At 61.9% G+C, this 57671-nt stretch carries 51 protein-coding genes (2 of these 51 running past the window's edge); 21 read left to right on the forward strand and 30 right to left on the reverse strand.

The features are described 5' to 3' along the window. The 7 genes in view from FHR23_RS08965 to FHR23_RS08995 are tightly spaced (at most 25 nt apart) and all read left to right on the forward strand, a layout consistent with a single transcriptional unit that may run on beyond the window. Positions 1-406 carry the 3' portion of a response regulator transcription factor gene (locus FHR23_RS08965; RefSeq protein WP_184003279.1) on the forward strand. Its footprint begins 302 nt before the window's first position, so only the last 406 of its 708 coding nucleotides appear in the window; its start codon lies off the left edge, out of view; the stop codon is at positions 404-406. Further along, complete coding sequence (locus FHR23_RS08970) at positions 375-1952, forward strand: sensor histidine kinase (protein WP_184003013.1); 1578 nt, start codon at positions 375-377, stop codon at positions 1950-1952. Before FHR23_RS08965 ends, FHR23_RS08970 begins: the two co-directional genes overlap by 32 nt. Before the next feature lie 7 nt (positions 1953-1959). Continuing rightward, complete coding sequence (locus FHR23_RS08975; protein WP_184003015.1) at positions 1960-2394, forward strand: HPr kinase/phosphorylase; 435 nt, start codon at positions 1960-1962, stop codon at positions 2392-2394. Further along, complete coding sequence (gene rapZ / locus FHR23_RS08980; protein ID WP_184003017.1) at positions 2394-3311, forward strand: RNase adapter RapZ; 918 nt, start codon at positions 2394-2396, stop codon at positions 3309-3311. Before FHR23_RS08975 ends, rapZ begins: the two co-directional genes overlap by 1 nt. A gap of 25 nt (positions 3312-3336) precedes the next feature. Then, positions 3337-3744, forward strand: a complete 408-nt coding sequence (locus FHR23_RS08985; RefSeq protein ID WP_184003019.1) for a PTS sugar transporter subunit IIA — start codon at positions 3337-3339, stop codon at positions 3742-3744. Then, positions 3741-4013: an HPr family phosphocarrier protein gene (locus FHR23_RS08990; RefSeq protein ID WP_184003021.1), complete on the forward strand. Its 273-nt coding sequence runs from the start codon at positions 3741-3743 to the stop codon at positions 4011-4013. The genes FHR23_RS08985 and FHR23_RS08990 overlap by 4 nt, the downstream gene beginning before the upstream one ends. Positions 4014-4027: 14 nt before the next feature. Beyond that, positions 4028-4828, forward strand: coding sequence for a TrmH family RNA methyltransferase (locus FHR23_RS08995; protein ID WP_184003023.1), 801 nt, complete (start codon positions 4028-4030; stop codon positions 4826-4828). Here FHR23_RS08995 and FHR23_RS09000 read toward each other — a convergent pair whose 3' ends face one another. The 4 genes from FHR23_RS09000 to recR form a co-directional block, all read right to left on the reverse strand. Next, entirely contained in the window at positions 4829-5524 is a 696-nt protein-coding gene (locus FHR23_RS09000; RefSeq protein ID WP_184003025.1) for a tetratricopeptide repeat protein, read from the reverse strand. A 22-nt stretch (positions 5525-5546) separates the two neighbouring features. Then, the gene (locus FHR23_RS09005) at positions 5547-6899 is read right to left on the reverse strand and encodes a DNA recombination protein RmuC (protein ID WP_184003282.1); all 1353 of its coding nucleotides are present in this window, start codon (positions 6897-6899) and stop codon (positions 5547-5549) included. 186 nt (positions 6900-7085) lie between these two features. After that, complete coding sequence (def, locus tag FHR23_RS09010; RefSeq protein WP_184003027.1) at positions 7086-7613, reverse strand: peptide deformylase; 528 nt, start codon at positions 7611-7613, stop codon at positions 7086-7088. Positions 7614-7692: 79 nt separating this feature from the next. Then, complete coding sequence (gene recR / locus FHR23_RS09015) at positions 7693-8289, reverse strand: recombination mediator RecR (RefSeq protein ID WP_184003029.1); 597 nt, start codon at positions 8287-8289, stop codon at positions 7693-7695. Between the two features lie 58 nt (positions 8290-8347). On the opposite strand from recR, the gene fmt reads away from it, so the two are divergent. Next, complete coding sequence (gene fmt, locus FHR23_RS09020) at positions 8348-9253, forward strand: methionyl-tRNA formyltransferase (RefSeq protein WP_184003031.1); 906 nt, start codon at positions 8348-8350, stop codon at positions 9251-9253. Next, positions 9250-9996 (forward strand): tRNA pseudouridine(38-40) synthase TruA, encoded by a 747-nt coding sequence (truA, locus tag FHR23_RS09025; protein WP_184003033.1) that lies wholly within the window; start codon positions 9250-9252, stop codon positions 9994-9996. Before fmt ends, truA begins: the two co-directional genes overlap by 4 nt. On the opposite strand, the gene FHR23_RS09030 is transcribed toward truA, so the two are convergent. The 9 genes from FHR23_RS09030 to FHR23_RS09070 all read right to left on the reverse strand — a co-directional run bounded on the left by FHR23_RS09030 (position 9981) and on the right by FHR23_RS09070 (position 20475). Continuing rightward, on the reverse strand, positions 9981-11186 hold the full coding sequence (locus FHR23_RS09030) for a class I SAM-dependent RNA methyltransferase (protein ID WP_184003035.1): 1206 nt from the start codon (positions 11184-11186) through the stop codon (positions 9981-9983). The two genes, truA and FHR23_RS09030, sit on opposite strands and share 16 nt — an antisense overlap. Continuing rightward, positions 11183-12586 carry an NAD(P)H-hydrate dehydratase gene (locus FHR23_RS09035; RefSeq protein WP_221227434.1) on the reverse strand — a complete coding sequence of 468 codons (1404 nt, stop codon included), beginning with the start codon at positions 12584-12586 and terminating at the stop codon, positions 11183-11185. The genes FHR23_RS09030 and FHR23_RS09035 overlap by 4 nt, the downstream gene beginning before the upstream one ends. Continuing rightward, a complete protein-coding gene (locus FHR23_RS09040; RefSeq protein ID WP_221227435.1) occupies positions 12583-12969 on the reverse strand; it encodes a hypothetical protein in 387 nt (128 codons plus the stop codon). Before FHR23_RS09040 ends, FHR23_RS09035 begins: the two co-directional genes overlap by 4 nt. Next, entirely contained in the window at positions 12956-14677 is a 1722-nt protein-coding gene (ilvD, locus tag FHR23_RS09045; protein ID WP_184003036.1) for a dihydroxy-acid dehydratase, read from the reverse strand. The genes FHR23_RS09040 and ilvD overlap by 14 nt, the downstream gene beginning before the upstream one ends. Before the next feature lie 12 nt (positions 14678-14689). Then, complete coding sequence (locus FHR23_RS09050) at positions 14690-15418, reverse strand: N-formylglutamate amidohydrolase (protein WP_425506359.1); 729 nt, start codon at positions 15416-15418, stop codon at positions 14690-14692. A 5-nt stretch (positions 15419-15423) separates the two neighbouring features. Then, positions 15424-16155, reverse strand: a complete 732-nt coding sequence (locus FHR23_RS09055; protein WP_184003039.1) for an enoyl-CoA hydratase/isomerase family protein — start codon at positions 16153-16155, stop codon at positions 15424-15426. A 216-nt stretch (positions 16156-16371) separates the two neighbouring features. Then, complete coding sequence (locus FHR23_RS09060) at positions 16372-17208, reverse strand: 4-(cytidine 5'-diphospho)-2-C-methyl-D-erythritol kinase (protein ID WP_184003041.1); 837 nt, start codon at positions 17206-17208, stop codon at positions 16372-16374. Positions 17209-17210: 2 nt separating this feature from the next. Next, a complete protein-coding gene (locus FHR23_RS09065; RefSeq protein WP_184003043.1) occupies positions 17211-18797 on the reverse strand; it encodes a tetratricopeptide repeat protein in 1587 nt (528 codons plus the stop codon). Positions 18798-18813: 16 nt separating this feature from the next. Beyond that, positions 18814-20475 (reverse strand): electron transfer flavoprotein-ubiquinone oxidoreductase, encoded by a 1662-nt coding sequence (locus FHR23_RS09070; protein WP_184003045.1) that lies wholly within the window; start codon positions 20473-20475, stop codon positions 18814-18816. Positions 20476-20607: 132 nt separating this feature from the next. Between FHR23_RS09070 and FHR23_RS16590 the strand changes: the two genes are divergently transcribed. Genes FHR23_RS16590 through moaB form a run of 3 tightly spaced genes read left to right on the forward strand, consistent with a single transcriptional unit; the run spans position 20608 to position 23619 of the window. Beyond that, a complete protein-coding gene (locus FHR23_RS16590) occupies positions 20608-21333 on the forward strand; it encodes a uracil-DNA glycosylase family protein (protein ID WP_343043081.1) in 726 nt (241 codons plus the stop codon). Then, positions 21330-23102, forward strand: a complete 1773-nt coding sequence (locus tag FHR23_RS09080) for a lytic transglycosylase domain-containing protein (RefSeq protein WP_343043082.1) — start codon at positions 21330-21332, stop codon at positions 23100-23102. Before FHR23_RS16590 ends, FHR23_RS09080 begins: the two co-directional genes overlap by 4 nt. Further along, a complete protein-coding gene (gene moaB / locus FHR23_RS09085) occupies positions 23092-23619 on the forward strand; it encodes a molybdenum cofactor biosynthesis protein B (RefSeq protein ID WP_184003049.1) in 528 nt (175 codons plus the stop codon). Before FHR23_RS09080 ends, moaB begins: the two co-directional genes overlap by 11 nt. A gap of 36 nt (positions 23620-23655) precedes the next feature. On the opposite strand, the gene FHR23_RS09090 is transcribed toward moaB, so the two are convergent. Beyond that, on the reverse strand, positions 23656-23991 hold the full coding sequence (locus FHR23_RS09090) for a VOC family protein (RefSeq protein ID WP_184003051.1): 336 nt from the start codon (positions 23989-23991) through the stop codon (positions 23656-23658). A 53-nt stretch (positions 23992-24044) separates the two neighbouring features. Between FHR23_RS09090 and FHR23_RS09095 the strand changes: the two genes are divergently transcribed. Together FHR23_RS09095 and FHR23_RS09100 are read left to right on the forward strand one after the other, a co-directional pair. Next, complete coding sequence (locus FHR23_RS09095; protein WP_184003053.1) at positions 24045-25118, forward strand: PA0069 family radical SAM protein; 1074 nt, start codon at positions 24045-24047, stop codon at positions 25116-25118. A gap of 82 nt (positions 25119-25200) precedes the next feature. Further along, complete coding sequence (locus tag FHR23_RS09100; protein WP_343043083.1) at positions 25201-27834, forward strand: M1 family metallopeptidase; 2634 nt, start codon at positions 25201-25203, stop codon at positions 27832-27834. A gap of 45 nt (positions 27835-27879) precedes the next feature. On the opposite strand, the gene FHR23_RS09105 is transcribed toward FHR23_RS09100, so the two are convergent. The 3 genes from FHR23_RS09105 to FHR23_RS09115 are packed head-to-tail and all read right to left on the reverse strand — an operon-like array spanning position 27880 to position 35393. Beyond that, positions 27880-30138, reverse strand: coding sequence for a transferrin receptor-like dimerization domain-containing protein (locus tag FHR23_RS09105; protein WP_246359790.1), 2259 nt, complete (start codon positions 30136-30138; stop codon positions 27880-27882). 49 nt (positions 30139-30187) lie between these two features. After that, positions 30188-31972, reverse strand: a complete 1785-nt coding sequence (gene ggt, locus FHR23_RS09110) for a gamma-glutamyltransferase (protein WP_246359791.1) — start codon at positions 31970-31972, stop codon at positions 30188-30190. Between the two features lie 13 nt (positions 31973-31985). Further along, on the reverse strand, positions 31986-35393 hold the full coding sequence (locus FHR23_RS09115) for a TonB-dependent receptor (protein ID WP_246359818.1): 3408 nt from the start codon (positions 35391-35393) through the stop codon (positions 31986-31988). 201 nt (positions 35394-35594) lie between these two features. On the opposite strand from FHR23_RS09115, the gene FHR23_RS09120 reads away from it, so the two are divergent. Next, positions 35595-36128: an RNA polymerase sigma factor gene (locus FHR23_RS09120; protein WP_184003059.1), complete on the forward strand. Its 534-nt coding sequence runs from the start codon at positions 35595-35597 to the stop codon at positions 36126-36128. After that, on the forward strand, positions 36125-37141 hold the full coding sequence (locus tag FHR23_RS09125) for a FecR domain-containing protein (RefSeq protein WP_184003061.1): 1017 nt from the start codon (positions 36125-36127) through the stop codon (positions 37139-37141). The genes FHR23_RS09120 and FHR23_RS09125 overlap by 4 nt, the downstream gene beginning before the upstream one ends. 26 nt (positions 37142-37167) lie before the next feature. Here the strand turns inward: FHR23_RS09125 and FHR23_RS09130 are convergent, their stop codons facing one another. Together FHR23_RS09130 and dnaE are read right to left on the reverse strand one after the other, a co-directional pair. Further along, positions 37168-38760 (reverse strand): long-chain fatty acid--CoA ligase, encoded by a 1593-nt coding sequence (locus FHR23_RS09130; protein WP_184003063.1) that lies wholly within the window; start codon positions 38758-38760, stop codon positions 37168-37170. Between the two features lie 19 nt (positions 38761-38779). Further along, entirely contained in the window at positions 38780-42268 is a 3489-nt protein-coding gene (gene dnaE / locus FHR23_RS09135) for a DNA polymerase III subunit alpha (RefSeq protein ID WP_184003065.1), read from the reverse strand. A 112-nt stretch (positions 42269-42380) separates the two neighbouring features. Between dnaE and FHR23_RS09140 the strand changes: the two genes are divergently transcribed. Continuing rightward, positions 42381-42932: an HdeD family acid-resistance protein gene (locus tag FHR23_RS09140; protein WP_184003067.1), complete on the forward strand. Its 552-nt coding sequence runs from the start codon at positions 42381-42383 to the stop codon at positions 42930-42932. 7 nt (positions 42933-42939) lie between these two features. On the opposite strand, the gene FHR23_RS09145 is transcribed toward FHR23_RS09140, so the two are convergent. From FHR23_RS09145 to FHR23_RS09195, 11 genes are all read right to left on the reverse strand, one after another. Beyond that, entirely contained in the window at positions 42940-43626 is a 687-nt protein-coding gene (locus FHR23_RS09145; RefSeq protein WP_184003069.1) for a tetratricopeptide repeat protein, read from the reverse strand. After that, positions 43587-44009 (reverse strand): cytochrome c-type biogenesis protein, encoded by a 423-nt coding sequence (locus FHR23_RS09150; protein WP_184003071.1) that lies wholly within the window; start codon positions 44007-44009, stop codon positions 43587-43589. Before FHR23_RS09150 ends, FHR23_RS09145 begins: the two co-directional genes overlap by 40 nt. Beyond that, positions 44006-44545, reverse strand: coding sequence for a redoxin family protein (locus tag FHR23_RS09155; RefSeq protein WP_343043084.1), 540 nt, complete (start codon positions 44543-44545; stop codon positions 44006-44008). Before FHR23_RS09155 ends, FHR23_RS09150 begins: the two co-directional genes overlap by 4 nt. Beyond that, a complete protein-coding gene (locus tag FHR23_RS09160; protein WP_184003073.1) occupies positions 44536-46482 on the reverse strand; it encodes a heme lyase CcmF/NrfE family subunit in 1947 nt (648 codons plus the stop codon). Before FHR23_RS09160 ends, FHR23_RS09155 begins: the two co-directional genes overlap by 10 nt. After that, the gene (gene ccmE, locus FHR23_RS09165) at positions 46479-46913 is read right to left on the reverse strand and encodes a cytochrome c maturation protein CcmE (RefSeq protein ID WP_184003075.1); all 435 of its coding nucleotides are present in this window, start codon (positions 46911-46913) and stop codon (positions 46479-46481) included. Before ccmE ends, FHR23_RS09160 begins: the two co-directional genes overlap by 4 nt. After that, positions 46910-47038 (reverse strand): heme exporter protein CcmD, encoded by a 129-nt coding sequence (locus FHR23_RS09170; RefSeq protein ID WP_184003077.1) that lies wholly within the window; start codon positions 47036-47038, stop codon positions 46910-46912. The genes ccmE and FHR23_RS09170 overlap by 4 nt, the downstream gene beginning before the upstream one ends. Next, entirely contained in the window at positions 47035-47754 is a 720-nt protein-coding gene (gene ccmC / locus FHR23_RS09175; RefSeq protein WP_184003302.1) for a heme ABC transporter permease CcmC, read from the reverse strand. Before ccmC ends, FHR23_RS09170 begins: the two co-directional genes overlap by 4 nt. 112 nt (positions 47755-47866) lie before the next feature. Then, a complete protein-coding gene (locus FHR23_RS09180) occupies positions 47867-48142 on the reverse strand; it encodes a hypothetical protein (RefSeq protein WP_343043085.1) in 276 nt (91 codons plus the stop codon). A gap of 155 nt (positions 48143-48297) precedes the next feature. Further along, complete coding sequence (locus FHR23_RS09185; protein ID WP_184003079.1) at positions 48298-49305, reverse strand: purple acid phosphatase family protein; 1008 nt, start codon at positions 49303-49305, stop codon at positions 48298-48300. A 157-nt stretch (positions 49306-49462) separates the two neighbouring features. Further along, the gene (locus tag FHR23_RS09190) at positions 49463-50686 is read right to left on the reverse strand and encodes a sensor histidine kinase (RefSeq protein WP_246359793.1); all 1224 of its coding nucleotides are present in this window, start codon (positions 50684-50686) and stop codon (positions 49463-49465) included. Then, positions 50676-51911, reverse strand: a complete 1236-nt coding sequence (locus tag FHR23_RS09195; protein ID WP_343043087.1) for a sigma-54-dependent transcriptional regulator — start codon at positions 51909-51911, stop codon at positions 50676-50678. The genes FHR23_RS09190 and FHR23_RS09195 overlap by 11 nt, the downstream gene beginning before the upstream one ends. Before the next feature lie 186 nt (positions 51912-52097). On the opposite strand from FHR23_RS09195, the gene FHR23_RS09200 reads away from it, so the two are divergent. From FHR23_RS09200 to FHR23_RS09215, 4 genes are all read left to right on the forward strand, one after another. After that, positions 52098-53348, forward strand: a complete 1251-nt coding sequence (locus FHR23_RS09200; protein ID WP_184003311.1) for an efflux RND transporter periplasmic adaptor subunit — start codon at positions 52098-52100, stop codon at positions 53346-53348. 11 nt (positions 53349-53359) lie between these two features. Beyond that, a complete protein-coding gene (locus FHR23_RS09205) occupies positions 53360-54040 on the forward strand; it encodes an ABC transporter ATP-binding protein (RefSeq protein ID WP_184003082.1) in 681 nt (226 codons plus the stop codon). A gap of 85 nt (positions 54041-54125) precedes the next feature. Continuing rightward, positions 54126-56546 carry an ABC transporter permease gene (locus tag FHR23_RS09210; protein ID WP_184003084.1) on the forward strand — a complete coding sequence of 807 codons (2421 nt, stop codon included), beginning with the start codon at positions 54126-54128 and terminating at the stop codon, positions 56544-56546. Positions 56547-56555: 9 nt separating this feature from the next. After that, positions 56556-57671 carry the beginning of an ABC transporter permease gene (locus FHR23_RS09215; protein WP_184003086.1) on the forward strand. 1302 nt of this gene lie beyond the right edge of the window, so the window shows 1116 of its 2418 coding nt (coding positions 1-1116); it begins with the start codon at positions 56556-56558; its stop codon lies off the right edge, out of view.

The following is a 57671-nucleotide window of genomic DNA, read 5'->3' on the forward strand; positions in this document are numbered from 1 at the left end:
CAAACCCTTCTCCCAACGTCTGCTGATCGCCCGGATCCGCGCCATTCTTCGCCGTGCCGAACACAGCACAGCCACCGGCCGGCAAGAGGGAGAGGAAGGTACGACCATCCTGACGCGGGGCCGTCTGACCATGGACCCCGCGCGGCATCGCGTGCTTTGGGCGGACAAGCCGGTGACGCTGACCGTGACCGAGTTTCTGATTCTGGAAACGCTTGCCCAGCGTCCCGGCATCGTCAAGACGCGCAACCAGTTGATGGATGCCGCCTATCAGGACGATATTTACGTCGATGACCGCACCATCGACAGCCATATCAAGCGGGTACGGCGCAAATTCCGTCAGGTCGATCCCGATTTCGACGCAATCGAAACACTCTATGGCGCCGGCTACCGATTCTCCGACGAGTGACGACCGGGAGCTTTCGCTACGCTGGTCCGGACGAATCTCGCTCACCGCGCGGATTCTGGCGGTCAATATTTTTGCGCTCGCACTGCTGGCGGGTGGATTTTTCTATCTCGATTCCTACCGGACGCGAATCCTCGACAACCGGGTATCGCAATCCGATCGCGAAGTCAGACTGATCGCCGAAGCGCTTGACGCTGCACCTCGAAAACTCAAAAATTCGCTGGTGGTGCGGATGGCTGCCTCCACCGGTACCCGCGTTCGTGTCTATTCGGACAAAGGTACATTGCTGGAGGACAGTCAGGCGCTGGGCCTTCGCAACTTCACCCTGCAGGATCCCGACAAACAACCTTGGCAAATGGATGCCGCGCGTTTCCTCGATGCCGTCATCGACACCGTGGTTGCCGCCCGCCGACCTCCCTTATATCGCGAACACCATGGCAATACCGGCCTGCGATGGCCCGATGTGGTCACTGCAATCGATACGCATGGTACCGCCGCATCGGTCTGGCGCGCGCCCGACCGCACGCCGGTCGTTACCGCCGCCGCAGCACTTGATGATGGCGGCGTGGTACTCACCACGGTCAACGCCCGTGACATTACGCAAACCGTCCGGCTGGAACGCTATCGCCTCAGCATCGTGCTGGCGATTACCGTCCTGACCTCGATCCTCTTGTCACTCTTCCTCGCCCGTACCATCGTCCGCCCGCTGCGCAGGCTGGCCCGAGCGGCGGTGCGCGTACGTCTGGGGCGCGCGCGCGAAGTGGTGGTCCCCCGCCTTCCCTCCCGGCGGGATGAGATCGGCATGCTCGCCCGCGCGCTTTCGGATATGAGTCAGGCGCTGCGCGCGCGCATCGACGCCACCGAAGCGTTTGCGGCGGATGTCACGCATGAGATCAAGAATCCGCTGGCCTCTTTACGTTCCGCCGTAGAGGGCTTGGCCAATATTCAGGATCCGGAGCTTCAGGCACGGCTGATCGCCGTTATCCGTGACGATATTCATCGCCTGGACCGGCTGATCAGCGATATTTCCGATGCCTCCCGGCTCGACGCGCAACTCAGCCGCGCCAAGTTCGAACCCGTCGATCTCGGCGCGCTTCTGTCGGCGCTCGTCCACCAGCGGATCGAACGCGGCCTGCCCCGTAACCTGCGTATTCGTTTCGATCGGCAGCCGGAGGAAGCAATCCGGGTTCTGGGCGAAGGAACCCGGCTGGAGCGCGTATTTGAAAACCTGATCGATAATGCCATCTCCTTTTCGCCCGACCGCAGTGTGATCACCCTTTCCGCGCATCAGGACCATCATTGGGTAGAAATTCGGGTAGAGGACGAAGGGCCGGGCGTCCCCGAAGCACAACGGGAATCGATTTTCCGCAGGTTTCACTCGATTCGCCCCGAAACGGAAGAATTCGGTAAGCATTCCGGGCTGGGACTCGCCATTGCCCGGACGATCATAGAAGGGCATCAAGGCACGATCGCAGTCGAATCGCGCGAAGATCGTCAGGCCGGTGCGCGGTTCATCGTCCGCCTGCCGACCACTGGCGCGAGGCACTAACGGGGGTATGATGACGGAGCTATCGTCCGAGAGCGTGCATGGAAGCTGCGTCGCCATAAACGGTGAAGCAGTGCTGATCGAAGGGCCATCGGGCAGCGGCAAATCCGATCTGGCACTGCGTCTGATTGATCGGGGGGCCATCCTTGTCAGCGACGACTATACCTTTGTGCAACGGCACAAGGGAGCGCTTCAGGCCAGCGCACCGGCAACGATCAAGGGGCAGATGGAAGTGCGCGGGCTTGGCATCGTTCCGTTCAATTCCATCGACTCGGCTCCGCTCGCACTCATCGTTTCGATCAGTAATCAGCCGGATCGCCTGCCGCTGGAGGTCCGCCATCGTCGGCTTTGCGGTATGGAAGTGCCGCTGATCCAGTTGCCTGCGCTGGAACCGTCTGCCCCGATCAAGGTTGAACTGGCTCTGAAACATCGGTCCGAACCATAATGCCGAACAGTCCTCCCAAGGATATCCTGCTCGTCACCGGCATGTCGGGTGCAGGAAAATCGACGGTTCTGCGCACGCTGGAGGATATCGGCTGGGAAGTCGTGGATCAGTTGCCGCTGCTGCTCGTCGATCGGTTGCTCGCTACCGCACTGCCCGAAGGTGTCGACTGGGACACCCGCCCGCTTGCGCTGGGTCTGGGCACGCGCACCCGTGGTTTCGATCCCGATGCGCTGGTTCGCAAGATCAAGAATCTCCGGGAAATGCATGGGCATGATGTCGGCGTGCTGTTTCTCGATTGCAGCGGCACCGAACTGGAACGCCGTTATTCCGAAACTCGGCGCCGACACCCGCTTGGTGCCGATCGTCCCGCCAGCGACGGCATTGCCAGAGAGCGCGAACTGCTGGCGCCGCTGCGCCGGTGGGCAAACCGCCTGATCGACACGACAAGCCTTTCCGCAAACGATCTGGCGCAGAAGGTGCGGGAAACCTTTGCCACCGATTCGCTGGGCCAGCCGACTCTCTCCATTCTGTCGTTCGGCTATTCGCGCGGCCTGCCGCTCAATGCCGATCTGGTTTTCGACATGCGATTCCTGCGTAACCCGCATTGGATTGCGGAATTGCGCCCCGGCACCGGTCAGGATGCCGATGTCGCCGAGTATATCGCGCAGGATTCCGCCTACCCCGAGGCAATTGAGCGGATCGTCAGCCTGATCGAGATGCTGCTGCCACGCTATCGGGCGGAAGGAAAATCCTATGTAACCATCGCCTTTGGCTGTACCGGGGGGAGACATCGTTCCGTTCATGTCGCCGAACATATGGCCGGACGGTTGCGTAACGCGGGTTTTTCGCCCACGGTAAAGCATAGAGATCTCGGTACGGCGCCGCAGGATTCGCTTGAGGACGCGCCGACACAATGATGAATCGCTTGGGAAGCATGATTGCATGATCGGTTTGGTTCTGGTGACGCATGGCCATCTGGCTGAAGAATTCGTCACGGCCATGGAGCATGTTGTCGGGGCGCAGGAAAAGATCGCCCGGATCTGCATTGGCCCAGAAGATGATATGGAGGCGCGACGCACCGACATCGCGACCGCCATCGAGTCGGTCGATGACGGGTCGGGCGTAATCGTGCTGACCGACCTGTTCGGCGGCACCCCATCCAATCTCGCCATTTCGCTGATGGAGCCGGGACGCGTCGAAGTGATTGCCGGCATCAACCTGCCGATGCTGATCCGGCTTGGCGGTGCACGCAAGAAAATGAAGGTTGTGGACGCCGTCGCGGCCGCGCGTGAAGCAGGACGCAAATATATCTCGGTCGCGTCCGAGGTGCTGGGTGAGGCCGCTGCGTGAACCGCACCAGCCGTTCGGTCCAGATTATCAACAAGCGCGGGTTGCACGCACGCGCCAGTGCAAAGTTCGTCACGCTCGCTTCGGCGCAGCCGGTCGAAGTCTCGGTCGAAAAGGACGGCACCAGCGTTACTGGCACTTCGATCATGGGGCTGATGATGCTGGGTGCGGCGATGGGCGACGTCATCACGATCAGCGCGGAAGGCGATGGCGCCGATATGGCGATCGATGCCCTGACCTCGCTCGTTGAAGACCGGTTCGGCGAAGAATAACCTTCCGGTCCGCCATGCCCCGCGACATCACCGCCTATTCCAACCCGCTGGTTAAGCGGATGCGCACGCTGCGCGACAAGCGTCACCGCAAAGCCGAAGGACTGTTCCTGGCCGAAGGGCTGCGCATCCTCACCGAAGCGCGGGAGGCAGGGCATTTACCGCGCTATTGCTTCTTCGCCGGTGACAGCGAACAGCACCCGCTGGTGCAGGCGTTGATCGGCCCGGTCGAGGCAGGCGGAGGCGAAGCCATCCGCACCACGCCGGACATCCTTTCCAAGCTATCGGGCAAGGACAATCCCGGCGCGGTGGTCGGCGTATATGACGAACTGCCGACCGCGCTGGACCGGCTTGATCGCACAACGGCGCCGCTATGGCTGGTGGCCGAACGGCTGCGCGATCCCGGCAATCTGGGAACCATCCTGCGCACCGCCGATGCGGTCGGTGCGGGCGGGCTGATTCTGATCGACGAGTGTGTCGACCCGTTTTCGGTAGAAGCGGTGCGTGCCAGCATGGGTGCGCTGTTCACCGTGCCGTTGGCGCGGGCCGCATGGTCCGATTTCCTGCCGTGGTTACGCAGCGGTCCGGGGCAGCTTGTCGGCCTCAGCCTCGATACCGACAGCGATTATCGCGCGCCCGACTATCCGCCGCCCACCTTCCTGCTGACCGGGAACGAGGCGCAGGGAATGCCCGACAGCTTCGCCGCCGAATGCGATGTGCTGGTCAAAATCCCGATGCACGGCAAGGCCGACAGCCTGAACGCCGCCGTCGCCACCGCCGTCATGGCCTATACCGTGCTCGATCGGCAGGCGGGGTGATCAATCCTTTGGACGGTTCTGTTTGATAAATTCCAGCTCGTTTTTGGCCACCTTGCTGTCGGGGTCGTCCTTCAGGCTGTCTTGATAAGCCTTTTCCGCCTCATCCCATTTACCAAGGTCGACATAGGCAAAGCCTTCACCGCGCAACGCCCGCGCACGTTGGAATTTCTCATCTTCGGAAAATCCGGCATAGGTTTCGGCGCTTTTGTACGCGGCAAGCGACAGTTCCGGCTGTTTCAATTGCTGATAGGCAAAGCCCAGTTCGGAAAAAAACTGCGAATGCATCGGCGCAAGTTCGGTCGCGCGTTTCAGCGGCGCCACGGCTTCGGCGAACTTGCCCTGCCCGTTCAGTGCAAATCCCTTGATCCAGAGCGCCATGCACCCGCTATCGTTCAGGACAAGGGTATCGCGTTTCGGCTTCATCGACTGGCCAAGCGTCGCATATACCAGTGCTTCGGTCATATTCGGCCCGCAAAATACCAGCCGCTTCTCCGCTGCGATATCCTTGTCGAGATGCGCAATAACCGGTTCGACCAACGTGATTGCCTTGTCGGGCTGGCTGGCCCTGATCGCCGTAATCGCGGCGTCCACCGCCTTGCTGTCCGGATCCTGCGCCTTCTCTCCGGCAACGATCTGATTTTGTCCTGCGACACCCGGTGTCGCGGCCAACAGCGCCAGAATCCCCACAATCAGCATATTCCCCTCCCCCTGTTCGTTGTTACTCGGCAGCTTCCTCCCGATCGTCGCTCACCGCCAGTTTGGTCAGCGGGCGTGCCGATTGTTCGACCATCGGCAGACTGTCGAGGCTCTTGCCGCCGGTATCGACGTTCAACGTCTCGAACCGCCGTGCCGACGTCATGACCTGCGACTCCATGCTGCCGACGAAGCTGTTATACGCCCCCATCGCGGTTTCGAGGTTCTTGCCCAGTTTCGAAACATGGCCGCCCATAGTGTAGAGCCGCGCGTGCAGTTCCTTGCCCAGTTCGGCGATCTGCCGCGCCTCGCCGGCCAGCTTCTCCTGACGCCAGACCGCGGCAACGGTGCGCGCAATCGCAATCAGGTTGGTCGGCGTTGCGATCAGCACCCGGCGATCGAACGCATAGTCCCAAAGCTCCGGCTCATGTTCCAGCGCGGCGGACAGGAAATGCTCGCCCGGCACGAACATGATGACGTAATCGGGCGTGTCGTCGAACTGGTTCTGATACGCCTTGGCCCCCAGCGCGTTGATATGGTTCTTCATCGACGCGACATGCGCCGCCATGAACGCGGCGCGTTCGGCCTCATCCACCGCGCCGTGCGCGTCCTGATAGGCGTTCAGCGACACCTTGGCGTCGATCACCAGACTGCGCCCGCCCGGCACCTTGACGATGGCGTCGGGACGCAGCCTGCCGCCCTCGGTATCGACGCTCACTTCCATCTGGAAATCGGTATGTTCGGCCAGGCCGCAGGTTTCGAGCACGTTGCGCAACTGCTGCTCGCCCCATCGTCCGCGTGCCTTGGGCGCCGACCGCAAGGCGTTGGAAAGCTTCGCCGCTTCGCTGCGCACCGATTCCTGCCCGATCCGCATTTCGCTGATCACGCCTTTCAGGTCGCCATAGGCTTCCTGCCGCTCCTTCTCGACCTTCGAAATCGACTCCTCATAGCGTTTAAGCGTGTCCTGCACCGGCGCCAGCAACGCCTTCAGCTTCGCCTCATTCGCCTTGCCCTCTTCGCTGAACCGGTCGTTTGCGCGCGCCAGAAAGCTTTTCTGCGCCTCGCCCAGCAGATGCGTGGCGACCTCACGAAACTGGCCGGCCATCGCCTCTCGAGCATCCTTGAACTCGGTCAGTCGGTCCTCGAACGCCCCGGCCTTCGCCTTCAGGTCGGCAAGTTCCAGCCGCGCCGCATCGCGTTCGTCGCGCAGCCGTTCTTCCACGTCACGCAGCCGCCCGACCTCATTCGCCTGCTCCTGCGCGCGGGCCAGATCGGTGATCGCCGCCTTGAAATCCTCGGTACGCGCATCGCGTTCGGCGCGCATCGCCGCCACGCCGCGATTGCCCAGAAACCAGCCGATGGCCAGCCCTGCGGCCATGGCGATAATGATGGCGACCAGTTCCAGCGTCAAAACAATCCCTCCCGAAATCCCCGATCAATGCCTGTCGCTTTCGCACAGACACGGTTTGGGAACATAGGCGGAACGATCCGGTTAGGACAGCCCTAAATCGGTTTTTACGATGACTGGTGAATACGACCGGACAGGACGTCCGAAGGCATGGCGTCAGGCCGCTGCCTTACGCGCCTTTTGCAGCCTTTTCATAATCATCTGCCGTTTCAGCCGCGACAGGTGGTCGAGAAAGACAATACCGTTCAGATGGTCCATTTCATGCTGAAGACAGGTGGCCAGCAATCCTTCAAGCTGCTCTTCATGCACCTTCCCGTCCTCATCCATCCAGCGCGCGGTACAGGTGGCGGGACGCTCGACTTCGGCGAACTGCTCTGGGACCGACAGGCAGCCCTCCTTGTAGATGTTCATCGCCTCATCGGTGTCGAGGATTTCGGGATTGATGAACACCATCGGCTCGCGGATCGGCTTGCCGTCCTCATCCTCTTCTTCCTGAAGGTCCATCACCAGCACGCGCTTCGCCACGCCGACCTGAATGGCGGCAAGGCCGATGCCGGGCGCATCGTACATGGTTTCGAACATATCGGCGATCAGTTGACGCAGTTCGTCGTCCACCGTCTCGACAGGGTCGGAAACGATCTTCAGCCGCGGATCGGGTACCTCGATAATCGGAAGAATGGCCATGTCGTAAATTTAGGAATTTCGCCGCCACAGGTCAATTACCGCGACAAAGACGAAATTTCGATCAGACTGAACGCCCGGTTCATCCCAGCGGGCGACGCGCGCGCAACGCCTGCGCCAGCGTGCCTTCATCAAGATAGTCGAGTTCACCCCCGACCGGCAGGCCGTGGGCAAGCTGCGTCACCCGCACCGGAAAACGCTCGATCCGCTCGGCGACGTAATGCGCCGTGGTCTGCCCTTCCAGCGTCGCATTCATGGCCAGCACCACTTCGTCGATACCGCCCGCCTCCACCCGGCGAATCAGCGAATCGATGGTCAGGTCTTCCGGCCGCACGCCATCCAGCGCCGACAACCGCCCGCCCAGCACGTGAAACTTGCCGGGAAACAGCCGCGAACGCTCCAGCGCCCACAGGTCGGCGACCTCCTCCACCACACAGATCGAGCGACCGTCGCGGCGGGGATCGGCACAAACTCCGCATGGGTCGGTGGTATCGACATTGCCGCAAACACTGCACGTCGCCAGCGTCTCGCTGACCACGCCCAGCGCCTTTAACAGCGGCTCCAGCGCGGTTTCCCGCCGTTTGATAAGGTGCAGCACCGCACGCCGCGCCGATCGCGGACCAAGGCCGGGAAGCCGCGCCAGCGCCTGAGTCAGCGTTTCGATTTCGGAAGAAGCCATGACAGATTGGATAGATAGGGGGTTGCATAGGCTTCTGCCAAGCGGTTGAGAGCATTCCATGAGAGTGATTTTCATGGGAACGCCCGAATTCGCGGTACCGGTGCTCAACGCGGTGGTGGCCGCCGGGCATGATGTCGTTGCGGCATACAGCCAGCCGCCACGCCGGTCGGGTCGCGGTAAGAAGCTCCATCCCTCCCCGGTTCATGCCCGCGCCGAACTGCTCGGCATTCCGGTATTCACGCCCCCGACCCTGCGCGATGAGGCAGAACAGGCACGGTTTGCCGGGTTCAATGCGGATGTCGCCGTGGTCGCGGCCTATGGTCTGTTACTGCCGCGCGCGGTTCTCGCCGCGCCCCGTCTGGGATGCCTCAACGTCCATGCCTCGCTCCTGCCGCGCTGGCGTGGTGCGGCCCCGATCCAGCGCGCAATTCTGGCTGGCGATGGCGAAACCGGCGTCGGCATCATGCAGATGGAGGCGGGACTCGACACCGGGCCGGTACGACTGGAAGGGCGCACCCCCATCGGCGGCAAGACGGCGGGCGACCTGACCCGCGAACTGTCGGACCTTGGCGCGCGGCTGATGATCGAGGTGCTGGCCGATCCCGATGCCTATCCGCCGGTGGCGCAGGCCGAAACCGGCGTCACCCAGGCGCCGAAGATCGACAAGGCGGAGGCTCGGCTGAACTTCGCGCAACCGGCGGGAGCGGTGGAGCGGCAGATACGTGCCTTCAACCCCGCTCCCGGCGCCTTTTTGGAAATCGCCGGGGAGCGTATCCGCGTCCATTCCGCCGAAATCGCTGAAGGCGGCGGCACACCCGGCACAGTGCTGGACGATGCCCTCACCATCGCTTGCGAAACCGGCGCGATCCGCCCGAAAACTGTGCAACGCGCGGGCCGTGGCGTCATGGCGGCGGAGGACCTGCTGCGCGGTTTCCCGATTCCTGCGGGTACGCAATTGACGTGACCCGCTTCGCGCTCACCATCGAATATGACGGTCGCCCCTTCATGGGCTGGCAACGACAGGACCATGGTCCCAGCGTGCAGCAGGCGATCGAGGAGGCGATCGCGCGGATCACCGGCGAAACCGTTCTGGTCTACGCCTCAGGCCGCACCGATTCAGGCGTCCATGCGCTGGCGATGCGCGCGCATGTCGATATTGAAAAGCCGATAGCACCCTTTCGACTGATGGAGGCGATCAATGCGGTCGTGCGCCCCGATCCTGTGGCGATCCTCGCGTGCGAACAGGTGGCCGACCACTGGCACGCCCGCTTCTCCTGCATCGCGCGCCATTACGAATATCGCATCGTCAATCGTCGTGCGCCGCTGACCTGGGAAGCAGGGCTGGCATGGCGACTGGCACAGCCGCTGGATGCGCAAGCCATGCAGGCGGGCGCGAAGCGGCTGATCGGGCGGCATGACTTCACCACCTTTCGCTCGGTCCATTGTCAGGCGGACAGCCCGCTGCGGACGCTCGACCGGCTGGACGTCGTGCGTACCGGCGACCGGATCAGCGTTTTCGCCTCCGCGCGATCCTTTCTGCATCATCAGGTCCGCTCGATGGTCGGCTGTCTGGCACAGGTCGGGCTGGGCAAATGGACGCCCGACGATATGACCGCAGCGCTGGAAGCACGCGACCGCACCGCCCTCGCGCTCAACGCCCCATCGGACGGACTATATTTCCTACGCGCGGATTATTCGGACGACTGACGCCGGAAGCTGGTGGCAAGCTCGACATGGGTCGACCAGCGGAACTGCCCCACCGGCTGCACCCATTCCAGCATATAGCCGCCTTCACATAATATCGCGGCATCGCGTGAAAAGGTACTGGGATTACAGGATATATAGGCGATACGCGGCATCGCATCCGCCAGATTGCGCATTTGTTCCTGCGCACCCGCACGGGGCGGGTCCAGAATGACCGCATCGAAGCGGTTCAGCTCCTCCACCGTCAGCGGACGGCGATACAGGTCGCGATGATCGGTGAACACCGGGCGCTGCGCGGCATTGGCCGCCGCTTTCAACGACATCACCGCATCGCGCGACGCCTCGGCGGCATACACCTTGGTCTTCGGCGCATGGATCAGGCTGAGCGTGCCCAGCCCCGCAAACAGATCGGCCACGGTCGCAGCGCCTTCGCAAATCCCGCGTGCCGCTGAGGACAGCGCATCCTGGCCCTCCTGTGTCGCCTGCAAAAACGCGCCCGGCGGCAGTGCGACCGGCACCCCGCCCAGCGTCACCGTCACCGGGTCCGGTTCCCAGCGCGGTTCCGGCCCCAGCCCTTCGTCGATTGTCAGCCGCGCCAGATTGTGCCGCGCTGCAAAGCTGGTCAGCGCTTCGGCATTGGCCAGCCCGTCGGCCTCAACACCTTTGATGAGGATGTCCGCGCCCTGATCGGCCAGTGTCAGATGAATATCGGCGCGGCGGCTGCGCGGCAGCATGGCGGCAAGCAGCCCACGCAGCGGCTGCAACAGCGCGAACAGGTCCGGGTGCAGGATTTCACACTGATACACGTCCACCAGCCGGTGGCTCTTGCTCTCGGTAAAACCCAGCAGCACCTGACGCCCGCGCCGTTCGGCGTGCAGCGTGGCGCGGCGGCGCGTTTTCGGCGGCGACAGAATGGGCGCGCGGATTTCCGTGCTCAACCCGTGCTGGGCCAGCGCACTCGCCACACGGTCGTGCAGATAGGTCGCATAGCTGGCATCATCCAGATGTTGCAGCGTGCATCCCCCGCATTCGGGAAAGTGGCGGCAAGGCGGCTCACGATGGTGCGGCCCGCGCGTGATGCCGCCATCCGCGCGCAAGCGATCGCCCGGCGCAGTCAGCGGCTGGTGACGCCCATCGCTGGCGATACCGTCACCTCGCGCGGCAATGCCGACAATCTCGCTACCCTCACTCATCGACATTCTCCCAGCGCAACCGGCACCTGCGCGATCAGGTCGTCGGCTGCAAAGGCCGGACCGGCAAGCTGCGCGGCGCGTCCATGCAGCCAAATCGCGCCCGCAATAGCGTCCATCCCACCGACCGCAAGCCGTGCTCCGCATAGCCCCGCCAGGACATCGCCCGTCCCCGCAGTCGAAAGCCAGCGCGATCCGTTGGCGGCGACCACGGCCCGCCCGTCCGGCCAGGCTATCACTGTATCCGGTCCCTTGTGCACGATTACCGCACCCGACCGCCGCGCCGCTTCCCGCGTAACCGACAGCTTGCCGCCATCGCCGGAAAACATCCGCGAAAACTCACCCGCATGCGGTGTCAGAACGGTCGCCGCTTTCCGCCGGTACAGACGTTCAGCCGCCGCCTCGCCCAGCATCGTCAGCGCATCGCCGTCCAGAACAAGCGGATGCTCACTATCCAGCGCCGCCTCCATCCGTGCACGACTCTCCGCATCCCGGCCCAGCCCCGGCCCGATCACCAGCGCGGCAATCCGCTCGTCCTCCAGCAGCGTGGCGAGCGAATCCGCATTTGCGGCCTTGCGAAACACCAGGGCATCCGGGCCACGATCCGGCTGATTTGCGCCCGCCAGCATCACATAGCCCGCGCCGCCATGCAGCGCCGATCGTGCGGCCAGCCGGGATGCTCCCGGCATTGCCCCTTCAACCACCAGCACCAGCCCGCGGCTGTATTTGTGACTGTCGCGCGCGGGCGCGGCCTGCTCCGGCTGGGCGATACTGTGGCAATCAGAAGCGCAGGGAATACCGATATCGGCATATATCACATGCCCGCTCGCGATCAGCCCCGCCCCCAGCACATGCCCCGGTTTGAGCGCACCCAGCGCTACCGTCACATCCATATGAGCAGCGCCCAGATCCGCACCATCGTCGGTGCCGACTCCCGAAGGCAGATCAATCGCAATCGAAAATTCAGAATGTTTTACAAGATAATGGAGCAATTCTCTGACATCATCAGACAAGGTGCGCGACATACCGGTTCCAAACAGGCCATCGACCAGTACCGCGCGCGGTTCCGCATCCTGCAACGCTACGGTCGGCCCGTCCCAGCGCTGGCGCATGGTTTCCGCCGCCCCCTTGCGCTCCCCGCCCAGTGCGGCGACGGTAACATCCAGCCCCCGTTCTGCCAGCAAGCGGGCGACGACATACGCATCGCCACCGTTATTGCCCGGCCCGGCAAGCACGAGCACCGCCCGCCCCTTTGCAAAGCGCAAAGCCTCCCTCGCAACTGCGGCACCAGCGCGTTCCATCAGCTCATCCTGCGCAACGCCTGCAACGAAACAGGCCTGTTCGGCCGCGCGCATGGCCTCGGCCGTCAGGATGGGAACACCCGAAGGGATACGTTGCGTCATGACGCCAATTTGCTCAACGGCGTCGGCAGGCGGTAGCGTGCGCCACCGATTACCACCTCGATTTGGCCATTGCTCAACACCGTCGCTTTCGCCGGCTCCGCTCCGTCGGCGGCGGTCACGCTGTTCCCATCCTGCGTGACAAGCAGGCGATGAAAACTGCCATCCGGCTGACGCACGGTCAGCACCGTGCCCTGATCGGTAGTGGTGGAATCAACGGTACAGTCGGGTATGAAACCATCACTGCCCGCCGGGGAGCAGGCGATATGCTCACCCTTATCCCTCGGCGGTTGCGACGTCCCGTTATTGCCGTTCGAAATCCCCTGCCCGCACCCGGCAAGGGCAAGCGACAGGATGGTAATCAGTCCGAGATCAGATATCCGCATAGACATGGGTTTCAGCGCGTGCTCCGGGATGCGTCACCGCCCCCTTACAGGCTGAACCCACATTTTGCGAATAGCGCCATAGCGCGCCTGCCTGATAATCGTTCTGAAGCGGTTTCCAGTTGGCCTTGCGCTCAGCCAGCACTGCTTCCGCCACGTCCAGATCGATGGTTCCAGCCTCGGCATCGATGCGAATCATATCTCCGTCCTCGATCAGCGCGATCGGGCCGCCATCCGCCGCCTCAGGGCCGACATGACCGATACAGAAGCCGCGCGTGCCGCCCGAAAAGCGGCCGTCGGTGATCAGCGCAACCTTCTCACCCATGCCCTGACCATAGAGCGCAGCGGTGGTCGCCAGCATCTCCCGCATACCGGGACCGCCCTTCGGCCCTTCATAGCGGATGACGATCACCGATCCTTCAGCGATGTCGCGATTCTCAACCGCGCGGAATGCGTCTTCTTCGCATTCGAATACCCGCGCCGGACCTTCGAACTGCAATCGCTTCATCCCCGCCACCTTCACGATCGCGCCATCGGGCGCCAGCGACCCTTTCAGGCCGACCACGCCGCCGGTCGGCGACAGCGGCGTCTGGATATCGTAAATCACCTTCTGATCGGGGTTCCAGGTAACTTCATCGATATTCTCGCCCAGCGTCTTGCCGGTCACGGTCATGCAATCGCCGTTCAGATACCCCCCCGCCAGCATCGTCTTCATCAGCATATAAACGCCGCCGGCTTCATACATATCCTTGGCGACATACTTGCCACCGGGTTTCAGGTCAGCGATGTAAGGGGTTGATTTAAATATCTCCGCCACGTCGAACAGGTCGAACTCGATTCCTGCTTCATTGGCCATGGCGGGCAAATGCAGCGCACCGTTGGTCGAACCGCCGGTGGCGGCCACCACGCGCGCGGCATTGATGAACGCTTCGCGCGTACAGATGTCGCGTGGCCGGATATTCTTCTCCAACAGGTTCATCACCTGCTCACCCGCCGCTACCGCGATTTCCGCGCGGCTCTGATAGGGCGCGGGCACCATGTTGGAGTTGGGCAGCGATAATCCGATCGCCTCACCCACGCACGCCATGGTGTTGGCGGTAAACTGCCCCCCGCACGCACCATGTCCGGGGCAGGCGACTTTTTCCAGCTCGATCAGTTCCTGCAACGGACAATTGCCCGATGCGTGCTGGCCCACCGCTTCGAACACATCGACGACCGTGACGTCATGATCGTGGAACCGACCCGGCAGGATCGATCCGCCATAGACGAAGATCGACGGGATATTCAGGCGGAGCATTGCCATCATCATCCCCGGCAGCGACTTGTCGCACCCGGCAAAGCCGACCAGCGCATCATAGCAGTGGCCGCGCACCGAAAGCTCGACCGAGTCGGCGATCACCTCACGACTGACCAGCGAGGATTTCATCCCCTGATGCCCCATGGCGATGCCGTCGGTCACGGTAATCGTGTTGAACCGGCGCGGCATTCCGCCGCCTGCTTCCACTCCGGCACGCGCCGCATCAGCCTGCGCGTTCAGCGTGGTATTGCACGGCGCGCTGTCGTTACCGGCGCTGGCGAGCGCGACGAAGGGGCGTGCGATTTCCTCTTCGCTCAGCCCCATCGCATAATAATAGCTGCGGTGCGGCGCTTTTTCAGGCCCGACCGAAACGTGACGGCTGGGCAGGCGGGATTTATCAAAGCTTTTGGTCATAACGGCGACAGCCTATGTCGCGGATGGCACCTCGAACGCAAGACTATTACGCACGTTGCTCAACATATCGGACAAAATGTCACACCAGCGGGCAATTCCGGCAGCATCCGATATCAGATCATTGCGCACCTCGATCGACAGACACGGAATGCCTTTCGCCTCGCCATGCCGGTTGAGGGTCGCGTTCAGCAAACGGCCAGAATAGGGTTCATTGTCCCCCACCGTCAGCCCCTGTTCCACCAGCGCGCGGATGGCAGGGCGCGCCGCGCGATCGTCGCGGTTATACAGGATACCGACCTGCCAGGGTCGATCCGCTCCGCCGGTTTCCAGACATGGGGTAAAACTGTGAACCGCCGCGATCATCCGCGGACGATGCGAACGAATCATCGAATCAATCGCATCGTGATAGGGGGCATAGAACCGGGCAATCCGATCGTCCCGGTCTGCTCTGACATTCCCCGGAATTGCATGCCCGTCGCTGATTGTCGGGATCAGGCCCGCATGATCCGGTTCGCGGTGCAGGTCGATCACCAGCCGCGACACCGTCGCCAGAACCGCAGGAGAGCCCAGTCGCTTTGCCAGACAGCGGGTCAGGGCACCCGCGCCGATATCGACCGCAATATGCTTGCGCATTACATCCAGTCCGACCTTCAGGTCGATACGCGGCGGCACCCGGTCGGAAGCATGATCGCACAGCAACAGGATATCGCTCTGCCCGTCGATGAATTCCGCCAACTCCAACTGCATCAGCGCCGCTTCCTCGCATGAAATGCCGCCAGCCGCTCGCCGAATTCTGCACTGGCAAAGCGCGCATCGAACGCCGCGTCGGTATGGGAAGCGCCGGGATCGCGCCACACCCCTTTCAGAGCGCGCAATGCTTCGGGAGCATTCGCGGCAATCGTCCCCGCCAGAGCGACAGCCGCTGATTCCGCTTCGACCGAATAGAGATCCGCTAATCCTCGCCGCACCGCCGTTTCGGCATCGACAGGCGCTCCGGCAAACAACATCTGCGCGGCAAAGCCCGGCCCGACCGCAGCTTTCAGTCGCGCGACGTCGCTGCCCGGATAGCTCAACCCCAGTTTAGCGGGAGTCGTTGCGAACACCGCGCCTTCTCCCGCCACGCGGATGTCGCACGCCAGGACCAGCGCGACCGCTGCGCCATAGCAGCCGCCATCGACCGCCGCGATCACCGGCATGGGCAGCGCCGCAACCGCTTCTATTCCGGCTGCCATGGTTTCGCGAAAGACGCGGCACTGGCCCGCATTGCTTCGTAAGGCGTCAAATTCACCAATATCCGCCCCTGCCGAGAAGATTCCCTCCGCCGACGAATACAGCAGCACGACCCGCGCATCGCTGTCCGCGATTTGCGCGCAACATTGCCGCAGGTCGGCCCAGCCGGTCATGGATATGGCATTGCGCGCACCGGCACGGGCGATCCGCAAGCGGGCGATTTGGTCGGCAAGCGTCCAGCTAAACATCACGACTGCCCATGCCGCAGCGCAGCAGTTTTGTCACGACCTGTCGGGAAAAGAGGGGGGTGGCGTCCGCGCGAACGCGGAAGGCCACCCACGGACGTCATGCCCCTTGCACTCGATCCGCTCCACCGAGTCGCAGCATGAACCATGCCAGTCGAAAAATCCCTGATTTTCCGCGGCTTCAGAATCGCTTGAATCCCGTTTTGGGGCATGCACCTGTCACACGAGTGCCGTTTCGAGACACCACCAGCCGGGTTCCGTCACCCGGACCCTTTCGGCGGCTGCATCGCGGGCCGCAATATTCTGGAACAGGGCAAAGCATGTCGCCCCCGACCCCGACATGCGCACCAGGGTCGCGCCCGGCTGCGCCTCCAGCAGGGTCAGTACCGCAGCCACTTCAGGGGCCAGCGCGATCGCGGGAGACTGCAAATCATTGCGTCCCAGACCCGCAGCGTCGAGCAAAGACATATCCGTAGCGATGCCACCGCGATCCACCCGGCCCCACCGCCCAAAGACGGCGGGCGTTGATACGGCCACACCGGGATTAACCAGCAACACCGGCACTCCCGGCGCTCCCTCAATCGGCATCAGTGCTTCACCACGCCCGCGCCCGATCGCAGTGGTGCTGAGCAGGCAGGCCGGAACGTCCGACCCCAGCGCGTCCGCGCACCGCATCAGCGCAGGGTCGTCAGAGCTGACGCCATGCAAGCGCGCCAGTGCGCGCAGGGTTGCCGCCGCATCCGCCGAGCCGCCGCCCATACCCGATGCCACCGGCAAATTCTTTTCAAGCCTGATCGCAACGGGTTTCCGGACGCCGAATGCTTCACGAAACCGGTCGCGGGCGCGCAGTACCAGATTATCGCCCTCCCCGGCCAATGCAGGTGCGAACGGACCGGTCACGGCAAACGCATCCTCCGCCGCTTTCTCGATCGTCAAAACGTCGCCGTCGGCAACGAAGGCAAACAGGGTTTCCAGCTCATGATAGCCATCCGTCCGGCGAGCACGGACGTGCAGCGCCAGATTGATCTTGGCACGGGCGGCCTCGACAATCGCCACGCCTAGCTCTCCGGCAAGCCGTTGGCGATCTTGTCGGCAAGCTGCGTCGCCTCTTCACCATCGGAGAAAACGGCTGCCGCACGCCAGGCATAACGCGCTTCGAAATAGCGTCCGGTGCGCCAATAGGTATCGCCGAGATGGTCGTTGATCGTGACGCTTGCAGGGCTGTCCTGCGACGCCTTTTCCAGCAACGGCAACGCTTTGCCGTACTCGCCGCGTTTGTAATATGCCCAGGCGAGCGAGTCCGTGATCGACGGGTCACCGGGCCGCAGCTTGTCGGCGCGCTGCAAGAGCTTCAGCGCTTCGTCGAGATTTTCCCCACGCTCCACCTGCGCATAGCCCAGATAATTGAGCGCTACCGGTTCATCCGGCGCCATCTGTACCACGCGTTGCAGGATCGGCAGCGCCTGTGCCCAGTCGCCTGCCTGTTCCAGCGCCCCGCCGCGCTGCAAATAGAGCGACCAGCCCGCATCGGAACCGGCCATGTCGATGGCCCGCTGATAAGCCGCCGCGGCTTCCTTATATCGCTCCTCGGAAGCCAGAAAATTCGCATAGTCGCGAACATCATCGACATCCGCATTGTCCGCATCGGCCAGTTTACGCGACAGGGCAAGCGCGGCATCGGTCTGATTCGCCCGACGCAACACCGAAACATGCGCTTCCTGTGCTTCACGGTAAAAGGCGCTGTCACCACTGATCTGATTGAGCAGCCCTTCTGCCAGCGCCGTATCACCATCGCGCGACAGCGCACTGGCCAGCGAAAGGCGCGCGCGATCATAGTGCGGGTCGAGCAGTAATGCCGAGCGGTCGAGCGTAACCACCAGCGGCAGCAGCCGGTCATCCTCCAGACTGCCCGCCAGTTCGCCATACAGCCGCGCAATGCCGAATGCCGCATCGACCTTCGCCGGCTTCGGCAAATGGGCGCGCAGTCCGACCATTTGCGGGTCATCCCCCGCCAGAATGGCCCTGGCAGCATCATGCTGCCCCTTGGCGGCGAGCAGTTCGGTTGCATTCAACCGCAGATCCAGATTGCCGCGATCGGCCGCCAGCAGTGGTTGCAACGCCAGCATTCCCGCGTCGGTCTTCCCCTGCGCAATCAGTAGCAGCGCCTTGTGCTCTTCCGCAAAATGCCGCCCCAGCGGGTTGGAGATGCTGTCCGGCTTCAGCATCGCCGCAGCATATCCCTTGCCGTGGTTCAGCGCCAGCCATGCGCGGATCACCGGCACCATGAACGCCAGAGGTCCGCCCTCAATCTGTTTCAACGCGGTACTGACGCCTGCCGTATCCCCATGCGCCAGCGCATCGGCGAGCAAAAACGCATCGCCATCCGGCGGGGCCACATTCCCCTGCTTCAGCACCGCCAATGATTGCTTCGCCAGCGCGAAATCGCCCGCCGTCAGTCCTTCGCGATAGGCGCGCGTGGCAACGACGGCACTGTCGGGCACCGCCGAAAGCGCCTTTTGATAATTCTGCGCTGCAAAACCGGCATCGCCATCGGCATCGGCCGCGCGCGCCTGAACATAGGCGGTCAGGTCCGGCGTCCGGGGGGTATCCGCCTGCGCCGGTACCGCATAGGCCAGCGCCGCCACGCCGAACCAGAAAAGCCTACATGTTCGGATAATTCGGGCCTCCACCGCCTTCCGGAACCACCCAGTTGATGTTCTGGGTCGGGTCCTTGATGTCACACGTCTTGCAATGCACGCAATTCTGCGCGTTGATCTGAAAACGCGGATTGCCCTCATCGGCTCCCACAATTTCGTACACGCCAGCCGGGCAATAGCGCTGCGCCGGCTCGTCGTACATGGGAAGATCATATTTTACCGGAATATCCGGGTCTTTGAGGGTCAGATGAACCGGCTGATCCTCGGCATGGTTGGTATTCGACAGGAATACCGACGACAATCGGTCGAACGTCAGTTCATTGTCGGGCTTGGGATAATCGATCGGTTGGACCTGATCCTTTTTGACCAGACTTTCATGATCGGGCTTGTGCGCCATCGTATAGGGCATGCGGATGCCCCAATGTTCCAGCCACATGTTGACGCCTGCCAGGCCGGTGCCCACCGTATCGCCATATTTTTTCACCAGCGGCACCACGTTCCGCACACCGCGCAGTTCGGAATAGACCCAGCTTGCTTCATAGCGTTCGGTATAGCCGGTCAGTTCATCGCCGCCGCGATCCGCGGCAATCGCCTCGAACGCCGCTTCGGCGGCCATCATGCCGCTCTTCATCGCGGTATGCGTGCCCTTGATCCTCGGTACGTTCAGGAACCCCGCCGAACAGCCGATCAGCGCACCGCCGGGGAAGGTCAGCTTCGGCACCGATTGCCAGCCGCCGTCGTTGATCGCCCGCGCGCCATAGGAAACGCGTTTGCCGCCTTTCAGGATTTCCGCAATCGCCGGATGCGTTTTCCAGCGCTGCATCTCCTGAAACGGCGAAAGATAGGGATTGCTGTAATTCAGCCAGGTCACGAAACCCAGTGCAACCTGCCCGTTCGCCTGATGATACAGGAAACCGCCGCCGTTCGATCCCTTGGTCTCGGTCAGCGGCCAGCCCTGTGTATGGATCACCCGGCCGGGTACATGCTTGTCGGGATCGATATCCCATAGTTCCTTGATGCCCAGCCCATAAACCTGCGGCTGGCAATCCTTGCGCAGGTCGAACAATCGCATCAGTTCCTTCGACAGATGCCCACGCGCACCTTCGGCAAAGAAAGTATATCTGGCGTGGAGTTCCAGACCGGGCTGATATTCCGGCTTGTGGCTGCCGTCGCGCGCCACGCCCATATCGCCGGTTGCGACACCCTTGACCGACCCATCCTCGTTGAACAGCACTTCCGCCGCCGCAAAGCCGGGAAAAATCTCGACGCCCAGCCCCTCGGCCTGTTCGGCCAGCCAGCGGCACATATTGCCCAGCGAGCCGGTATAGGTGCCCTTGTTATGCATGAACGGCGGCAAGGCCGCATGCGGGACCGAAGACTTGCCGGTTTCGGTCAGCATCCAGTGGTGATTCTCAACGACCGGTGTTTCGGCCATCGGACAACCGGTATCGCGCCAGTCGGGCAACAGTTCGTCCAGCGCCTTCGGATCGACCACCGCACCCGACAGGATATGCGCGCCGACTTCCGACCCTTTTTCCAATATGCAGACCGAAAGCTCGCGTCCGGCTTCATTGGCGAGTTGCTTCAACCGGATCGCCGCCGAAAGCCCTGCCGGACCGGCGCCGACGATCACGATGTCATAGGGCATCGAATCGCGTTCGCTCATTGTATTCTCTCCTTCCGGCACGTACCGAACCGCTCGTCGTCGCATCTTCGCAACCGTTGGTCCAAGTGTCGATGCAGGCAGATTGACCTTCGCGTCAACCCGGGATTCTATACGCATATGGGGGTGGATCAGGTGACAGACTGGCATACCGTAGCGGCAAGCACACTTGAATGGTGGGATACCGCAGGGGTCGACACGCTGGTCGAAGACACCCCGCGTGACTGGCTGACGCCGGCCCCGGCTCCGGTCGCGAATCGGGAACCTGTCACGCCTGCCGCGGACAACGCGCCCGCACCTGTCCCGGCCATGCCCGACACTATCGAGGCTTTTGTACGATGGCGTACCAGCGAACACGCGCCCGAACGGAGCTGGAATGCTCCGCTGCTGACACCGCGACTGATCGCGGATGCGAAATTGCTGATATTTACGGACATGCCCGAAGCAGAGGATGCTGAAGAGGGACGACTACTCGGCGGCGCTCCCGGAAGGCTGTTCGACCGGATGCTAGCCGCGATCGGCCTGTCGCGAGATGAAATCGCCCTTAGCGGCATTGCCCTGGCGCGACCGGCGAGCGGGCAGATTGCCCGTGAAGACGAACGCGCGTTACGCGCTCTGGCGCTCCATCAGCTTGTGCTGACAACTCCCAAACGCGTGCTTTTGCTCGGCCAAGCGGCGAGCCGTGCTCTGATTGCGCCGGAAAGGGCTGGCCTCCGCGGTTCTTTAGAAGCAATTAACCATCAGGGGCGAAAGTATGAGGCTATCGCTACATTTCACCCGCGCTTCCTGCTTCAACGGCCGGCAGCAAAGGGGGAAAGCTGGAAAGACCTGCAACGCTTAATGGGGGGTATTGATTCGTGAGTTTTCGTGTTCTGCTTGCTGCGGCACTGGTGGCGTCGCCACTGACAGCCCATGCCGCGAACGAAACCTTACAGCCCCAATCCGAAACCCACAGTAACGGCATTCCGATGCAGCTCGATGCCGGACAGCGCGATGCCTATCGCGAAGTGTTTCAGGCGATCCACGATAAGCGCTGGGACGATGCGAAGCTTCAGCTCGCCTCGATGAAGCCGGGACCGCTGCATGCCGTTGCGCTTGCCGAACTCTATACCGCGCCCGGTTCGCCCAAGATTGCGCTCGATCCGCTGCTGGCATTGCTGGCGGAGGCCCCCGAACTGCCGGAAGCCGACGACATCGCCCGGCTGGCCAAGTTGCGTGGTGCTGAAAGCCTGCCGGATATTCCCGCCGAACAGCGTCTTGTCTGGTACAATGGCGCTCCCAACCGCGTACGCCTGAAAATGAGCAAGAGCGACGCGACCTCGGCGGACCTTTCCGACAAGATGCGTCCGTTCATCAAGGCGGACGACGGCGCATCGGCGGAAGCATTGTTCAACAGCGTGTCGGGCGATCTCGACGACGAAGCAAAGACCGAATGGCGTCAGCGGATTTCCTGGATCTATTATCTTGCGGGGGACGATGCCAATGCCCGCCGCGTCGCCGCACTGGCGCAACAGGGCACCGGTCCGTTCGTCGCGCATGCCGACTGGGTTGAGGGGCTGGCTTCCTGGCGCGACAATGACTGCCAGTCTGCGGAAAACGCCTTCACACTGGTTGCCCAGCACGCAACCGATGTCGATTTGCGCGCGGCCGGGCTTTACTGGGCGTCGCGCGCCGATCTTGCCTGCGGCCGCCCCGACCTGATTCAGGCGCGGCTGGAAAGCGCGGCGCAATATAAGCAGACCTTCTATGGCATGCTCGCGCGGCAATCGTTGGGCATTCTCGACAAGCCCGGCCCTGATATTGATGCGGTGGCAGCGACTGACTGGCGCCAGCTCAAGCATCTTCCCAATGTCCGCGTTGCCGCGGCGCTCGTGGAAATCGGTGAAAACGCTCTGGCCGACAAGGTGATGCGTCATCAGGCGAAGATCGGCAATCCGCGCGATTATGCAGCCCTGACCCGTCTCGCCGGAAAGATGGACCTGCCGGGCACTGAATTGTGGCTGTCGCACTACAGCCCCAGGGGCGAGCAGCCGCTGGAAACCGCACGCTATCCGCTACCCGACTGGACCCCGCATGGCGGCTGGCGCGTCGACAAGGCGCTGGTCTATGCCCACACGCTTCAGGAATCGAAATTCGACCCTACGGTCGTCAGCCCTGCGGGTGCCTATGGCCTGATGCAGATCATGCCGGCAGCTGCCAGCGATATCGGTCGCGAACGCGGCGAAGTGATTGACCGTGCCGCACTGACCAAGCCTTCGGTCAATATGGAAGTCGGTCAGACCTATCTTGAAAAGCTGCGCGACATGCCGAGCACCGGCGGCCTGCTGCCCAAGGTCATCGCTGCCTATAATGCCGGTCCCTCGCCGGTTCAGGCGTGGAACCTTTCCACCCGCGATAATGGCGACCCGCTGCTCTATATCGAGTCCATCCCCTATTGGGAAACGCGCGGCTATGTGATGACGGTACTGCGCAACTACTGGATGTACGAAAAGAAAGAGGACAAGCCCTCGCCCAGCCGCGCCGCGCTCGCGCAGGGCTTATGGCCGCGCTTCCCCGGAATGCCGGGTGCAAAGGGCGTTCGCCTGACCGCCAATGACAAGGTTGCGCAGCGGGCAGCCCGTGCCGATTGACGAGAGCATTGCGTTCCGCGCTGTCCGGATCGCGGTGCTGACGGTTTCCGATACGCGAACGCTCGCCGACGACAAATCCGGCGACATTCTGGTCGAGCGCATTGCCCGCGCCAGCCATATGCTGGCCGGACGCGCGCTGGTGCCCGACGATGTGGCTGCGATTGTCGCGCAACTACGCGAATGGATCGACAGCGATCAGGTCGAGTGCATCATCACTACCGGCGGCACCGGCGTAACCGGGCGCGACGTCACCCCCGAAGCTATCGCGCAGGTACAGGATAAACCGATCGAAGGGTTCGGCGAACTGTTCCGCTGGCTCAGCTATGCAAAGATCGGCACCTCCACCGTTCAATCGCGCGCCTGCGCCTGTGTCGCAGGCGGCACCTATATCTTCGCGCTGCCCGGCTCGACCGGCGCGGTAAAGGACGGCTGGGACGGCATTTTGCAGGAACAGCTCGACATCCGGCACCGCCCCTGCAACTTCGTCGAACTGATGCCGCGCCTCACCGAGCGCTGAGCCGATTGCTTCCCTTTGCAGGGAGGTACCTACGCCTCAATCCATCTGCGACACCGCCAGCTCATGCCCGTGCGGATCGCGAAAATGGAAGCGCCTGCCGCCGGGAAAGGCGAAAATCGCCTGCGTGATCGTGCCGCCGGCCTCCCGCACACGCGCCATCACCGCTTCGATATCGTCGACTTCGATCACCGGCAGCAGTTGCGCCGTCCATTGCCCTGCATCGCCGTTCAGGCCTAGATCCCCCTCACCCGTCGTCATCGCCGCATAATCGGGACCGAAATCGGTAAAATCCCAGCCGAAACTCTCCGCATAAAAGCGCTTTTGCCCGGCGACATCGCGCACCGGCAGTTCGACATAATTCAGCTTCGCCATACCCATCTCCATATGTTCTTGTTATGTTCTATCGCATTCACTACACTGATGCAATGGCTGACAAGCGTCCCCATCGCGGCGCCACCCTGAACCGGGAAAGCACGCGCTTCAACCTGCCAGAACGGATGGCGGACGGCGACTGGCTGGACTGGCGCGAGGCTGTCGACGGAGCAGCACCTAAGCTGCGCACCACCGTAACGGTCGAAAAGCCGAAGACGATCATTACCCGCAATAGCTCCCCCGACATCGGGTTCGACCGCTCGATCAACCCCTATCGCGGCTGCGAACATGGCTGCATCTATTGTTTCGCGCGGCCAAGCCATGCCTATCACGACCTGTCACCTGGACTGGATTTCGAAACCCGGCTGTTCGCCAAGCCCGATGCCCCTGCCCTGTTACGTGCCGAACTGTCGAAACGCGGCTATATCCCGCGTCCCATTGCCTTCGGCACCAACACCGATCCCTATCAGCCGATTGAGCGGGAATGGCGGATCACCCGTGCCTGCATCGAAATCCTCGCCGATTGTCATCATCCGCTAACCATCACCACCAAGTCCGACCGCGTGACGCGCGACATCGACCTGCTCACCCCGATGGCAAAGCAGCGGCTGGCCGCCGTCGCGGTCTCGATCACTTCGCTCGATCCGCGTACCGCCATGACGGTGGAACCACGCGCGCCGACACCCGCCCGCAGGCTGGCGGCCGTCGAAAAACTATCCGCCGCAGGCATCCCCACTTATGTCTCGATTGCCCCCGTCATACCGGCCATTACCGATCATGAACTGGAACATCTGGTTGCGCGTGCCGCCATGGCCGGGGCAGCGGGTGCATTCTATCTTCCGGTGCGCCTGCCGCATGAAGTCGCACCGCTGTTTCGCGCATGGCTCGACACCCATTTTCCTGAACGAGCGGGCAAGGTCATGGCGATCATCCGCTCGCTGCGCGGCGGACGCGACAACGACCCCGATTTTTTCACCCGAATGCGCGGACAGGGCAACTGGGCGGAGTTGTTGCATACCCGGTTTCAGATCGCCAGCCGCAAGGCGGGGTTCGGCGGCATGAAGCTCAGTCTGCGTACCGACCTGTTTCGCCCTCCACCCGGCGATCAGGGCGAGCTGTTCGACTGACGCTATTCGCCTTGCGCAAGATCATTGCGCCCGGCTGTATCATTCGGCTAGACCACCGCAAAACTGTTTCAGGGAGTTCTCCGTGCGTCCAGCGCTGCTTTCGGCTTTTGCCTTCCTTCTCGCCACGGCGCCGATGGCCGCCCATGCCCAGACCGCACAAACCCTTCCGACCGGGAAATTGCCGGACACTGCGGCGCCCACGGCATATCGGCTCAGCCTGACCATCCTGCCGTCGCAGCAGCGCTTTTCCGGACACACCTCCATCGATGTCGACGTCAAGCGGACGACGACCATGCTCTATATGCATGGCCGCGACCTGAAGGTCAGCAAGGCGACCGCGATCATCGGCGGTCAGACCTTCCCCGTCAGCTTCAAACAACTGACCCCGCTCGGCCTTGCCCGCCTCGATTTCGGACGCCGGGTGCAGCCCGGAAAGGTCACGCTGAACTTTACCTATACCGCACCGTTCGGAACGGGCGCGGCGGGCCTCTATCACGTCAAGGTCGGCGATCAATGGTATAGCTGGACGCAGTTCGAATCGATCGACGCGCGCGCCGCCTTCCCCTCGTTCGACGAACCCGGTTTCAAGACGCCGTTTACCGTCTCGCTGACCACCAAACCCGGCTTCACCGCGGTCAGCAACGCGCCGCAGGTCAGCACGAAACAGGACGGCGCGCTCGTCACCCATATCTTCGAACCGACCAAGCCGCTGCCGACCTATCTCGTCGCTTTCGTCGTCGGTCCCTTTGCAACGGCAAAGACCGAAGCCGCGCCGACGCCGGAGCGCAAGGAACCGCTTCCAGTCGGCATCGTCGGCACGCAGGCGAACAAGGACAAGCTCGAATTCGCGAAAGAGAATACCGGCAAGATCGTCGATCTGCTCGAAAAATATTTCGGCGAAGCCTTTCCTTTCCCCAAGCTGGACCAGATCGGATCGCCGATCATGGGAGGCGCGATGGAAAATGCAGGCGCCGACATTTACGGCGACAATATCCTGTTCCTCGGTCCCGATGCCTCGACCGCGCAGAAACAGGAATTCGGCATGGTCGTCGCGCATGAACTGTCGCACCAGTGGTTCGGCGATCTCGTCACGCCGAAATGGTGGGACGATATCTGGCTGAACGAGAGTTTCGCCAACTGGATGGGCTATCGCATCGGCAATGAATGGCGGCCCGACCTCAATATCGGCATCAATGCGAAAGCCGAAGCGTTCAGCGCGATGCAACTGGATGCGCTGAAGGCCGGTCGCCCGATCCACGGCAAGATCACCCACGACGCCGATATCAACAGCGCTTTCGACCAGATCACCTATGGCAAGGGCGGTCAGGTCGTGGCGATGATCGCTGCCTATATGGGCGACAAGAAGTTTCAGGCGGGTGTTCGCCTGCACCTGAAACGCCATGCCTATGGCAATGCCTCGACCGACGATTTCTTCAAATCGCTGGCGGATGCGGCAGGCGATCCACGTGTTCTCGCTGCGATGAAGAGCTTCGTGGATCAGCAGGGCGTGCCGGTGGTGACGCTGCGCCGCGACGGCAACAAGCTGACCGCAACACAGGCGCGCTATCATTATCTCGGCAGCACGCTGAAACCCGAAAGCTGGGGCATTCCGCTGTGCATTCGTCAGGGCGATCAGCGTAACTGCACGCTGATGGACAAGCAGCAGATGAACATCACGCTACCAGGCACCGGCGCGATCATGCCCAATGCGGGTGGCACCGGCTATTACCGGTTCGATCTCGACCCCACCGACTGGCAGGCGCTGATCGCGACTGCGCCGAAACTGGTACCCGGCGAAGCGCTGGCGCTCGACGACAGCGCATGGGCCGATTTCTATGCCGGCAAGGGCACGGTCCAGCGGCTCGTCACGCTGACACGGGAAATGGCGCAGAACCCGGATTCGAACGCCGCCATCGACAATGGTTTGCGGTTCGCGCGCATCGCCGGTCAGGGTATCGTGCCCGACAGTGCCATGCCCGCCTATCACCGCATGATCGAGCGTATCTATGGCCCGCTGCTGAAACAGCTCGGCTTCGATCCCAAACCCGGTGCATTTTCCGACGACAGTCCCGACCGGCAGAAGCTGCGTCAGGCGGTAGTCGCCCTGATGATTTCGGGCGCGAAAGACGATGCCCTGCGCGGACAGATCGTGCAGGCCACACAGGCCTATCTGGAGGGCCAGACCGACGCGATCGATGAAAGCTATCTGGGTGCCGGCCTGGGAGTGTTGATCGAACAGAAGGGGCTGGATTTTGCGAAGTCGCTTGCGGATCGCGCACTCAGCAGCGACGACTCCGAATTTCGCAGTACCGCGCTTGCCGCAATTGGCAATTCAGGCAATCCGGAAATCGCAAAATGGTTGATCAACGACTTCAGCGATCCGCGCCTGCGCAAGACGGAGATGCTGGACCTGATCGGCGGAATTGCGCGATCTTCCCAAACCCGGCAACTGGCGCTTGATTATCTGTCGACCAATTTCGACACCATTGCCAGGAACGCCGGCATCTTCGCTGCCATCCGCATCCCCAGCCTGTTTGCGGGTGCCTGTTCGATGCAGCAGGCCGATACGCTGGACGAAAAGCTGCGGCCCAAGGTGCAGGCTGCCAATGTCGGCATGCTCGGCTTCGACCGCACCGTAGAGGCAATCCGTGTCTGCGCTCGGGTCAAGGCTGCGCGTGCTCAGGAAGTCGGTCAGGCGCTGAACGCCGCCGAATAACGAGCCGGTCTCAAGGCTCCCGATGAGGAGCCTTGAGACACCGGATCAGGATGCCGAACCGTCCAGTACCGCCCGCGCAGCATCCAACCGCGCGGCGTATGCGTTCAGCGCCCTGGCAGTACGCACTGCATACTCATTGGCATCATCGAAGCGACGTTCCTCGATCGCTTCACGCACCCCGGCAATGGTTTTCGCGCCATAGCCGGTGAAGCGGCCCGGTGCGTAGATCAGATTCCGGAACCATGGCCGCCCGGTCAGCCCCTTCGGGTCCAGCAGCAACTGGTCGATACTGAGCAGCAGCTCGTTCAGCTTTGCCCGGCGATCGGCAGACAGCTCCGCCCCATTCGCTGCATAGGCCGCGTCATAGGCGCTGGCACTTGCCTTCAAATGGTCGACGGCATTTTCCAGCGGCGCCAGCACGAGATGCGGCGTACGCGGTTCCACCGCCGGAGCGGCAACCGGATTATCCGGATTGCTGACGGCACGAAACGCTCCGTCCCGGGTCAGTTTGACCTGTTCATCGTCCTTCGCGCGCTGTTTTGCCTCCAGCGTCTCGATCTGCCCCATATAGAGCGATACGGCATCGGCAAAGTCAGTGAAATGCTGCGGCGGGGTCGGCGCGTCGGCCATGCGCAATACGATCCGGCCGACGACCTGCGACAAGGCGGAACCATATTTCAGCCCAGGATCGTCGAACGCCATGACATGGTGAAAACTGTCATAGACCGAGTGATAGGCTCCGTAATTCGGGCTTTCTCCGCTAAAGCCCAGGCTGAGCGAGGGGATGCCGACATGCTCCAGAAAGCCGGCATAGTCCGATCCCGACCCCAGCGGCTCGATGGGAAGATCGCCCCCACCTTTCGCCGCTTTCAGCATATCGGGCGACACATGACCGCCAGCAAATTTACGCGTCAGCACTCCGTCACGCAGCCGGTCGAGCACCGACACCCCGGTTTCGGGATCGGACACGCCTGCCGCCGCTTCGTTTACCAGATGCTGGAAATCCTGACTGCCGCCCGCGTGCAGATAGCCGCGCCCGCCATTATCGGTGTTGACGTAGAGCAGCGCCTTTTGCCGCAATTCCTTTTCATGGTCCTCGGTCCATTCGGTCGAACCGAGCAGTCCCGGCTCCTCCCCGTCCCAGGCGATATAAACGATCGAACGTTTGGGCCTCCAACCCTGTTTGACCAGCGCGCCGATCGCCTTTGCTTCGCCCAGCATGGCGACGGTACCGGTCAGCGGATCTGACGCACCGAATACCCAGCCGTCATAATGGTTGCCGCGTACCACCCACTGATCGGGATATTGCGAACCCGGAATCGTGGCGACGACATCGCGCACCGGTTTCAGCGACCAGTCCGACTTAACCGCCAGATGCACCTTGACCGCGCCTGTTCCGCCAATGTGATAGGCAAAGGGCAGTGCCCCCTGCCAGCCATCGGGCACATTGCGCCCCTGCATCGCCTGCAGCAGCTTCGTCGCATCGCCATAGGACATGGGCAGGGCGGGAATTTTCAGGATGCTGGGCGCGGTTTTGCGCGTCAGCCGCTTAGCATCTGCGGTCGCTGCATAGCCGGGGGTCAGCGGGTCGCCCGGATGGATGCTCTGATCCTGCACCGATCCGCGCTGCACGCCCGCGGCCGATCGCCAGCCGCCCTTGGGATAGACATCGCCGCGCGCATAGCCGTCATCGGCAGGGTCGGAATAGATGATACACCCGATCGCGCCATGCTTCTGCGCCAGTAATGGTTTCAGGCCGCGCCAGCCCTCTCCGTAGCGCGCGATGACGATCTTTCCCTTGACCGAGATACCGCGTCGGGCAAGCGCCTCGTAATCGTCACGCATACCGTAATTGACATAGACCAGGTCGCCGGTGACGTCGCCATCGCCCTGATAGGCGAGATAGGGCGGTAACGCGCCTTTGGTGTGATAGGAGGTTGGATCGCCCTTCACCGGCGGCTCCTGCCCGCCCAGCCTGATATGCTCCGGCGTCACCATCTCGACCTTGGTCGAGATCGGCGTCGGATAGAGCACCTGATAGGTGTCGATGCGGACGTCCCAGCCCCATTTGCGAAACTGTGCCGCAATGAACTGCGTGTTGGCCGCATCGTGCGGCGATCCGACCTGATTGGGCTGCGACGACATTTGCTTCAGCCAGGCTATCTGCCCCGCATTGTCGATTGCCCGATCGAACCGCGCATCAAGCGGGTTCGGGTCCGTCGCGACGGATCGCGGCGCTCCCGTCGCCATGCCGCTTAACATCGTACAGGACAGCGCAGCCGCCAGTGTAAGCCGTCGGATCATCGTCATTCCCCCCTTTGGGTTTTGATAGCAGTCGTTAAGCCGGTGCTGGTCAGCGCACCCCAAGCGCCAGCGCGTCCGGTCGCCTTGTATCCGCAGCGCCCAGAAATTTATCGCCGTCGATCATGATCGACTGGGTGCTGCCCATCGTCTTGGACGGCACCACACGATGACCCTTTTCCTCCAGCAGGCGGGCGATATCGGGCGAGAATCCGGCTTCCATTTCCAGCGGCCCGTCACCACCATATTGGTTAATGCGCGGACGTTCGGCCGCCTCGGCAATGTTAAGGTGATGGTCGATCACGTTCGACAGCATCTGCACCATCGTCGCGATGATCGTTCCGCCGCCCGGCGTACCCGACACGATCCAGGGCTTATCCTGCCTGAACACGATCAGCGGCGTGATGGTGGAGCCGACCCGCTTGCCGGGCATCACTTCCATCGCCTTGTATACCGCCGCCCGCTTACCCCAGGCAAGATTCCCCAGCGAGTTGTTGAGCAGGAACCCCGTTCCCGGTGCGACCACATGCGCGCCATAAGAAGAACTGAGCGTATAGGTGGTGGAGACGACATCCCCCTCGGCATCGGCAACCGAAATATGCGTCGTGTCCTTGCCCTCGAACGGATAGGGATCGCCCTTCGGCATCGTCTTACCGCTCAGCGAAGTATCGGGTTTGATCAGCGCCGCGCGTTTGGCCGCATACGCCTTGCTCGTCAGCCCTTTGACGGGTGTGTTCCAGTCCGGCCCGCCGCCGACCAGCCGCCGGTCGGACGATACGATCTTCATCGTCTCGGCCAATACATGCAGGTCCGCGACACTGCCCCAGCCCATTTTCGCGACGGGGAAGTTTTCCAGAATATTCATCGCCTCGGCAACGCTGACACCCGACGCGGTGGGCGGCTGATAGGCAATGCGATAGCCGCGATAGGTGGACCAGATCGGCGGCGTGACGTCGGCATGATAGGAATCGAGATCCTGCTGGTCGATAATACCGCCATTGGCTTTCATCGCGGCAACCAGCTTCTGCGCCACCCAGCCCTTGTAAAAACCGTCACGGCCATGATCGCGGATCGCGGTCAGCGTGCGCGCCAGATCCGGCTGACGAAACAGGTCCCCCGGCTTGTACGGGGTGCTGTCGGGTTTCAGATAGGCCGCCCGCGCGCCGGGGTCTTTTGCGAGCGTCTTTGCCTCCTGAGCGGTGGCATCGGCCTCTGCATCGCTCAGAATTACACCCTTAGTGGCCAAGTCGATCGCAGGCTGCACGACGTCTTTCCACGGCAGCTTTCCGAAGCGGTGATGCGCGGCCCACAGACCGGCCACCGTACCGGGCACCGCGACGCCCTTGAACGACCAGCTTTTTGCATGGTCGAACGACCCGTCGGGTTTCAGCAACAGTGTCGGCGTCACCTTATGCGGGGCAATGCCGTAAAAGTTGATCGCCACCGTCTTTCCCGGCTGGCCGTCGTGCGGCGCCATATGAATCAGCATGAAGCCGCCGCCGCCCAGATTACCGGCTCGCGCCAGAGTAACCGCTTCGGCAAAAGCGGTTGCAACCGCTGCATCGACGGCATTGCCGCCCTTGCGCAGGATCGCCACCCCTACCTTCGCACCATAGCCGTTCTGGCTGACCACCATGCCGTCACGCCCGATGACCGGATGATGGATGGAGCCGTAGCCGACAATATCCCCGCCGGTTTTGGCATAGGCCGGAGACTTTGCCGCGGTTGCGGTTTCGGCCGCCTGCTTCGCCGCAAGCGGCGGAGCGAGGAGCGCCGCCGCCGCGACTGCGGCGGCGGCATGGCAGGCCATGGTACGGATGGGGAGTTTGAGGAGCATGGCCGCCATTTCCTTACAGCGTCGCGCGGACGTTGACGTACAGATAGCGCCCATAAGGGTTGTAAAGCGCCGCCTCATAGCCGTTCGAACTCAACGGTGGGGCCACATCGAACAGATTGCGTGCGCCGATCCGCAGGCGATACTGGTGCGACCCCTTCGCCCCGATGGTGACTTGCCCGTAGAGATTGACGGTCGTGCGTCCGCTGACGAGCCAGGGATTGCCGTCATCGTCAATCAGACCGGTATCGTCGACGGAGCTGGTATATTGGGTATACCCACCCACCTGGAACTGCTTGAGGCTCCAGGTCAGACTACCCGACAGTTTCCATTCCGGTTTACCGTTCTGACGCAGCAAATCGCCGCCGCCGCTGATATAGATAGACGGATCGATGTCTCCTGCATTCTGCGCTGACATCAATGCCGAAATATCGGGCGAAGGCGACAGATAGAATTTACCCAGATGCGCGGCATTTAAGTTCAGCGTGAAGTCGCCTGCGCCGGTATCGCGCACGCTCCAGATCAGGCCCAGGTCGATGCCTTCCGCCGTCTGCGGCAACAGGTTGCGATAGGCGTCCTTGACGTACAGGATCTCACCAACGGGATCGATTCCGGTCCCTGCAAATTCGGCGATATCGTCAGCAGTCGGCGTGGCACGCACGACATCGGGATCGCTGCTGCCCTGCGTACGCAACAGATAGTCCTTGATGATCGAATTGGAGTCGCCGAAGATTCCGACCATACCTTCCTGATGCACATGCCAGTAATCGGCAGTGATCGTCAGTTGGCCGAACCGGGACGGAATGAATTTGGGTTGCAGAACCACGCCCACCGTCCAGGATTTTGATGTCTCAGGCTTCAGGTCGGGATTGCCTGAGCGCTGAGAAATCACCGCTTGGGTTTCGCTGCAATCGTTAAAGCTTGAAATCCTCCCGGCGATCAGGTCCGCCTCGCACCGGATATAGTCGGTGCGCGTATTGGAACGCGTCACGACGGTTGCGTTGACCTGCTCCAGATTCGGTGCCTTGAACCCTTCGGAATAGGAACCGCGAATGCGCAAGCCGTCGACAATGTCCCAGGCGCCGGCGATTTTCGGCTTCGCCACCGACCCTGCGTCGCTGTAATGCTCAAACCGGCCCGCAAGCTGTAACTCGACATTATAGGCCAGCGGCACGTGCATGTCGGGGGAAATGACCGGAATGGCCAGTTCGGCATATGCCGACTCTACCGTGCGCCGCCCGAAGACGTCGGGTGACGGACTGGTGCCGACAATATCGCTGCCATAGGTTTCGCCGGTCACGGAATCGGTAAAGGTGATCGTGCCGTCCGCACGCGGATCGCGATCGTCGCTCTGTGTTTCGCGACGCACCTCCGCACCGATCGCAATGCCCAGATCGCCACCGGGTAGATGGATCAGATCGGGCCGCGACGCCTTGATATCCCAAGACGCCAGTGTCGATTTGTCAATGCGATTGGCGTAAACCTTCATCGCATCGATGGTGGCCTGATTGCTCTTGGTCGTGTCGCCGATACTGGGATTTTCCAGATTGCCGCCATTGAACGGATCATAGGCATCCGGCGTCGACAGCGCCAACGCCTGCTGGACCAGCGTTGCGCTGAGTGCGGTCGTCCGATCGTGCACGCGCGCTTCCGAATAGAGCGCGGCGGATTCGAACTTGAATCCGGCCATATGCCAGCGGATGCCGCCGACCAGCCGGTATTCGCTGTTCGTCACCTCCACCAGGTTGGGGCCGGTATCGGAAAAATCATAGCGCTTCAGCGTGACCGGAAGCCCTTCGTCGGGCACATTGGTCAGCCCCGGCAGACGATTGGGATTGGGCGAACCGTCCGGCAGGGTTACCGCACCGAACGGGTTGTAATAGTTGCTTGCCGGGACCGTGATCGGGATCGAGCTGAGATTATAGGTGGCGTACTGCCAGCTTCGCGTCTTGGCGAGATAAAGCCCGCCCTCTCCGAACAACACAACGTCCGGTGCGATTTCGTAATGCGCGGTCGCGTACAGATTTCCGCGATCGGTTTCCGGCATGATCGTCTCATTGGACGATGCCGTACGATCATAGCGCAAATTGCGATCAACAGTTGAGGTGGCGGCCGAACCTGAACCGATACAGATCCCATTCGGCAGGGTGGCACTGCAATCGGGATTTGTCTGTGGCTGAATGTGGAACAGCCCCGAAGAAGAGGTAATCCGCGTGCCGTTCTGATAAACGCCGCCACTGGCACCCACGACCCCGAAATAACCCCAGGGCGTGGTCGTCGACCGTCCGTCGAGCGACGTCGACCCGTCGAAACGCGTGCCCGCAAACAGATCGCGCTTGTCGTCCGACGCCGTATAATACTGGTCCTCCGCGCGCAGCATTGAACGATGCGTATAGTCAGCAAAGACCGTGACGTTGCCCGCACCATTGGCGAACGATGTCCCGGCAATGCCGTTCGCACTGAATTCGTGCAGGCCGGTACCTTCAGCCAGACCGTACTGGGCGCTTACGCTGGCACCCTGATAGTCCTTTTGCAGCACGACGTTGACCACACCGGCAACTGCATCCGATCCGTAAATCGCCGCCGCACCGTCGCGCAACACTTCCAGCCGCTGGATACCCGCGACCGGAATGGCGTTGGCATTATAGGTCAGCACCGGAACAAGCTGGTCGTTGGCGCGGCTGGTGGGATGGTGGACCACTCGGCGGCCGTCGATCAGCAGCAGTGTATTGCCGACACCCAGATTGCGCAGGTTGATCGAGCCGACATCGCCACGCGCCGCGTTTGAGCTTTGGGGCAGATAGGCGGAGTTGAACGAGACATCGCCAAGCTGCGGGATCGACCGCAACAGTTCGTCGCCCGACACCGCGCCGGTTGCGGCAATCTGGTTACTGTTGAGAACCGTTACGGGCAGCGCCTCGGCTACCTTACTACCCTGAATCTGCGTGCCTACGACGACGATATCGCTCTTGCCTTCATCAGCCGAAGGAACAGATGCAGGCGCGCTTTGCGGTACCGTGGTAGCAGTACCCGTTTGCCCGCCTTCCTTCGCGGCCGAGGATGCCACCGCCGCGCTGTAATCAATGGCGGTCATATGGGCGTTACGCCGTCCGGCGCGGACAATCCGCACGGCATCGGGAGCAGTATAGCGATAGGTGTACCCGCTTCCCGAAAGCACGACGTCCAGCATTTCGCGCGCGGTATATTTGCCCGACAGTTCAGGCGCGCGCAGGCGGGTGATGGCGCTGTCGGTAAAGATCAGTTGCAATCCGGTGGAACGTGAAATCTGAAACAGCGCCGCACTGAGCGGTTGCGCGGGCAAATCAATCTGGATGCGTTGCTGTGCAATCGGCGTCGGACTCGTTTGAGCAAAAACGGGCGTGGCAATCAGGCAGGCAGCACCTGCCAGCAGCATGGTCTTCATCGTCAAGGTCCCCCCTTTGAGACGGTTGGCCGATTTCCGGCCTTGCACTTCGATGACGCTACGCCGTCAAAAAAACGAACCCGCAATGTCGAAAAAATGTAATTTTTTTCCATGCGCGCATGAATCAATGGACATTATGTTCGCATTTGTGACGCTACAACGTCATAGGATTGACGGATACCTGCGGGGGCGAAAGGGAATATGCACAGGCGGTTTGCTCATGTACCCATCGGCGATGCCGATACGGACGAGCAGATCAAGCTCTATCTCTCCGCATTGCGTAAATTCGTGACGCGTCGTATCGGCGACCATGATCTGGTCGAAGACCTTGTGCAGGAATCCTATCTGCGCCTTCTGGCCCGTAATCGCGATAATCCGGTACTGGAGCCGCAAGCCTATCTTTTCCGCATCGCCAGTAACCTGCTTGCCGATCTGCATCGCGGCGCGAAGCGAGCGCCGACTACAGACTGCGACCCGGAAAATGAGATTCCGGTACGTCCGACCCAGGAGGATGCGCGCAGTCGCGCCGACCTGCAACACATGTTCGAAGCCGCGCTGGCGGAATTGTCCCCGAAATGCCGCGCAGTATTTCTCATGCGCCGGTTCGACGATCTCGACACCGGCGCCGTTGCGACCCGGCTCGGCATCAGCCACCGCATGGTGCAAAAATATATGACGGCGGCGATGACGCATCTATATGCGCGGCTCGGTCACCACCGTGGAGGTGAGCAGTGACCGACAAGCACGATCTGGGTGCGAAGGCACAAGTGACGTTCGAACGCATGTTCGATGCACGAACGGAATCGGTTTCCGCGGCCGACCGGGAAGAGGCGGAAGCCTTCTGGAACTGGCTGGGTGAGTTCGAACGCCCCGCAGACAGTGCGGCGGAGCCTGACCGCCGCATTCTGCGGTGGCCGCAGCCCTATGTCTTCGGGCTGGCGGCGGCAGCGATTGCGGCGTGCCTGATGCTGGCCTTCACCTGGGACTGGCTGCCCTTGCACGCCAACCGGTCGGCGCAGGCACCCGTCGTCTTCGCGTCGGGGAACGCCCAGCAACGTGTCATCGACATGCCTGATGGCTCGGTCGTTACGCTGGCCGCCGACAGCCGGGTCGACATTCGCTATACCAAGGCGCATCGCCGCGTCCGGCTGGTGCGTGGGGAAGCCCTGTTCAAGGTCGCGCACAACAAGCAACGTCCCTTCATCGTCAGTGCCGCCGGCGGATCAGTCACCGCAGTGGGCACGGCGTTCGACGTCCGGCTGGACCACCCATCCAAAGCGCAGGTCACGGTCGTCGAAGGCGTGGTCAAGGTCGCCGTCGCCTCTCGTAATTCGGAAAGCGACAGCAACCTTTCCCGATTGGCGCGCAAGGGGCAGCAGGTTGATTTCGGCCTCGACAAGACAGCCCGGGACACGCAGGCAGCGTTCATAACGGCGCGTCAGAACGCCAATATCGACCTGACGACCGCCTGGACACGCGGAATGCTGTATTTCAATGGCGAGCCGCTTTCTCAGGTGATCGACACGGTCAACCGCTATACGGATCAGAAGGTCGTGCTGGCCGATCCGGCAAAGGCGAATATGCCCATTTACGGGCTGATTACGCAGGGCGATACCAGCGCGCTCAAGAACCTGGTCGCGCAACCGAATATCATCAGGACCGATACCGCAACGCAAACCGGTCAACGCCGTCAAACGGCAGAAAGCGGTTCAGGCCCGCAGCAACAGGACGGCGATACGGCTCCCTGACGTGAATTGTGTAACGCTCCCGGTATTCAGACTGTCTCCAGCCTGAAATCGCGATACTGCTTGCGAATTTCCGTCTTGAGCAGCTTGCCGGTCGCGGTATGCGGCAATGCGTCGACGAACAGAATTGCATCGGGCAACCACCATTTCGCGACATGTTGCGCCAGATGATCGCGAATAGCGTCCTCGCCCACCTTGCTGTCCGGCTTTCGCACCACCAGCAGCACCGGGCGTTCATCCCATTTGGGGTGCCTGACCCCGATAGCCGCCGCTTCGGCTACGCCCGGACAACCGACCGCGGCGTTTTCCAGTTCGACCGAGCTGATCCATTCGCCGCCCGATTTGATGACGTCCTTCGACCGGTCAGTGATCTGCATCGTGCCGTCGGGATGCAGGATCGCTACGTCCCCAGTATCGAACCAGCCATCCAAGGTCAGCGCGTCCCCCTCTTCCCTGAAATAGCGCTGCATGACCCATGGTCCACGCACCTGAAGCCGCCCGGACTGCTCACCGTCACGCGGTAAAATCACACCATCGTCATCGACGATCCGCATCTCGATCCCAAACGGCACCCGGCCCTGCCGTACGACCAGATCGACCTGCTCGTCAAAAGACATATCCTCCCATCCGGGCGGCAGCGCGCCAATGGTCCCGATGGGGGAGGTTTCGGTCATTCCCCAGGCATGGTTGACGCGAATGCCCATCTTCATGATCCGCTCAATCATGAAGCGCGGCGCCGCCGAGCCGCCAATCGTCACGACCTGAAGGTGCTCAGGCTGTTTGCCGGTGGCGTCGATATGCTGGAACATCGCCAGCCATACCGTCGGCACCCCTGCGCTGTGCGTTACCTTTTCCCGGTTCATGAGGTCGCAAAGCACGCCCGCATCATTCACGGCGGAAAACACGAACTTACACCCGACCGCAGCGCCCGCGAACGGCAGGCCCCAGCATACCGCATGGAACATCGGCACGATGGGCAGTGCAACCGATCGGCTCGCCAGTTCGAATACATCCGGCTGCACCTCCGCCATCGCATGGATCAGCGTCGAGCGGTGGCTGTAGAGGACGCCCTTGGGATTGCCGGTCGTACCGCTGGTATAGCACAGCAGACAGGCCTTCTGCTCGTCCCCCTCAACCCAGCGATAATCGCCATCCTCGCGTCCGATCACCGCCTCGAACCCGTCGGGACCAAGGTCGTCAAAACAGATGCAGTGCGTAATCGTCGTCCATTGGTCGCGCAGTCGCTCGACCACGGGCTCGAACATCTTGTCATAGAGCAGCACGCGATCCTCGGCATGATTGCCGATATAGACAAGCTGATCATCGAACAGGCGCGGGTTGATCGTGTGCACCACGCCACCCATGCCGATCACTCCGTACCAGGCGACCAGATGCCGGTGGTGATTCATCGCCAGCGTCGCCACCCGGTCGCCGGGTTTCACACCCATTCGTTCGAGTGCCTGCGCCAGCCTTCGGGCGTCCCTATGCACGCCTGCCCAGTCAGTTCGCGTCTCGCTACCGTCCGCCCAGCGGCTGACGATTTCCCGTCGGCCATGCTCGCGCGCGGCGTGATCGATCAGCCGCGGTACGCGAAGGCCGAACTCCTGCATTTGTCCAAGCATCGCATCCTCTCCATGCCGGTTATCCCACGGCTGCCAGTCTGTTGATTTCCGCCGGCTTCAGATCCGCATGGGTGATACCGTGCAGTGCGCCGATCGCTTCGGCAAGCTCCCCGTCGATCCGAAAGTCGCGGCCGATGACCACCACCGCCTCTCCTTCGTCGCCCAGTGGCAGGGCCAGCGCCACCTCACACCGCCCGCCTCGTCGGTCGGCCAGCATTTCAGCAAGCAGGTCGATGGCCGTCCGGTCTTCAATCCCGCAATCCAGTATCAGCCGCGCCTCACTGGCCAGCGCGTCGAACGACCGTACCCGTTTGATCGACACCCGCGCGCTGTCCTCACCCGCTCGCCGGTCGAGTTCGACGTCCAGAATCGCACATTCCCCCGCACGCCCGGCTTCTTCCAGCGCATCGGTCGCACCGTCTTCGAAACAGGTGGCGATGCACTGCCCGCTGGTGTCCGAAAGCACGGCCATCATGTACCGCCGTCCGCGCGCGGACGTGCGCCAGCGCGCATCCTCGATCAGGGTCGCCAGCGTCGCGGTGGTGCGCGCACCCTCGGCCAGCTTCACCTCCGCGATGCTCGCAATCGTGCGCGCACCATGTACCTTGGCGAGATGCGCATAGCGGTCGAGCGGATGCGAGGAGAAATAGAAACCGAACGCATCCTTTTCCGCCTCACTGCGCTGGGCAAGCGACCAGTGCGCGCTGGTCGGCAGGCGGATTGCCGGTTCCGCAGCACCGCCATCGTCATTGCCGAACAATCCGCCCTGTCCGCTGGTGCGCTGTTCATGCGTCCGGGACGCTACGGCCAGCAGCGTTTCGGCCGCTGCCTGTACGCCCGCGCGGTTGGGGTCGATCGAATCGAACGCGCCTGCCCCGGCAAGCGTTTCCAACTGCCGCTTGTTCAAAAGGCGCGGATCGACACGCCGCGCAAAATCGTCGAGCGACCGGAACGCGCCCTTTGCACGCCGCTCCTCAACCAGCAATTCCATTGCGCGCTCGCCCACGCCCTTCAGCGCGGCAAGCGCATAGCGCACTGCCAGTCCATCCCCTTCCTGCTCGACCGAAAATGCTGCCTCGCTGGCATTCACATCGGGAGGCGCGCAGACGATATTGAGGCGCTTCATATCATCGACAAAAATTGCCAGTTTATCCGTCTGGTGCATGTCGAAGCTCATCGACGCTGCGAAGAATTCATGCGGATAATGCGCCTTCAGCCATGCGGTCTGATAGGCGAGCAGCGCATAGGCCGCCGCGTGACTCTTGTTGAAGCCATAGCCGGCGAACTTGTCGATCAAATCGAACAACTCGTTCGCCTTGGCTTCGGGGATATTGTTATGTTTGGCGCAGCCTTCGATGAAGATGGCGCGCTGCTTGTCCATCTCCTCTTTCTTCTTCTTGCCCATCGCGCGGCGCAACAGGTCCGCGCCGCCCAGGCTGTATCCGGCCAGGATCTGCGCAGCCTGCATCACCTGTTCCTGATAGACGAAAATGCCATAGGTTTCGTTCAGGATCGGTTCGAGCAAAGGATGGGGATATTCCACCTTCTCGCGCCCGTTCTTGCGCGCGCCGAACAGCGGAATATTGTCCATCGGGCCGGGGCGATAAAGCGAAACCAGCGCGATAATGTCGCCGAAATTGGTGGGCCGAACCGCCGACAGGGTGCGCCGCATCCCTTCCGATTCCAGCTGGAACACGCCGACCGTATCGCCGCGCTTGAGGAGCTCATACACCCCCTCATCATCCCAGTTAAGCGTATCGAGATCGACGCTGACGCCACGCCGGTTGAGCAGACGAACCGCCTCATGCAGCACCGACAGCGTCTTGAGGCCAAGAAAGTCGAACTTCACCAACCCTGCGGTTTCGACGAACTTCATGTCGAACTGAGTCACCGGCATATCGGATCGCGGGTCGCGGTAGAGCGGCACCAGTTGCGACAGCGGCCGGTCGCCGATCACCACACCCGCGGCGTGGGTGGAACTGTGGCGCGGCAACCCCTCCAGCTTCATCGCCAGATCGAGCAGATAGCGCACGTCCACGTCATTTTTATATTCCGCCGCCAGTTCGCTGACGCCGTTCAGCGCGCGGTCCAGCGTCCATGGGTCGGCAGGCAGGTTCGGCACCAGCTTCGCCAGCCGGTCGACCTGACCATAGCTCATCTGCAGCACGCGGCCGGTATCCTTCAGCACCGCACGCGCCTTCAGCTTTCCGAAGGTGATAATCTGCGCGACATGATCGCGACCGTATTTTTCCTGAACATAGCGAATGACTTCGCCGCGCCGGGTTTCGCAGAAGTCGATGTCGAAGTCGGGCATCGACACACGTTCGGGGTTCAGGAAACGTTCGAACAGCAGACCCAGTTTCAGCGGGTCGAGGTCGGTAATCGTCAGCGCCCAAGCAACCAGCGATCCCGCGCCCGAACCGCGTCCCGGTCCCACCGGAATATCATGCGCCTTGGCCCATTGGATGAAGTCGGCAACGATCAGGAAATAGCCGGGGAACCCCATCTGGACAATGATGCCCAGTTCATAGTCCAGCCGCTCGAAATAGCTTTTACGCGCCGCATCGTCGGCTATCCCTGCCTTTTCAAGCCGCGCCTCCAGCCCCTTTTCCGCCTGTTCGCGCAGCATCTTCGCCTCACCCTCCCGATCACCGGCAAGGCTGGGCAGGATCGGCTTGCGCTTGGGTGCCGCCACCCCACAGCGCTGCGCAACGACCAGCGTATTGTCGATTGCCTCCGGCAAATCCTCGAACAGCCGTTTCATCTCGTCGGCGGGTTTCATCCACGCGGCGGGCGAACTGCGCGGACGTTCCTCGCTGGCGACATAGGTTGAATTGGCGATGCACAACATCGCGTCATGCGCCTGATGAAATTCGGCTTCGGCAAAACAGCACGGATTGGTCGCGACCAGCGGCAGGTTGCGATCATAGGCAAGGTCCAGAAGGTGCGGTTCGGCCCGCATCTCCACCGGGTCTTCACGGCGTACCAGTTCGATATACAGCCGGTCGCCGAACAGCGCCTGCAACCGGTCGGCATAAGAAAACGCCGCCTCGGCCTGTTCCTCAGCGAACAGTTTCGCCAGTGCACCCTCCCCGCCTGCGGTCAGGCAGATCAGCCCGTCAGTACGTCCCTCCAGCGCCGACAATTCGACATGCGCGGGCTGTTCGATCGGCCGGTCGAGATGGCCCATGCTGACCAGCGCACACAAATTGTCATATCCTGTCGAATCCTGTGCATAGAGGGCGAGCCAGTCATAAATCGGCTCCGCGGTTTCCGGCATTCCCGGTCGCGCCACCGTCAGCATCGTGCCCAGCACCGGCTGCACCCCACCGCCGATGCACGCATCGGAAAAGGCCATGGAGGCATACAGACCGTTACGGTCGGTCAACCCGGCGGCAGGGAAGCCCAGTATGTGCGCCTGTTTGGCAATCGCCTTCGGTTCGATTGCGCCATCCAGCATCGTGTAGGAAGAAAAAATGCGAAGCGGAACATATCCTGCGTGAGCCATCTGGCCACTATGCCCTGCCCGAATGATTCGGGAAACCTGTGATCAGAGCTTGTTGCACGGAACAGCTATCGGATTTACGCGTTTTCGTTGCGCATGTGAAAGGATGCTGACGATGGAAGATTTCGAACGCATGACCACCGAACTCGCACCTGCCGGTCGCGGCTGGCACTGGATGCTGGGCTATGGGATCGTTTCCGTAATCATCGGCCTGCTGGCGTTGCTTGCACCGGTTGCCGCAACGCTGGCGAGCGCGCTCGTCGTCGGTATCTTCCTGATACTGGCGGGCGTTTCCGCGCTGCTGATGGCATTTGCCGCGCGCGGGCATGAAACCAACGGCTATGCGGTGCTGTTCGGCATCCTGTCGCTGATTATCGGCATCCTGATCTGGTGGGCACCGGCGGCGGGCGCTTTCTCCCTGACGCTGCTCATCGTTACCTGGCTGGTATTGCGCGGTGGGCTGGAAATCGCCTGGAGCATGAAGCTGCAACGCCATCGCACCTGGATGTTCGTGCTTGGCCTGATCAACCTGCTGCTCGCTTTGCTGGTGATTTTCACCCTGCCGCTGTCGGCACTGACGCTTCCGGGATATATCCTCGGTATCAGTTTCCTGATCACCGGTATCAACGCGATCGTCTGGGCCTTGTCGCATCGCAAGCCGGCCTAATCCGGAATCACTGCGCGGTAGTGCGGGCCTGCTGGTCCATCAATGCGATCATCCGTTGCAGCAGTGCCAGCCGCATCGCGATCCGGGAATAATAGGGTGCCGTTTTTGGTGTAAGAGCCAGTGCATGACGCCATAACGGCAGGGCGGCGGCATAGTCTCCCTCCCGCACCAGTGCCAGGCCATAGAAAAAGGGCGGGCCGGGATGTTTCGGGGCCAGCGCCATCGCCCGGTTGAAGGCCAGCTTTCCGGCAGGCGACACCAATCCATGATCGTGCGCGCTGTATGCCGTACCCAGCCCCGTCCATAGCGCAGCGTTATCGGGCAGGCTGCTGACTCCGCCCAGCATCACCGTCACTGCCGTTTCCGTGCTGCCGCTGCGGATCAGTGCTTCCGATGCGAGAAAATAGGGCGATTCTCCGGTAATTCTGCCGAACAGCATCTCCCGCAGTTCGCGCAGCCCCTGCCCGTCATTGCTGATAGGGCGTTCGGCGCTGACCGGCGCGTCGGGCAAGTCCGGACTTCCCTGCAAGGCATAGCCGGTCGCGCCCAGCATCAGCGCGGCGCCACCCAGCATCCAGATATTGCGGCGCAATCCGAACGCCATCATCAGCGCGAACGCCCCGATCCCGATCAATCCAAGCGCGACCCAGCCCATCAGCGACGCCTCCGCCGGATTGTCCGCGCAGCCAGCCATCCACCCGCAATCAACAACACCAGCGGTGCCAGCCAGAGCGGCGCCGTCCGCCAGTTGAACGGGGGGTCATAGGTGACATAGTCGCCATAGCGCTCGATCAGCCAGCGGCGCACCCGATCCGGGCTTTCGCCCGCCGCGATCCGTTCGCGCACCATCGCACGCATATCGCCCGCCAGATCGGCGTCGCTGTCCGCGATCGACTGCCCCTGACAGACCAGACAGCGCAGTTCCTGCATCAGCGCCTGTGCCTTCGCCTCCTGCCGTGCATCGGGCAGTTGGGTATAGGCATAGCGATCCTGCTGCGCCGTCGGATCGGCGCTCGCCGTCATGGCGAAACCACCCGCCAGCACTACGACGGCAAGGATCAGACGCCAGCGTGTCATTGCGCCGCCTTCCACGCCGCGATGATACCGGGAATATCGTCCGCCCGGATTGCACCGATATGCTGCAGCACGATGCGCCCCTTCCCGTCGATCAGAAAGCTTTCCGGCACGCCCGACGATCCCATCGCCAATTGCACACGCGCGCGACTATCGTCACCGATCCGGTCATAGGGGTCGCCATAGCGGGCAAGGAATGCCTGCACGTCCTGCGGCTTGTCGCGGATCGCAACGCCTTCAACCGGCACGCCCAAGGCTTTGAGCTTTTGCAACTCCCCCGCTTCAGCGGCGCAGGGCACGCACCAGCTTCCGAAGACGTTCAGCAGGCGGGGACCATGGCCGATGAAATCAGTGGTCGACAGACCCGGCTTGCCCGGCACCATCGGCGACAGCGTAAAGGCAGGCACCGGCTTGCCAGTCATATGTGATCGCACGGCATGCGTGTTTGGCCTGATGACCCCGGTTGCCACGACGATCATCAGCACCGCGAACAGCACCAGCGGCAGCCAGAGCAGGATATGCCGCACTTTCACAGCCACGCCTCCGCCCATTCATCATATTCACGCGCACGCCTGCGCATCTTCATCGTCCGGCGCATATGCCCGATCAGCGCCAGCAAACCGCCTAGCGCGATCATCGCGCCGCCGATCCAGATCAACGTCACAAACGGTTTCCACCACAGCCGTACCTGCCAGCGTCCGTCGGCATTTTGCTGCCCCAGCACAGTATAGAGCTGCCCGTTCCAGCGGGTCACGATGGCGGACTCATTGGTCGTGGTCGGCGGGGTGGAGAAAAAGCGCTGTTGCGGCTCCATCACGAACGGCCGGTCGGTGCCGCGCTTCACAATCAGCACGCCCGCGATTGCCGACCAGTTCTCTCCGACCACGGGCTTCACGCCTTTCAGGGTGACGTCATACGGCCCGACCGTTGCCGTTTCCCCGAACCGCAGCGCAGTCAGCCGTTCTTGGGTAAAAGCGCTGTCAGATGCCATGCCTGCCACCGCCACGGCTACGCCCAGATGCGCAAGCACCATGCCGAAAATGAACCATGGCGTGCGTTTCAGATTGCGGCGCCACAGCGGTGCCACGCTCGCCACCGCCAATCCGGCTGCGAATGCCAGCCCAAGGATCGGCATCGCACCCGCACGCGGCGTCAGCAATACGAGGATGACGGCCGCAAGGATCGCCACTCCCAGCGGGATCGTCACCCGGCCGAGCACCGCCTGTGCATCGTCCCTTCGCCAGCGCAACAACGGCCCGACCGCAAGCACCAGCATCAACGCCAGCGCAATCGGTCCGGCAGTCTTGTCGAAGAACGGCTTGCCGACCGAAAGCTGCACGCCGAACCCTTGCGCGACCAGCGGATAGAGCGTGCCGATCAGCACGATACCCAAAATCACCGACAGCAACAGGTTGTTAAGCACCAGCCCCGCCTCGCGGCTCACCAGATCGAAGGTATTCCCCTGCCGTACGGTTCCGATCCGCGCGCCGAACAACGCCAGTGCGCCACCGATATAGAGCGCCAGCAGCACCAGAATGAACGTGCCGCGTTCGGGATCGACGGCAAAGGCGTGAACACTGGTCAGCACGCCTGAACGCACCAGAAACGTCCCGATCATCGACATCGAAAAGGCGACCACCGCCAGCATGACCGTCCATGCCCGCAATCCGTCGCGCGTCGCCAGCACGCTGACCGAATGGAGCAGCGCCGTCGCCGCCAGCCAGGGCATCAGCGAGGCATTTTCCACCGGATCCCAGAACCACCAGCCCCCCCAGCCAAGCTCGTAATAGGCCCAGTAACTTCCCGCCGTAATCCCCAGAGTCAGGAATATCCACGCGCCCAGCACCCAGGGCCGCATCGCGCGCGCGAATTGCGGGCCGACATCGCGCGTGACCAGTGCTCCGACAGCAAAGGAAAAGGCGACCGACAGGCCGACATAGCCCACATAGAGCGTAGGCGGATGCAGCGCGAGGCCGGGATCCTGCAACAACGGGTTCAGCCCCTGCCCGTCCGCCGCGGGTGGCCATAGCCGGGCAAACGGATTCGATGCGAACAGAAGGAACGCGTAGAAGCCGAGCGCGATGACCGCCTGCGCACCCAGCGTCGCTGTCAGCGTGCGCTGCTCCAGTTGCCGTTCGAACAGCGCCACCGCCGCGCCCGCCAGCCCCAGGATCGTAACCCATAGCAGCATCGAGCCTTCATGGTTTCCCCATGCGCCCGCGATCTTGTACAGCATCGGCTTTACCGCGCTGCTGTTTTCGAACACCAGCCTCACCGACATGTCGGATTGCGCAAACACCGTAATCAGGCACGCCATCGCACCGGCGCATAACAGCCCCTGCACCATCGCCACCGGACGGATCGCCGCCGTCATGTCATCGTTGCGCAGCCGCAGCGCCAGACCGGCGAGCGCCACCTGCAACAGCGCCAGTGCCGCCGCAAACCACAATGCCGCCAGCCCGCTCTCTGCGATCATGGTTGGAGCGTCTTCGTTTCGTGCATCTTGCCCGCCACTTGCGGAGGCATGTAGCGTGCATCATGCTTGGCGAGCAGATTGTCGGCGATGAAGCTGCCGTCCCTTTGAAACTCGCCTTCCGCCACGACACCCGACCCTTCGCGGAACAGGTCCGGCGTCACGCCGGTAAAGCGCACCGGCACCTGCGCTTTACCGTCGGTGACGACAAAACGCACAGTAATGCCATCGGGCATGTGCCTGACCGACCCTTTTTCGACCATACCGCCCAGCCGGACATGGTGGCCGAGCGGCAGGCCGTCGCGCACTACATCGCCGGGCGAATAGAAAAACGACGCCTGTGTCCGTAACGCCGACAGCGCCAGCCCGCTCGCGCCCAGCACGGCGGCCACGGCCAGCAGGCCGAGCGTCAGGCGCTGATGCTTCGCCTTCATCGCCGTTTCAGATCCTCCAGCCGTCGTTCCGCGCGGCGCATTGATATCCAGCTCGCCGCCAGCACGCTCGCGCCCACGACGAACGTCACGCTATAGGCGGCAATGACAAAAGGCCATGGATTCATGCGTGGGTCAGCCTGCGCATCCGCGCCTCCGCCTTCTGCGTTGCCAGTTCGGCGCGCATCCGCATCAGTACGATTGCCGCGAAAAACAAGGTGAATCCTGCGAGCGTAAACCATAGCGGCCACAGGATCGATTCCGCGATGCTCGATCCCGACAGGGTGATGCTCGGTCCCTGATGCAGCGTATTCCACCAGATTACCGAATAATGGATGATCGGCAGCAACACCGTGCCAGCAATCCCGAACAATGCCGGAATCCGCGCATCGCCGCCGCGTTCCCGGTCGGCTCGCGCCAGTGCCATATAGGCCAGATAGACGAAGAACAGCAGCAGCATCGAGGTTAGCCGCCCGTCCCATTGCCACCAGGTGCCCCAGGTCGGCCTGCCCCAGATCGAACCGGTAATCAGGCACAATGCCGTGAACAGTGCCCCCGGCATGGCAATCGCCCGCGCCGCCACGGCCGCCAGCGGATGCCGCCACACCAGATAGGAAAAGCTCGCGATCGCCAGCGACGACCATCCGGCCATGCCCAGCCATGCCGACGGCACATGGATATACATGATCCGCACCGTCTCCCCCTGCAAATAGTCGGGTGGCGTCTGCGTCAGACCGGCCCAGCATCCGAACGCGATCAGTGCCAGCCCCGCCCACAGGCAAATCGCCGTGGCCGGACGGGCTAGCTTCAGAAAGCGGTTCGGATTGGCAAGCGCATGAAACACAATTGCCAATGCCTATCGCCGGAATGGGCAGGTTGCTAGGTCGGAAACACTATTGCACGTCAAAACACGCGCTGTCGCAGCGCGCTGACGACATCCTGCATCATACAGACCCTTAACGGTCGACGACAGCGCTGACCCGGTGGAAAAAGGGGTGATGCGGCGTGCTGCCGCGTTTGATATCGCGAAAGATACCGCCGCCCAGAGTTGGCAGCAGACCTTCGATTTTCCAGATATCCTGAGTCGCCCGCACGTCCAGATGCACCCGCAACGCGCCGTCGAAATCGAAGGTAATGACCGTCTTTTCCGGACAGGCCTCCTTCAACATCAGCAAAATAGCGTTCAATTCATTGGTAACGCTGCTCTTTCGCGGCGTGGGGAGCCGTTCCACGCCACTTTCAGATGCTGACTCATGCTTACCGGACACCGCGCTTTCCCCCACCCGTTGCAGGTGGGATGATAAACCCAAACATGCCCCGCGCGCCAGCTATACGGGCGGGCTAATCGGATGCGGCAAGAGCTGTGCGGCCTTGCCAAACGCTCTCGTCAGACAACAGATGAATGAACAGGCGGAATATCAACGACGTGGAGGTGCCGTCCCCGATAATCGACATAGGTGACGCTGAGCCTGTGCCGATTGAGATTGCATGTCACAAAGCCCGATTGCAGCGAGCAGAAATCACTGTCACCGATATAGCAATGCGTGTCGGTCAGCGAACCCGCGCCCGTGCATACATAATGGGTATCGCCATGAATGACGTGCTGAAGGTCATGGTCATGCCCATTCAGATAGAGCGCGACACCATGCTTGCGGATCAGCGGATCGATCATGTCGATCAGTTCCGGATTGCCGCCATGACGATGCTCCGCTGATGCCTTCGCCCGGTAGCCGCCTTCCGCCTTGCCGGTGTAAACCGGGTGGTGGCCGATGACGATTTTCCAGTCCGCCGTTGAAGCGGCAAGCCCCCGGTCGAGCCAGGCCAATTGCACGGGCACCTTCGCACGCTGATCGCCGACCTTTACCGCTCTTGCGCCATCCTCATAATAGCGCTCGATCATCGGAGAGGTGTCGAGCACGAAAAACTGCGCCGTCGTCCCGTCCGGCGCCCGCTCACTAAAATCATACCAGTGCGACGGCAGATGCCAGCGCTTGCTATGCGCCGAATAGTCGATCTGCGCCTGCACGTTACCGTGATAATCGTGGTTACCCAGCGTTACCCGCCACGGCCCCTGCAATGATGGCGCATCATAAACCCGCTCGAAGGAGTGCTGCCAGGCCGGATCGGTGATGCTGGTGACGCCGTTTTCGTAAAAATTATCGCCAACGGAGAGGATAAACCGCGGGTTCAGCCGGTCCGCGACACGCGCCATCTGGTGCGCGACGTCGCTTTGATGATTACGTCCCCCGCGCCCCCAATCACCGATGCCGAGAAAGGTCATCCCACCCTGTGCTGAGGTCTGCGCCAGCAACGCCTCCAGCGGCGTCATCGCGGCAAGCCCTGCGGCTCCCAGAAACTGAATCGCTCCCCGACGGCTGATATGGCGGATGGTCATAAACACGCTTCCTGCAACGCTGACAGGGCCGAAGATGATCGGTCCATTCTGATAGGAAGCGCCCTGATAGAACGCAAAAAAGTCGTTCCTGTTACCGTATATGAAAGGACAGGGTATGCGGCAGGACATACCGGCTCAATACAACTGGATGTCTACTCTACAGTTCTTCCCTGCTGCGTAACGTCAGCAGGAATGTCGCGCCGGGACCATCCTTCGCTATCAGTGCGACGTCACCGAGATGCCCCAGCGCAATCATGCGGACCAGCGCCAGACCGACACCCGAACCATCATCCTTCGTCGTAAAAAATGGTTGGAAAATGCGGGCTTGCGCGTCGTCGAAAACGCCCGGCCCGTTGTCGGACACCTGAATTTGCAGCATGCGATCTACCTGCCGCACCTCAATCACAACACGCGGTGAAGACCGGTCTGCACAGGCTTCGGCAGCATTCTGCAACAATGCCCATAGTGCAATGTGAAGCTGTTCCGCATCCGCGGCAACACGGTTCGGCGCGCCGTCATCGCGCACGGCAAGCTCGATCTGCGGCCAGCGATTACGGAACAGGGTCGTCAGGTCTGCGATTAGGGAATCCAGCACCACCGACCGCATGACGGGTTCCGGCAGCCGTGCAAGCCGGCGATACGCCTCACCAAAGCCCCGCAACCCTTCCGCCCGGCGAGCCACCGTCTCGATTGCGTTTCGCGCTTCGACAATATCCGCGGGGGCGCCACTCTCTATCAGTTCCACCGCGGAGCGCCCCAGAGAGGCAATGGGTGTCAGGCCGTTCATAATCTCATGGCTGAGGATGTTTAACAGGTCGCGCAGCGCACGCGCTTCGGCTGCTCGCAATTCCGCCTCGATCCCGACCAGTGCGGCGATCCGACTGATTGCTCCATCGCCGGCAATATCGGCAGTGGCAATCGCATAGCCTTCCACGCCCCCACCAAAATCGATGCGAAGCGATGCTGCCGCCCCCGGGGCGGTACCGGCGATCGCGCGGATCAGCGCCGGATCGGGATCGGGGATAATGTCCTGAACCGAAAATAATCGTCGGGCAGCACGGTTCACGGCGCGCAACCGATAGCCTTCCTCCAGCAGAATAAGGGGGGCCGGCGACAGGTTGAGATAGGCGCTTAACCGGCGCTGCTGACGCTCGGCATCCATTGCGCGCTGATCGGTGCGCATATCGACATAGATCGGCTCCCGGTCGCGCCGCATCGACATCGCAATCGAGCCGATCGCCCATAGCGCAATCAAGGCGGCAAGCACCGCATTGGCGTAGAATGCGTGCCACCATGCCAGCGCCACGACACCACCCAGAACCGGCAACAGCGCGATCATGACGATCCGCCCGAGCGGCCAGCCTGCGCGCCTAAAGTCCATGCTTGGCCATCCGCCGATAAAGTGCCGCTCGGGTCAGGCCCAGTTCTTCCGCCGCACGGCTGATGTTAAACCGGTGCCGATCAAGTGCGGCCTCGATCAATCGCCGTTCGGTACGATCAAGGTTGAGGTCAGCGGCCCCTGCCCGCAACGGCGCATCAGGCGCATGGGACGAATCGATGCCCAGGTCGGCCACCACGATTTCCTCCCCGCCCGCCAGCAATACCGCGCGCTCGATCGCCTGCTGCAACCCGCGCACCTCATCGGGCCAGTCATCCGCCAGAATCGCTCCCAGCGCCTCATCCGACAGGGTACGGACCGGCACGCCGTGACGCCGCGAAAACCGCTCTACGAAATGGCGCGCCAGCAACGCTTTGTCCGCACAACGCTCCTTCAGCGAAGGCACTTCAATCTCGATGGTGTTCAGCCGATAGAGCAGGTCTGCATCCAGCGCCGCGCGCACCATCCCCCGCTCCCCGCGTGCCGTCGCGATGATGCGCATCCCCTCCAGCCGCGCAGCGAGCCAGGGGTGGAGGGCGCGCGGCAGCTCAACAACATTGTCCAGCAGCACGGTGCCGCCTCTCGCCTGTTCAAGGGCGCTGCTGATCGACGCCTCGTCGAGGTCGGCATGTGCGGGCAACCGGATCAAGGGATTTTCGTTCAGGGCCGACCGGCGATGGACGAGTTGTGCGGTCAGGCTTTTTCCGGCCCCCGCCGGTCCGGTAATCAGCACCGGAGCCGCAGTTGGTGCGATACGCGTGATCAACGTACGGATGCGTTTGATCGCACTGTCTTCGCCCAGCAGCAGCGGCGTTGCCGCTTCCTCCGGTGAAAAGGAGGAACGGTAGCGCGCACGGGCCAGCGTCGCCGCCCGCTCCAGCTTGGACGCCAGTGTATCGTTGCTCCACGGTTTAATGACGAAGTCGGAGGCGCCCGCGCGCATCGCCTCTACCGCGATGTTGATACCGCTATGGCCGGTAATGACGATTACCACGGCATGCGGATCGGCGGCGGTCAGATCGGTCAGCATCCTGAACCCCTCTTCGCCCGACGTGTTGCCACGCGCGAAATTCAGGTCGAGAAGGATCAGGTCGAAACGCTGCTCGGCCAGCAGGCTCCATGCAACCTGCGGGTTTTCGGCACCGGTCAGTTGCATTCCCTTTCGGCGTGCAATCAGCCCCGCCGCCTGAACGATATCGGCGTCATCATCGATACAGAGGATTTGCACTGGCGTGCCGCTTGACAGGCCGGAATCACTGTTCGGAATCGGACACCCCCTACAATCTCCGTTCGATTCACTACAGCAACATATAATATATCATTTTTTATCAATTGCTTAGTGAATTTCGTCACTAGAGGATATCCTGTCCGCATGAACGAAACGACGCAAGTCTCATCAATCAGCGGTGCGGGCATGGATCGACGCGTTGCGCCGGCACGGGGCTGGTGGCGCAATCGCCGGGTGCGCTGGGGCCTGATCGCCGCTGCCGTGCTGGCTGCGGTGGCGCTGCTCTATGCCTTCATCCCCTCGTCCAACGCTCTTGCCGTTGAAGCCGACGCCATCCGCACCGGCACCGTTCAGCGTGCCCCGTTTCAGGACTATGTACCGCTGCGCGCAGAAGTCACACCGCGCGATACCACCTATGTATCGGCGATAGTCGGCGGCCAGGTCGATCATGTGATTGCCGGCGACGGCAGCCAGGTTGCGAAAGGACAGCCGCTTGCGGTGCTCAGCAACCGTTCGCTCGAACTCGATGTGGCATCCCGTTCCGCCGACATTGCCGGACAACTCGGCAATATCAGCGCCCAGCGCCTGTCGATCCAGCGCAACCGGCTGGACAGCGACAGCGAAGTCGCTTCCGCCAAGAACGCCTTGCAAAAGGCACAGGTCGAACTGTCGCATAAACAGTTTCTGCTGCAAAAAGGCATCGTCAATCAGGCTGCGGTGAAACCACTCGCAGCCGAAGTCGCCTATCAGCAAAGCCGCGTACAGGCACTGACCACAGCACGCGCGCAGGAAAGCGGCACGCTGGCCAGTCAGAGTGCGCAGATCGGCACTACCGCAGAGCAGTTACGCCGCAGCCTTGCCATGGTGCATAATAGCCTGGATGCGCTCACCATCCGCGCACCTATGGCGGGACGACTGACAGGTTTCGACCTGCAACCCGGCCAGACGCTTAATCCCGGGGACCGGGTCGCGCAAATCGATGCCGAGGGGTCGTGGAAGCTCATTGCCGATGTCGATCAATATTATCTCGGTCGCGTTCGCATTGGCCAGAACGCCATCGCCACGCTTGATAACGGTCAGGCGAAGCTGCGTGTTTCGAAAGTGCTGCCACAGGTTACCGATGGCCGTTTTCGTGTCGAGCTGACCTTTGACGGCACCGCACCGGCAGGCCTGAATCGCGGCCAGACGCTTGACGTACGGCTGATCCTCGGTGCCGACCATCCCGCCATCGTCGCCCCGGCGGGAAGCTGGCTAGACGCGGGCGGTAACATCGCGTTCGTCCTCACCGGCAAGGGGCGCGCCGAACGCCGCCAGATCACCACCGGACGCCGCAATCCCGATCAGGTCGAAGTGACGAGCGGTCTGAAACCCGGCGACCGGATCGTGACGTCAGCGATCAACAATTATCAGCAATATCAGCACCTGCTCATCAGTTGAAGGAACACGCCATGATCCATCTCGACAATATCAGTCGCCTGTTCCGTTCGGATGAAGTGGAGACTACCGCGCTCACCGACATCGACCTTACCGTCGAGGCCGGAGAATTCGTCGCGGTCATGGGACCGTCGGGGTGCGGCAAATCGACGCTGCTCAACATTCTCGGCACGATCGACCGTCCCAGTGCGGGCCGCTATCTGTTCGAGAGCGAAGATATTGCCAAAGCGCCCGAAGCGGAGCTGGCAAAGTTGCGCCGGGACCGGCTGGGGTTCGTCTTTCAGAGCTTCAACCTGATCGACGAGCTGACGATCGGAGAGAATGTCGCGCTTGGCCTTGCCTATCGTTCTTTGGGCGGCGCTGAGAAGCGTGAGCGGGTCGCCGCCGCGATGGACAGGGTCGGCATCGCGCATCGCAAGAACCATCACCCGCATCAGCTTTCCGGCGGACAGCAGCAACGTGCCGCCATCGCGCGCGCCATCGTCGGTGATCCGAAGCTGATCCTGGCCGACGAACCGACCGGCAATCTCGATACCGAGAACGGCACGCAGGTAATGAACATCCTGACCGAACTGAACACCGAAGGGGCGACCATCGTCATGGTGACTCACTCGCCAGCCCATGCCGACATCGCCAAGCGCACCGTCCATATGCTCGACGGCCGCATTCTGACCTCCGCACGGCGGGCGGCGTGAAAATGCGCGATCTTCTGGCCACAATCGTGCTGCTTCTCGTCATCGCGATATTGTGGCGGCGGCTCTCGGAACGGGAGGATGCGGCATGATCGGCGGCTCTCCTTTCCTCACACTCTATCGCTCACTCACCCGGCACAGGCTGTTCGCGGTGCTCAATATCGGCGGACTTGCGCTGGGCATCGCGGTGTTTCTGATCCTGTTCCTGTTTGTGCAGTTCGAACGCGGGTATGACCGGCAATTGCCGGGCTGGAACACATTGTGGCTGTTACAGGAGCATCGTGTCGGACCAGGCGAGTCCGCCCAGCCCGGCCTGTTTACCATGGGCAACGAACTGCTTCAGTTGCAGGCCGATTATCCGCAACTGACGGGCACGCGCTATGATTCGATGGGCGTCACCGTACTTCAGGGGCCGCGATCTTTCGCCGAACCGCTGGCCGCCGTCGATACGAATTACTTCAGGCTCTTCCCGTTTCCAGCGCTAGCCGGCAATCCGTCGCAGACGCTGCAGGAGCCGAACGGCCTTGTCATCACCCAACGGGCGGCAACCAAATATTTCGGAGACCAGCCTGCGCTTGGGCGCGAACTGACGCTGCGCATCAACGGGGAGGACTATAGCTACCGTGTCGGCAGTGTGATCGCCGATCCGCCGATGCAGACCACCCTGAAAAGCGATCTGTATGTTCCGATCGTTCCGGCGCGATTTGCCAATGAATGGTGGGATCACTGGGGCAGCGCATCCCTGACGACGCTGCTGCAATTTCCCGACAAGTCCGCGGCACACCGTTTCGAAGCCGCACTTCCCGGATTTCTGGACCGTCATGCCTTCCCCACGGGGAATGTGAAGAAGGGGAAATATTATCAATCCATCACACCGCTTTCGGCACTGCATCTGGCCACGCCGGGAGATCGAGCGACGGTGGTGACGCTTGCTCTGATGGGTATCCTAACGCTGCTGATCGCGATCATGAACTATATCAATCTGGCAACCGCACGGGCCGGATTGCGAGCGCCCGAAGTCGCCCTGCGCAAGGTTTTCGGCGGTGTACGGTCGGCGATCATGGCCCAGTTTCTGGGAGAAGCGGTAGTCACCGTATTCGTTGCGACCCTGATCGGTCTGGCGTTCGCCGAACTCGCCCTGCCCCTGCTTAACACCGCCATCGGCACATCGCTTTCGATCCGCTATATCGGTGCCGGTGGCCTCGCACTGCCGCTGATCGCAATGGTGCTGGTGGTCGGACTGATCGCCGGACTGTATCCCGCCGCGATATTGTCCCGCTATCGTCCGGCAAGGGTACTCGCTGCCGCACGCACACCGGATGGAGGTCGCAACGGCACAAGGTTGCGTCAGGCACTGATCGTTGCGCAGTTCGCAATCGCCATCGCTTTCGGGATCAGCACCTCGGTCATGATCGCGCAGGTCGCCCATGTCCGCATGGCCGATCCGGGTTTTCAGCGGCAAGGGCTGATCATCGTCCGTTCCTTTTTCGACGGTTCGCTTGACCACGCGGCGCAAAACGACCTGATGCGTGCTTTCCGCGCGACGCCCGGCGTCACGTCCGCAACCGTTGCTCAAAACGCGCCCGGCGACCAGTTCACGACCAATGGCGACACCGTCTGGTTGCCCGGCAAGCCCACCGTCAAACCGTCGATGATGACGGTGCAGATCGGTCCTGATTATTTCAAGACGTTCGGCGCGCATCGCCTGGCCGGCCGCAGTCTTGATACCAGCCATGGCGGGGACGATCTGTCCGTGGCTTCCGGGGACCGGACGGGGGCACTGAACATCGTCGTGAACCGGACCGCGCTCAAGGAGCTGGGGATCGCCAGTCCGCAGGCAGCCATCGGTCAGGCCATCGACGGAACACGACCGATGCGGATTGTCGGCGTGGTCGGGGACATGCGCTTTCGCGATCCTCGCGAACCGGTTGGCGGCGTGATCTATATGCTCGACACGGCGCGAATCTCCTCAAGCATGGCGACGATCCGCTATACCGGCGTCGATGCGGCGACGATGACGGCCCGGCTTGAGAAAGCATGGAAGAGCATCGCGCCGACTGTCCCGTTCGATGCAAAAACGGTCAGGCAGAATCTCTGGCAGAAATATTATCAGCAGGATGCACGACGGTCGTTGCTGTTTACCATCGGCGCGGTGCTGGCAGTCGCGATCGGCTGTATCGGGCTTTACGGTCTCGCAGCCTTCGACACCTCGCGACGGATCAGGGAAATCGGCATTCGCAAGACGCTGGGCGCGTCGACACGGGATATTTTGCGATTGCTGATCGGCCAGTTCCTGCGCCCCGTGGTGCTTGCCAATCTGATCGCCTGGCCGCTGGCCTATTTTGCGATGCGCAAATGGCTTGCCGGTTTCGACGACCGGATCGCGTTGTCACCAGCCTATTTCCTCGCCGCAAGTGTGATCGCCGCGCTGATCGCCATCGCCACCATTTTCGGCCAGGCCTGGCGCGTCGCGCGGGCGGAACCGGCCAAAGCCCTCCGCTACGAATAGGACGCTCCCATGATCGCAAGCTCGCTGCTGACACTCTATCGCTCGCTCACCCGGCATAAGCTGTTCGCGTTCCTCAACATCGGCGGGCTGGCGCTGGGTATCGCGGTGTTTCTGGTGCTGTTTCTGTTCGTGCAGTTCGAAACCGGGTTCGACCGGCATTTTCCCGGCGCGAACAAGCTGTGGGTGATTGAAGAATATTACAATATGCCGGGCTACCCGACCGACCCGAACCCCTATACCATGGGCGGCGAACTGGATCAGTTGAAGGGTGACTTTCCCGATCTGGTGGGAACGCGGTATGATGGCCTGAGTGCAATCGTGCGGCAAGGCGATCAATCGACCAGCGAGAACGTCTTCGCCGTTGATGGCAATTTCTTCCAGCTTTTCCAGTATCCCGTAGCGCAGGGCAATGCCACGACAGCGTTGGCTGACCCGGATGGTCTCGTGATCACACAAAAAATCGCCAGAAAATATTTCGGGGACCGATCGGCAATCGGCAAGCAGCTCACGCTCGTCATCAACGGCAAGACATATAGCTATCAGGTCGGTGCGGTGCTGAAGGATCTGCCCAAGGACCTGACCTTTAACGGCGATATGTATATTCGGCTGATCCGGGACCGTTTTGCCGGAGATTTTTTCGATCATTGGGGCAGCACATCGCTCTTTACCTTCCTGCGCTTTCCCAATGCTGCGGCAGCACACGCATTTACCGCCCGCCTGCCCGATTTTCTGCAGCGCCATGCCGGGCCGACGGGAAATTTCACCCCGCATGTGGCGGATCAGTACCGACAAGACGTTCGACCGATTTCCCAACTGCACCTCTTTACCAACAGCGATAAGGTGACGGTCGCGACATTGGGTCTGGTCGGACTGCTGACGCTGATGATCGCGATCGTCAACTATGTGAATCTGGCCACAGCCCGGGCGGGCCTTCGCGCAAGAGAAGTCGCAGTGCGAAAGACGCTGGGCGGCACACGCCGCGCGCTGATCGGCCAGTTCCTGTTTGAATCCGTGATGACTGTGCTGGTTGCCGCATTGCTCGGCCTTGCACTGACAGAAATTGCACTTCCGTTCATTAATGCCGCAGGCGGACTCCACCTGTCACTGACCTATTTCGGGGCAGGA

Source organism: Stakelama sediminis (genome assembly GCF_014199335.1).
Classification (GTDB): Bacteria; Pseudomonadota; Alphaproteobacteria; order Sphingomonadales; family Sphingomonadaceae; genus Sphingomonas; species Sphingomonas sediminis.

Coding starts and splice junctions, on each gene's coding strand:
- FHR23_RS09200 (WP_184003311.1), top strand. CDS start 52,098: ATGGATCGACGCGTTGCGCCGGCACGGGGCTGGTGGCGCAATCGCCGG.
- FHR23_RS09055 (WP_184003039.1), bottom strand. CDS start 16,155: ATGTTTAGCTGGACGCTTGCCGACCAAATCGCCCGCTTGCGGATCGCC.
- fmt (WP_184003031.1), top strand. CDS start 8,348: ATGAGAGTGATTTTCATGGGAACGCCCGAATTCGCGGTACCGGTGCTC.
- rapZ (WP_184003017.1), top strand. CDS start 2,394: ATGCCGAACAGTCCTCCCAAGGATATCCTGCTCGTCACCGGCATGTCG.
- FHR23_RS09070 (WP_184003045.1), bottom strand. CDS start 20,475: ATGAGCGAACGCGATTCGATGCCCTATGACATCGTGATCGTCGGCGCC.
- FHR23_RS08975 (WP_184003015.1), top strand. CDS start 1,960: ATGATGACGGAGCTATCGTCCGAGAGCGTGCATGGAAGCTGCGTCGCC.
- FHR23_RS09040 (WP_221227435.1), bottom strand. CDS start 12,969: ATGCGGATATCTGATCTCGGACTGATTACCATCCTGTCGCTTGCCCTT.
- FHR23_RS09005 (WP_184003282.1), bottom strand. CDS start 6,899: ATGGCCGCAGGGCTGGCCATCGGCTGGTTTCTGGGCAATCGCGGCGTG.
- FHR23_RS09030 (WP_184003035.1), bottom strand. CDS start 11,186: ATGAGTGAGGGTAGCGAGATTGTCGGCATTGCCGCGCGAGGTGACGGT.
- FHR23_RS09145 (WP_184003069.1), bottom strand. CDS start 43,626: ATGGCTGGCTGCGCGGACAATCCGGCGGAGGCGTCGCTGATGGGCTGG.
- FHR23_RS09190 (WP_246359793.1), bottom strand. CDS start 50,686: ATGGACTTTAGGCGCGCAGGCTGGCCGCTCGGGCGGATCGTCATGATC.
- FHR23_RS09205 (WP_184003082.1), top strand. CDS start 53,360: ATGATCCATCTCGACAATATCAGTCGCCTGTTCCGTTCGGATGAAGTG.
- def (WP_184003027.1), bottom strand. CDS start 7,613: ATGGCCATTCTTCCGATTATCGAGGTACCCGATCCGCGGCTGAAGATC.
- FHR23_RS09150 (WP_184003071.1), bottom strand. CDS start 44,009: ATGACACGCTGGCGTCTGATCCTTGCCGTCGTAGTGCTGGCGGGTGGT.
- FHR23_RS09170 (WP_184003077.1), bottom strand. CDS start 47,038: ATGAATCCATGGCCTTTTGTCATTGCCGCCTATAGCGTGACGTTCGTC.
- FHR23_RS09130 (WP_184003063.1), bottom strand. CDS start 38,760: ATGCTTGGACAAATGCAGGAGTTCGGCCTTCGCGTACCGCGGCTGATC.
- FHR23_RS09115 (WP_246359818.1), bottom strand. CDS start 35,393: ATGAAGACCATGCTGCTGGCAGGTGCTGCCTGCCTGATTGCCACGCCC.
- recR (WP_184003029.1), bottom strand. CDS start 8,289: ATGGCTTCTTCCGAAATCGAAACGCTGACTCAGGCGCTGGCGCGGCTT.
- FHR23_RS08970 (WP_184003013.1), top strand. CDS start 375: ATGGCGCCGGCTACCGATTCTCCGACGAGTGACGACCGGGAGCTTTCG.
- FHR23_RS09095 (WP_184003053.1), top strand. CDS start 24,045: ATGGCTGACAAGCGTCCCCATCGCGGCGCCACCCTGAACCGGGAAAGC.
- FHR23_RS08985 (WP_184003019.1), top strand. CDS start 3,337: ATGATCGGTTTGGTTCTGGTGACGCATGGCCATCTGGCTGAAGAATTC.
- FHR23_RS09035 (WP_221227434.1), bottom strand. CDS start 12,586: ATGACGCAACGTATCCCTTCGGGTGTTCCCATCCTGACGGCCGAGGCC.
- FHR23_RS09210 (WP_184003084.1), top strand. CDS start 54,126: ATGATCGGCGGCTCTCCTTTCCTCACACTCTATCGCTCACTCACCCGG.
- ccmE (WP_184003075.1), bottom strand. CDS start 46,913: ATGAAGGCGAAGCATCAGCGCCTGACGCTCGGCCTGCTGGCCGTGGCC.
- FHR23_RS09160 (WP_184003073.1), bottom strand. CDS start 46,482: ATGATCGCAGAGAGCGGGCTGGCGGCATTGTGGTTTGCGGCGGCACTG.
- FHR23_RS09000 (WP_184003025.1), bottom strand. CDS start 5,524: ATGCTGATTGTGGGGATTCTGGCGCTGTTGGCCGCGACACCGGGTGTC.
- FHR23_RS09185 (WP_184003079.1), bottom strand. CDS start 49,305: ATGACCATCCGCCATATCAGCCGTCGGGGAGCGATTCAGTTTCTGGGA.
- FHR23_RS09105 (WP_246359790.1), bottom strand. CDS start 30,138: ATGATCCGACGGCTTACACTGGCGGCTGCGCTGTCCTGTACGATGTTA.
- FHR23_RS09120 (WP_184003059.1), top strand. CDS start 35,595: ATGCACAGGCGGTTTGCTCATGTACCCATCGGCGATGCCGATACGGAC.
- ggt (WP_246359791.1), bottom strand. CDS start 31,972: ATGCTCCTCAAACTCCCCATCCGTACCATGGCCTGCCATGCCGCCGCC.
- FHR23_RS09140 (WP_184003067.1), top strand. CDS start 42,381: ATGGAAGATTTCGAACGCATGACCACCGAACTCGCACCTGCCGGTCGC.
- FHR23_RS08995 (WP_184003023.1), top strand. CDS start 4,028: ATGCCCCGCGACATCACCGCCTATTCCAACCCGCTGGTTAAGCGGATG.
- dnaE (WP_184003065.1), bottom strand. CDS start 42,268: ATGGCTCACGCAGGATATGTTCCGCTTCGCATTTTTTCTTCCTACACG.
- ilvD (WP_184003036.1), bottom strand. CDS start 14,677: ATGACCAAAAGCTTTGATAAATCCCGCCTGCCCAGCCGTCACGTTTCG.
- FHR23_RS09090 (WP_184003051.1), bottom strand. CDS start 23,991: ATGGCGAAGCTGAATTATGTCGAACTGCCGGTGCGCGATGTCGCCGGG.